The following is a 57,318-nucleotide window of genomic DNA, read 5'->3' as shown; positions in this document are numbered from 1 at the left end:
CCGCCGCGCGCTTCGTGAAATGCGCGACCTGGGCGAGCGGCCCCGGCTCCGTGGCGACGAACATCGCCATTGCTTCGCCGTAGGTGATGACATCGAGTGCTTCGGTCATGAGATGCGTTCCTGATGAATCGTATGGGGAGTCCGGGGCCCGGCTTCGCGGCTTCACGCGGCACCCAGGCGGCAGTCACGCGGCAGCGAGCCACTCCACGTAATGCGCAGCTTCGTCGTCCACGCGCGCCGGATCGAACGGAAACTCAATGCCGCGCGGCACGTGCGTCGGCAGCAGCGCGAGCGCGGCGCGGCACAGCGTGTCGTCGTCGTCCGGCGCGGCGGCGAAGCGGCGCGCGCCCTCGCCCACGACGGCCTTGCAATGGATGTATTCGACGTAAGGCGCGAGCGCGGCGGCGGCGAGCAGCGGCGGCTCGCCCGGCCATTGCCAGTTGCCGATGTCGAACGTCATGCCGATTACGCCTCGTGCGCCGCCATCGCGCAGCGCGTTGAAGAGGCCGATGAACTGGTCGAGCTTCCCGCCCTGCTCGAGCTGGCCGTTCTCGACGACGACGCGCGGGCGGTTGCTCGCGTGAACCGTGTCGCCCGTGCGTGCGCCCAGTTCTTCGAGCAGGCTCGCGAGGCGCGCCGCGCTGGCGTCGCCTGCGAAACCGCCGAGTTGCAGCTTCACGAACCGCGCACCGAGCGCACGTCCCGCGGCGAGCGCGGCGCCAAGCGCCGCCTCGTCGAGCGCGCCGTCCTCGCCGTACAGCGCGTCCGGCGTGGACCAGATGCGCCACAAACCCTCGTCTGCGAGCGCCGTTCCGAGCGCGCGCAGCGCTTCGGGCCGCGCGTCGGCATCATGCATCAGCTCGCGCCGCACCTCGAACGCCTGCGCGCCCGCGCGTCGCGCCGGCCGGCTCCATGCCGCGTGACCGTCGCGCCAGATTGACTGCGCGCCGAACGCGCTCGCCACGATTGCTACTTCTGCCATTGCCGTCTTCCTGTTGCCTGCCGTCACGCACCTTGCATTCCTTGGAACCGGTTCCAAAGCCAGCTCGAAAAAAAGCGCCTGTGCGCCGGTGATCAGAGCGGATAGTGCGCGCTAGCCGCTCAGGCCGCCATTCTGGATTGCCCTGGGTCGCGTGGATCAGACGCCTGGAACGTCGGCCAGGCACAGCTCCAGGAAGCGCTGCGCGACGCGCGACGCCGCGCCCGCATGCGGCACCAGGATCGAGAAGCGCCGCGCGAGCGGTGCTGGGCCAAGACTGATCTGCCGCAATGCGCCATTCTCGTGATGCATCGACATGGCCGAAACGAAGCCGATGCCCATGCCCGCCCGCACCGCCTCCTTCACGCCCTCCACGCCTGCGATCTCCAGCGCCACGCGCATGGGCACGCCTGCGCGCGCGAACGCGCGCTCGACCACCTGGCGCACGCCCGAGCCATCCTCGCGCAGGACGAGGGGCCACTGTGCGAGCGCTTCCACCGTGATGGCCGGCATCGGTGCACGCATCTCCCCTTGCGCGTCGAGCTGCGACGCAAGCGCGTGCGAGCGCGGCACGATCGCGACGATTTCGTCCTCGTGCCAGGGATGCACGGCGGTATCCGGCGGCAACTGCTCACCTACCGGCCCCTCGATCAGCGCGATATCGACCGCGCCGAGCATGCTCACGATATCCGTCGTATTCCCGCTCGACGTTTCGAGCTTGACCTGCGGATAGCGGCCGTGGAATCGCGCCACCAGATACGGCAACCGGTAGCTCGCGGGCGTAGTGGTCGCGCCGATACGCAGCGTACCGCGCTCGAGGCCGCGCAACGCATCACGGTAGGCGAGCGCGTCGCGCCAGGTGTCGCGCAGGCGCGCGGCGTAGCCTGCGAGCTGTTCGCCCGTGGGCGTGAGCCGCACACCCCGGCCGTCGCGCTGATACAGCGGCTCGCCGATCTCGTCCTGCAGCAGCCGCAACTGGCCCGAAACGGCCGGTTGCGACAAATGCAAGGCCAGGGCAGCTCGACTGATATTGAGGTGCTCGGCGACTGCGGCGAAAGTTATCAGTTGTTCCGGGGTCATCAGGGAAAACCATCGTGTTGTCCTATATATTACTTCAAAAATCACGATTTTTCATATCGATATATCTAAATTAGGATTAGGCCATTCGATAGCGACCTGTTCGCTACCCCATTTTTCGACCGGCTCGCCCGGTAGAGAGGCCGTCATGTCCACACCCAGTCTTGCGCATTCGTTGCCGTCCACCCGCGGGCAGCTCAACGGCGTATTGTTCGTCGCGCTCTTCGCGGCAGCCGTCACCAGCGTCGCTTCGCTGCCCGCCATCGCCGGGCTCGGTATGAGCCCGCTGATCGTCGGCATCGTCGCGGGCGCCATCTATGGCAATGCATTGCGCGACGGCATGCCCGAAAGCTGGGCCGCCGGCGTGAACTTCTCTGCGCGCAAGCTGCTGCGCATCGCCGTGGCGTTCTTCGGGCTGCGCGTGAGCCTGCAGGAAATCGCCCAGGTCGGCGTGCCGGGGCTCGTCGAATCGGTCGTGATCGTCGTGAGCACGCTCGTGATCGGCACCTGGGTCGGCATGAAGCTCCTCAAGCTCGACCGCGATACGGCCATTCTCACGGCGGCCGGCAGTGCGATCTGCGGCGCGGCGGCCGTGCTCGCCTTCGAATCCACGCTGCAATCGAAGCCGCACAAGAGCGCCATGGCCGTGGGCAGCGTCGTGCTGTTCGGCACGCTTTCGATGTTCCTCTATCCGGTGCTGTTCCGCGCAGGCTGGCTGCATCTCGATACGCTCGGCGCCGGGCTCTTTTTCGGCGGCACGATTCATGAGGTCGCGCAGGTGGTGGGCGCGGCGAGCAATGTGAGCCCGGAGGCCACGCACATCGCCACCATCGTCAAGATGACGCGCGTGATGCTGCTCGTGCCCGTGCTGCTCGTGCTCGGCGTGTGGCTCAACCGCGCGGCGCGCAGCAAGGCGACGGCCGGCGGCCATGCCAGCCACGGCGGCGCACGCAAGCTCGCGGTGCCCTGGTTCGCGCTTGGCTTCCTCGCCCTCGTGATCGTGAATTCGCTCCACGTGCTGCCCGAAACGGCCACCCACGCGGTCAACACGCTCGACACCTTCGCGCTCACCATGGCGATGACGGCGCTCGGCATCGAAACGCGCGTCTCGCAGATTCGACAGGCCGGCCCGCGGGCGCTGACCGCCGGTTTCATCATCTACCTCTGGCTGGTCGGCGGCGGTCTCGCGATCACCTGGGGCGTGCAGCGCCTGTTCGGATGACCCGGCGCCCGAGAGCCGCGCGCTCCGACCCGATCCCCTGCGCGCCGGTACTCCCGGCCACCGGCTCCGCCTGCGGCGGGGCCTTTTGCGTTTCTGCGCGCGGCGCCCTTGCGCCATCTCGCGGGCGCACGCCACGCGCGAACCAGGCGCGAGCGTTGCGAGCGATACTGTGCGCTGCTGCCCGTTGCGTGGGCAGCGGCCGCGCAGGCCGTGGCGAGCACGGCCATGAACGCAAGGGGACGACCGATGGCATACGAGCTCTATTACTGGGACGGTCTGCAGGGCCGGGGCGAATTCGTGCGGCTCGCGCTGGAAGAAGCGCAGGCGCCTTACGTGGACGTCGCGCGCGGCGAGAAGAAGGACGGCCTCGGCATCGGCGCGATGATGGGCGAACTGGAGGGCGACGAGCCGTATCCGCCGTACGCCCCGCCCTTCCTCAAGGACGGCGACCTGATCGTGCCGCAAACCGCCAATATCCTGTTCTATCTCGGCCCGAAGCTCAAGCTCGCGCCGCGCGACGAGCGCCTGCGCATCGTCGCGAACGGCTTGCAGCTGACGATCGCGGACCTCGTGACCGAGGCGCACGACACGCATCATCCGATCGCGAGCGGGCTCTACTACGAGGACCAGAAGGACGCAGCGAAAGCGCGCTCGGCGGATTTCATCGCGCATCGCATTCCGAAATTCATGAGCTATTTCGAGCGCGTGCTCGCGCAGAATCCCGACGGCCCGCGCCACATGGTGGGCAACGCGCTCACCTATGTCGATCTGTCGATGTTTCAGATCGTCGAGGGCCTGCGCTACGCGTTTCCCAAAGCGACGAAGCATTTCGCGGATCACTACCCGCATGTCATCGCGCTGCGCGACGCCGTGGCGAAGCGCCCGAATATTGCCGCCTATCTCGACTCGGAGCGGCGGCTGCCGTTCAACGAAACGGGCATCTTCCGGCACTACCCCGAACTCGACCGGGCCATGCGCTGAATGCGCGCGGACCGTGGGAGGCGTCTGCCGCCGCCCGGTTTCGTGCACGCGGCGCGCCATTGCCGCCGCGCACCCGTTATGCTTGCCGCCGCACGTCGCGCCCTGCGCACGCGCGGCTTTCTTTCACCTGTAACCTGGCCCGCCCGCCGTGCTGTCATTCCTGCTGAAACTGCGCACCCGCGCCCGCGATCTCTTTCGCCTGTCCGACGCCCATACGATGCTGATCTGGTCGGTCATCGTCGGCGTGGCGGGCGCGTTTGCGACCGTGATCTTTCGCGAGGGCATCGCGCATGTGCAGATGCTTTTCACGGGTAGCGAAGGCAGCCTCGTCGAGATGGCGCGCCACCTGCCGTGGCACCGGCGCATCTGGATGCCGGCCGCAGGCGGCTTCATCGCGGGATGCCTGCTGCTGCTCGCGCAGCGCAAGGCGCCCGGCAGTAACGGCAAGGCGATGCACGCCGACTACATCGAGGCGGTGGCGATCGGCGACGGCGTCATGCCGGTGGGCACGAGCATCTGGCGCAGCCTCTCGTCGCTCTTCACGATCGCGAGCGGCGGCTCGATCGGCCGCGAAGGCCCGATGGTGCAGCTCGCCGCCCTCGCCGCCTCGCTGATCGGCCGCTGGGTCCACTTCGATCCGCCGCGGCTGCGCCTGCTCGTCGCGTGCGGTGCGGCGGCCGGTATCACGTCGGCATACAACGCACCCATCGCGGGCGCCTTCTTCGTAACCGAAATCGTGCTCGGCTCCATCGTCATGGAAAGCTTCGGGCCGATCGTCGTCTCTTCGGTCGTCGCCAACATCACCATGCGCGAGTTCGCGGGCTACAAGCCGCCTTATGAGATGCCCGTGTTCCCGCCGGTGACGGGCGTCGAGGTCCTCCTCTTCGTGGCGCTCGGCCTGCTGTGCGGCGCACTCGCCCCGCAGTTCCTCATGATGATGGCCACCGCGAAAAAGGGCTTTGGCCGCCTGAACGCGCCGCTGCCCGTGCGGCTCGCACTCGGCGGCCTCGTGGTCGGCATCCTCTCGGTGTGGACACCCGAGGTGTGGGGCAACGGCTATAGCGTCGTGAACTCCATTCTCCATTCGCCGTGGACCTGGACGGCGCTCGCCACGGTGCTCGTCTTCAAGCTCATCGCGACCGCCGCGACGGTCGGCTCGGGCGCCGTGGGCGGCGTGTTTACGCCGACGCTCTTCATGGGCGCCGTGCTCGGCTGCCTGTTCGGCCAGGGCATGCACGCGCTCTGGCCCGACAGCACCTCCGCGTCGTACGCCTACGCGATGGTGGGCATGGGCGCGTTCCTCGCGGGCGCGACCCAGGCGCCGCTCATGGCGATCCTGATGATCTTCGAGATGACGCTGAGCTACCAGGTGGTGCTGCCGCTCATGCTCTCGTGCGTGGTTGCCTATTTCGTCGCGCGCGCGATCGGCAAGGCGTCGATGTATGAGATCACGCTGCATCGCAACCGCGAGGAGGCAGAGCGCCTGCGCCTGCGCATGACGCAGATGCGCGAGCTGGTGCGCCCCGCGCAGACTGTGGTGCTGGAGAGCGCCACGGTGCAGGAGATGACGCGCGTGTTCCTCGAATATCCCGTCAAGTACCTCTATGTGACCGACGAGACCGGGCGCTTTCTCGGCGCGGTCGCGCTGGCCGACATCACTTCGGACCTGCTGCAAAAGCGCGATACCGCGAACAAGCACGCCCGCGACTACCTGAAGCCGACGTTCGACGTGCTGACTCCCGACATGCCGCTCGCCGTCGGCCTGCAGCACTTCATGTCATTCCAGGGCGAGCGCCTGCCCGTCGTCGAAAGTACGCGCGAGCCGACGCTCGCGGGCGTGGTGTACAAGACTTCGCTGCTGGACGCCTATCAGCGCATGAACGCGCAGCGGTAGGCCAGGCCGCGCGCGAGGCGCGTGGCAAAGCGCAGCGGATTTTCTAGACTGGAGGGAAACGCGCTGTGCGCCTGCGCGCCGACGCGCGCATAGAGGCAGCAAGAATCGACGCGGGGATGACCGGAGCGAAGATGAGCGAACCCTCCCTCGAAGCCGTACGCCGCGACCACGCGGGCTGGATATTCGTGCACTTGCAGGGCGAGCCTTACGATCGCGGCGAGCAGCACGGCAAATTGCTCGCCAACGAAATCCGCAACGCGATCCGCACCGCGCGCTACCTCGCGAAATGGGACACGGGCGAGGACTTCGACACCTTCATCCAGGCGGCGATCGTGCAATTCGCGCCGCGCCTCGACACCGAATTCGCGGACGAGATCCAGGGCATCGCCGACGGCGCCGGTCTCAAGTTCGCCGAAGTGCTCGCCTGGAACGGCTACATGGACCTGCTGCAGAGCTGGTGGCCGGTTCATGTTGCCGCGCAGCAGGGGACCCAGGGGCCGAGCGCGGTGCGCCCGTGGCGCGGGCGGCGCGGCCACCACTGCAGCGCCTTTATCGCCACGGGCAGCGCGACGCGCGACGGCCGCATCGTCATGGCGCACAATTCGTGGGACCGCTATGCGGCCGGCGACGCCTTCAACGTCGTGTTCGATATCGTGCCCGAGTCGGGGCACCGCATTCTCATGCAGGGCCTGCCCGGCTGCATCTCGAGCCTCACCGACTTCTGGATCAACGGCGCGGGCCTGATGGTGACGGAGACGACCATCTCGAACTTCGTCGGCTACCGCGCGAACGGGGCCCCCGAGTTCTATCGCTCGCGTCGGGCGACGCAGTATGCATCGAACATCGCGCAGTGGTGCGAGATGTTCGCGCAGGCGAACAACGCAGGCTATGTGAACAGCTGGCTTCTCGGCGACACCCGGACGGGCGAGATCGCGCGCTATGAACTGGGCCTGCAGCACGCGGGCTTCGAGAGCACGAAAGATGGCTTCTACAGCGGTTTCAACACGGCCACGGACCTCAAGATCCGCAACCAGGAATGCACCGGCGAAGCCGACGACTACACTGACGTGCGCCGCAACGGCGCGCGCCGCCTGCGCTTCATGCAGCTCGCGCAGGAGCACCGCGGCGCGATCGACGCCGAACTCGCCAAGGCGATGATCGCGGACCATCACGACGTCTACCTCGAGCGCAGCGACAACCCGTGCTCGCGCACGATCTGCGGCCATCTCGAACTCGACGACGCGCGCTTCGGCGGCGCGGACCACGGGCCGTTCAACCCATGGGGTGCGAACGACGGCAAGGTGGTCGACAGCGAAATGGCGCGCGATCTGTCGTTCTGGGCACGCTGGGGCCATCCGTGCGGTCGCCCGTTCGACGCTCAGGCGTTCATGCAGCGCCATCCGCAATGGAACTGGCTCAACGGCTATATGCGCGACCGCCCCTCGTGGCCCTGGACGCGCTTCGAGGCGCTGCGCAGGCCCTCGCTGTAATGCCGCATAACGGCGGCGCCGGAAAAAAAGCACGCGCGTTCGAGACGCGTCGGCGGATTTCCTGCCATTATGGTAATTCCGTATGCGCCTCGCGCACATGAGCCGTCCAGGCGGCTCGTTGCGCCTTCGCGTAGCGGCGCGCCGGGCCGCCCCGGCTGGCGCGGCTGCCTGCGCCGCCACCCACGCTGGCGGATGCGGTACGGCGCTTGCTGCGACCTGTGGGCCGCATGAGAAAGGAGGTCGAGCGATGAAAACCTCGACACTGATGACCACCGTGCTGTTGTCGGCGTCATGCTTCGCCGCTCCGGTACGCACCGCGCAGGAATCACCACTCGCCCAGGCCAGCGCGCATATCCCGCTCGCAAGTGGACAGTCCCACGCCTACGACGCCCCCGTGGCGCCCCCCGCCCCCAATGTGCCCGCGGCCGCGAACGGTCCGCAACACTGGGAGTACCTCACGCTGCCCAGGTCGCATCGGCTGGACAAGACGCTAAGCCCGGACCTGCACGAGCAGACCTGAGCCTGAGCGAGACTTCCGTTTGCGAACAAGCGGCAAAGAAAAGTGGCGCATGAGCGGCAAATGAGCAGCGCGTGCGCACGCCGCGAAGGCGTGCGAGGCGGATTGTGTATGCTAAGGCCTGTTCACGCCAATAACAGGCTTGCGAACGTACCTTGCCGGGTCGCAGTGCAAGAAGCACGGCGCGCCGTTAGGCCGAGCCAAACAAAGCGACGCGCGACGCCGCAAAATCCGAACAACAATCCGCACAACAAACGAGACGACGACGCGGACCGCCAACGCCGGCCGCCCGCGCAAAGGACGCCACGCATGTCAGCCTCCCGCATTCCCGACGAACCCATCGACCTGCAATTCGCCGACGTACTGCGCGAAGTGCGCTGGCCCGCCAACAAGGACGAACTCGTGGACGCCGCGCGCGATGCCGGCGCCAGCAACGAGGTGCTCGCCATCCTCGACGGCATGCCCGAGCAGGATTATCAGGACGTCGCGTCCGTTACGCGGCTGATCGGCAGCAACTACGGCCCTGGCCTCGGCTCCTGAAGCACGCGGGTCGCGGGCTGCGCGCGCGCGGAACTCACGCGTCGCGGCCGAACACCACTCGCGCGAAAAAGGTCCCCAGCACGGTTTCGACGACTGGCGGCGTGACATGCTGCGGGTCGGCCATGGCGAGAAACTGCACCCCGTCGCACAACCCCATCAGCCCGAGCGCGAGCAATTCGGGATCGAGCGGCGGCGGCATGCCCAGGCGCGCCGCAAATTCCTCGATGTACACGGCAAGACGCTCGCGCTTTTCCTTCATGAAGGCGTTGTAGCGCGTGCGAAAGCGTGCGTCGCGCGCAGCCAGCAGCCTCGCTTCCACCCACAGCAGGAAGACCTTGTTGTCCTGTGGCATGCGGCTGTAGTAGGAGAGCACGCGCGCCTCCATCTGTTCGCGCGAGACCTCGGTCTCGAAGATCGCGCGCAAGTCGGTCTGCATGGCTTCGTGATCGCGCCGCAGCAATTCCACGAGCAGGTCCGACTTGCCCGCGAAGTTCGAGTAGAACGCGCCGCGCGTGTACCCCGCCGCATGCGCGATGTCCTCGACGCTCGCGCCCACGAACCCTTTTTTCATGAACATGGCCTGCGCCGCGTCGAGCAGGCGCTCGCGCGTCTGGTCGCGGCTTTGTTCGCGGGTGAGACGAATGCGCTTCATGGCGTGAGGGCGTCGTTATGTGTCACGGATTGACGCGAGTCTAGCACTGAAACATTCTTCGGATTCAGTTCCGCACTCAGATACAAGGTTGTATTAGAATCCGGCTCATCATCCCGGGTCCGGGCCGGTGCGCGAGCCGCGCCGCGCCCGCGACTCAACGGCGGCGCAACCGGTCTGGCGGTATTGCGGTCTGCGTGCGCACCCAGCCTATCGAGGTCCAGGTGAATCGTTGCGGTCGTGGCGCATCGAGCAGGATGCGCAGTGGTACCGGAAAGTTCAGCGCGCCGTGGCGGCATGCCGCGAGTGTGGTTCTCGTGCTCGGCGTTGTCGCGCTGGCCGCGTGCGGCCAGCAAAAGGCGCCGCCGCCGCAGCCGCGCCCGGTCGTCTCGATGACCGTGCACCCCGACGGCGGCGGCGTGAGCCCCGCCTATCCCGGCGATATCGAGGCGCGCAACGCGACTCCGCTTTCGTTTCGCGTGAACGGCAAGATCATCGAGCGCAGCGTGCGCCTTGGCGACAGCGTCAAGCCGGGCGAGACGCTAGCGCGGCTCGATCCGGCGGACTTCGAAAAGAATGCAGCCAGCGCGCAGGCCCAATTAGACGCTGCGCAGCATCGCCTCGTCTTCGCGAAGCAGCAGCTCGATCGCGACACGGCCCAGTCGGCGGCCAATCTCATCGCCCGCGCGCAACTCGAGCAGACGCAGGATGCGTACGCCTCGGCCGCAGCCCAGCGCGATCAGGCGCAGCAGCAATTCGCGCTGGCAAAGAACCAGTTGCGCTACACGCAGATCGTCGCCGATCACGCGGGCGTCATCACCGCCGAAAACGCCGACACCGGCCAGAATGTGCAGGCCGGCCAGGCCGTCTACCAGCTCGCGTGGAGCGGCGACATCGACGTGGTATGCGACCTGCCCGAGCGCGCCCTGGCCGCGCTGCGCACGGGCGACACCGCGCAGGTCACGCTCGGCGCCCTGCCCGGCCGGCACTACACGGCGCGCCTGCGCGAACTCGCCGCCGCGGCGGACCCGCAAAGCCGCACGTGGCGCGCGAGGCTCACGCTCGAACATCCCGATGCCGACGTGCGTCTCGGCATGACCGCCAACGTGGCGTTCGCGGCCCCGAGCGAGGCCAGCGCGCCGGCCGCGTTTACCGTGCCGGCCACCGCGCTCTTCCACGACGGCGAAGCGCCCGCCATCTGGGTCATACATGCGCCCGACAACGTGCTGCAGCTTCGGCGCGTGAGCATCGCGCGCTATGACGCGCGCACGATCACCGTGGCGAACGGATTGCAGGACGGCGAGCGCATCGTGCTGCAAGGCGTCCATACGGTCCACGCGGGCGAGCAGGTGCGCCCGGTCGCGCCGCTGCACCCCGAGGACTTCGCGTCATGAGCCGGATGGCAGGCCCGGGGCGAGGCGCCGGTCACGAAGAGGGCCGCTTCAACCTGTCGGCGTGGGCGCTTCGGCATCGGGCGCTCGTGACCTTTCTCGTCGTACTCGCAACGATCTTCGGCGCGCTAGCCTATACGCGTCTTGCGCAATCGGAAGACCCGCCCTTCACGTTCCGCGTGATGGTGATCCAGACCTTCTGGCCAGGCGCCACCGCGCGCCAGGTCGAGGACCAGGTGACGAACCGCATTGGCCGCAAGCTGCAGGAAACGCCTTATATCGACTTTCTGCGTAGCTATTCGCGGCCCGGCGAATCGCTCGTGTTCTTCACGATGAAGGACTCCGCACCGGTGAGCGAGGTGCGCGAGACCTGGTACCAGGTGCGCAAGAAGGTCGGCGACATCGCCTACACCCTGCCCCAGGGCGTGCAAGGGCCGTTCTTCAACGACGAGTTCGGCGACGTCTACACCAACATCTACGCGCTGGAGGGCGACGGCTTTTCGCCCGCGCAACTGCACGACTACGCGGACAAGCTGCGCGAGCAGCTGCTGCGCGTGCCCGACGTCGGCAAGGTCGACTATTTCGGCGACCCGCAGCAGCGCATCTACATCGAGATTCCGAACACGCGGCTCACCCGCCTCGGCATCTCGCCCACACAGCTCGGCCAGGTGATCGGCGCGCAGAACAGCGTGTCCGCCGCGGGCACGCTCACGACCGCCGACGACCGCGTGTTCGTGCGCCCGAGCGGCCAGTACGAGGATCTCAACGCAATCGCCGATACGCTGATCCGCGTGAACGGCCGCACGTTCCGGCTCGGCGACATCGCCACGATCCGGCGCGGCTACGACGAACCGCTCGCCACGCAAATGCGTTTCCAGAATCAGGCCGTGCTCGGCATCGGCCTCACGATGCAGCCGGGCGGCGACGTGATCCGCCTCGGCAAGGCGCTCGATGCGCGCGTCGATCAGTTGCGTGCGCAACTTCCTGCGGGCCTGAAGCTCGTGGAGGTGTCGAGCATGCCCGATGCGGTGGCGCGCTCGGTGGACGACTTCGTCGAAGCCGTGGCCGAGGCCGTGGGCATCGTGCTGCTCGTGAGCCTCGTTTCTCTGGGCGTGCGCACGGGCATGGTGGTCGTCATCACCATTCCGGTCGTGCTCGCCGTCACCTCGCTCGCGATGTCCCTCTTCGGCATCGGTCTGCACAAGGTTTCGCTCGGCACGCTCGTGCTCGCGCTCGGCCTGCTCGTGGACGACGCCATCATTTCCGTCGAGATGATGGCGGTGAAGCTCGCGCAGGGCTGGAACCGCACGCGCGCCGCCGCATTCGCCTACACCAGCACCGCGTTCCCGATGCTGACCGGCACGCTCGTCACCGTTTCGGGCTTCCTGCCCATCGTGCTCGCGAGGTCGAGCACCGGCGAATACACGCGCTCGATCTTCCAGGTGTCCGCCATCGCGCTGATCGCCTCGTGGTTCGCGGCCGTCGTGCTGATTCCGCTGCTGGGCTACCGGCTGCTGCCGGAACGCAAGCCCGAGCCGGATGGGGCGAACGCCGCACATGGCGAGGATCACGAGCACGAGATCTACGACACGCGATTCTATCGGCGCCTGCGCGGCTGGATCGGCTGGTGCATCGAGCGCCATGCCATCGTGCTCGTACTGACCATTGCGCTGTTCGTGGCCGCGCTGGCGTGCTTCAGGCTCGTGCCGCAGCAGTTCTTCCCGAGTTCCGACCGGCCCGAATTGCTCGTGGACGTGCGTCTGCCCGAAAGCGCCTCGATCGATGCGACGCTGCGCCAGACGAAGCGGCTCGAAGCGGCGCTCAAGGGCCGCCCCGAGATCGACCATTTCATCGATTTCGTCGGCACCGGCGCGCCGCGCTTCTATCTGCCGCTCGATCAGCAGTTGCAGCAGCCCAATTTTGCGCAGTTCGTGATCACGGCGAAGTCGGTCGAAGACCGCGAGAAGCTCGCAAGCTGGCTCGAACCGATGCTGCGCGACACGTTCCCGGCCATCCGTACGCGTCTGTCGCGGCTCGAGAACGGGCCGCCGGTCGGCTACCCCGTGCAGTTCCGCGTAAGCGGCGACGATATCCCGACCGTGCGCGACATCGCGAACAAGGTGGCGGCGACGATGCGTGCCGATGCGCGCACCGAGAACGTCAGCTTCGACTGGGACGAACCGGCGGGACGCTCGCTGCACTTCCAGATCGACCAGCAAAAGGCGCGCGCGCTCAATGTCTCGTCGCAGGACATCGCCAACTTTCTGCAGATGACGTACTCGGGCTATACCGTCACGCAGTTTCGCGAGCGCGACAAGCTCATCAGCGTCGATCTGCGCTCGCCCGCGGCCGAACGTGTCGATCCCGCACGCCTGCTCACGCTCGCCATGCCCACGCCCAACGGCCCGGTGCCGCTCGGTGCGCTCGGTCATCTCGCCAACGATCTGGAGTACGGCGTGATCTGGTCGCGCGACCGGCAGCCCACGATCACCGTGCAGTCCGACGTGCGAGCGGGCGCGCAGGGCATCGACGTCACGCATGCGCTCGACGGCAAACTGGAGTCCATCAAGCGCGCGCTGCCTCCTGGCTACCACATCGAGGTGGGCGGCTCCGTGGAGGAAAGCGCGAAGGGCCAGGCGTCCATCTTCGCGCAGTTGCCGGTGCTCGCCATCGCCGTACTCACGCTGCTCATGATCCAGCTGCAAAGCATCACGCGCGTGCTGATGGTCGTGCTGACCGCACCGCTCGGTCTGATCGGCGTGGTGATCGCCCTGCTCGTGTTCGGCCAGCCGTTCGGTTTCGTGGCCATGCTCGGCGTGATCGCCATGTTCGGGATCATCATGCGCAACTCGGTGATCCTCGTGGATCAGATCGAAACGGATATCCGCGCCGGGCACCAGCGCTTCGACGCCGTGGTGGGCGCAACGGTGCGCCGCTTCCGGCCGATCATGCTGACCGCCGCGGCCGCCGTGCTCGCGCTCATTCCGCTCTTGCGTTCGAACTTCTTCGGACCGATGGCCACGGCGCTGATGGGCGGCATCACGATTGCGACCGTGCTCACGCTGTTCTTCCTGCCCGCGGCTTACGCGGCCGCGTTCCGCGTGCGCAGCAGCGAGACCGACGAGACCGGCAACACGCCGGAACAGGCATCATGAAGACGGATTCTTCGACATTGGCGCCGGGCGCGCGCGAAACGCCGCGTTTGCGCGCAACACGTTTTCCGCTCGCGCCGGGCTGGCTCGCCGCATGCGTCGCGCTTGCGCTGGCCGGCTGCGCGCTGGGCCCGAGCGGCGAGCCGCCCCCCATGCCGCAGCCCGAGCACTACGGCGCGCAGGCGCAACCGGCACAGACGGTCGCCGCCCAGGGCGTCGCGCAGCAGTTCGTGACGGGCGCGCAACCGGTGCCGCAATGGTGGACGCTCTACGGCTCCGACGCGCTCGATGCGCTCGTGAACGAGGGGCTCGCCAACAGCCCGGACCTCGCGGCGGCCGACCACAACCTGCAGGCCGCGCGCGAGCAGTTGCGCGGCCAGATCGGCAGCTCGCTGCTGCCGACCGTCGACGCCATCGGCATTGCGCAACGCCAGCAGCAACCCGCGATCCCGCAGTTCGGCATCGACCAGCTGCAGTACGCGATTTTCGCGGGCTTGATCGACGTTCGCTATACCTTCGACGTGTTCGGCGCGACCCGCCTGAACAACGCGGCGCTCGCCTCGCGCGTGAACGTGCAGGCGTTCCAGTTCGAGGCCGCGCAGCGCGCGCTCGCGGCGAACATCGTGGCGAGCGCGCTCGGCGCAGCGACGCTGCATGCGCAGATCGACACGACCCAGCAGCTGATCGCTCTAGCCAATGCGCAGGCCGACGACGTGCAAAAGCGCTACGCGCTCGGCTCGGCCTCGCGCACCGATCTGCTCAGCGCGCAGCAGAGCGCGGCGTCTCTCGCGGCGAGCCTGCCGGGGCTACGTCAGCAATGGGTCGCACAGCGCCATGCGCTGGCCGTGCTGATCGGCCGCACACCCGACCAGGCGCCGCCCGACCTCGATCTCGCCAGCCTGACCTTGCCCGCACAGGTCCCGGTGGTCATACCTTCAGAACTCCTGAGAACGCGGCCCGACATCGAAGCCGCCGAAGCCACGCTCAAGGCGGCCGCAGCCGGCGTCGGCGCCGCGACCGCGCAGATGTACCCGAGCATCACGCTTTCGGCAGCGCTCGGCCAGGGCGGCTTCAGCTGGCCGGTCGTGACTTCCGGCGCGGGGGCGCTGTGGGCGGTCGGTGCTTCGCTTTCGCAGCCGATCTTCCACGGCGGCGCACTCGTCGCGCAGCGGCGCGCGGCGCTGCAGTCCTACGAAGCGGCCAACGACACCTATAAGCAGACGGTGCTCACCGCGTTCCAGGACGTCGCCGACCGTCTCGCCGCGCTCGATCACGACGCCCAGGCCCTCGAAGCGGCCAGTACCTCGGCGCGCACGGCGCAAGGCGTCTACGAGGACACCAACGCCCGCTACAAACTGGGCGCGGTGCCGTGGTACGCGGTGCGCCAAAGCGAGCAGCAATGGCGTAACGCGCGGCTCGACGAAATCCGCTATCGCGGCACGCGGCTTTCCGATACGGCGGCCCTCTTCCAGGCGATGGGCAATCCGCCGGTCAATCCGGCGACGCTCGGCGGCGGGCGCGGGGCGGATACGGCCGCTGCCGCGCCTGCATCGGACGCCGGAGCCGCTGCGCAAGGCAAGTAACACGCGCGACTGTCCGGACGCCCCGGGGTACCATGATCGGCAACGCGCCGCGCACACCGGCGCCACCGCTTCATGGAGACGACACCATGCCCCGCCCATCGCTCGACTTCTGGTTCGACCTCGCCAGCAACTACAGCTATCTGAGCGTGATGCGCATCGCCGCCCTTACGGCGCGAAGCGGCGTGGATGTCCACTGGCGGCCCTTCCTGCTCGGCCCGATTCTCGACGCACTCGGCTGGGAAGGTCCGCCCTTCGTCGTGCAGAAGGAAAAAGGCGCCTACGTGTGGCAGGACATGCGTCGGCAGTGCCGCAAATACGCGCTGCCGTGGCAACAGCCCAGCGAGTTTCCGCGCCGTACCGTGCTCGCAACGCGCATCGCCGTGCTCGCCGTCGACGAACCGTGGCTGCCCGACTGGTGCCGCGCCGTCATGATGCGCAACTATGGCGACGACCGCGAAGTCGATTCGCCCGAAGCCGTCGCACACATGCTCGCCGCGCTGGGACTGCCGGCGCAGCGGCTCATCGAGGAAGCCGGCAGCGAAGCGAACCGGCTGCGCCTGCGCGAGCGGACCCAGGCGGCGCGCGATCTCGGCATCTTCGGCGCGCCGACATTTTTCGTCGGCGATGAAATGTTCTGGGGCAACGACCGGCTGGAAGACGCCATCGAAACGGCGCTGTGCCCGCCGCAGAACCGGGACGGTGCGTAGCGCGTGCACACAAAGCCTTTGGCGTCAGCCAGTTAGCTTCGATATCCCAGGGTTATGAACAGGGGCTTCAACAAAAACTGTGGAAAAGTCGGCGCGGGAGTTACCCACAGATTTCGTTGACAGCCCTGTGGAAAAGCCCTGGAAAGCTCGACCAACCCCTTGGCGCACAAGGAAATTCCGCTCATCAAACAAAACACGGCGCGCCGTTGCCGACGCGCCGTGTTTATCTTGCAGAACTCACCAAACCAGCATCAAGGCTTGTTCGACTCGAACAGATCCATGATCTGCTTCTTCTCCGTCGTGGTCACGCTCGGCGGCGTCATGCCGCCCGGCCCCATGCTGCCGGTCGCGCCGCTCGCATCGCTCGCCGCACCCGCCGGGTTCGCCGAGTCCAGACCGATACTCGCCACGAAACCGTTGCCCGGCGTCATGTCCGAGAAGTACAGTTCGTCGTTGATCGTCGTGAGGCCGTCGGGCATCGCCGGCTCCTCCTGCGGCACGCCGCGCAGCGCGCGCTGCATGTACTCGACCCAGATCGGCAACGCGAGCTGCGCGCCGAATTCGCGGCTGCCGAGACTCTTCGGCTGGTCGTAACCCATCCACGCCACGGCGACCAGCGTGCGCTGATAACCCGCGAACCAGCCGTCCTTGGCGTCGTTGGTCGTACCGGTCTTGCCCTGCAGGTCGTTGCGATGGAGCACGTTGGTGCCCGCGCCCGTGCCCGCTGTCGCCACCGAGTGCAAGAGGCTGTTCATCACGAACGCGTTGCGCGGCGAAAGCGTTTGCGGCGCATTCTGGCCCGCCACCAGAGGCTGGGCGCGCAGGATCGGCTGGCCGCGCGCGTCGTCCACTTCGGCGATCAGATACGGGTTGATGCGGTAGCCGCCGTTCGCGAACACGCTATACGCGCCCGCCGACTGCAGCGGCGTGACGAGGCCCGCGCCAAGCGCCATCGGCAGATACGGCGGCGTCTTGTCCGCGTCGAAGCCAAAGCGTTGCGTCACGTAGTCCTGCGCGTACTTCGTGCCGATGTACGAGAGGATGCGGATCGACACGAGGTTCTTCGACTTCTGCAGCGCGAGGCGCATCGACATCGGCCCTTCGGGCTGGTCGTCGTCCTTCGGCTCCCACGCCTCGCCGCCCGGCGAGCTGGGGGGGAAATACAGCGGCGCGTCGTTGATGATCGTCGCCGGACCGAGCCCCTTTTCGAGCGAAGCCGAGTAGATGAACGGCTTGAAGCTCGAGCCCGGCTGGCGCCATGCCTGCGTGATGTGGTTGAACTTGTTCTTGTTGAAGTCGAAGCCGCCGATCAACGCACGGATCGCGCCATCCTGCGGCGTGAGCGAGACGAGCGCGCCTTCGACCTGCGGCAGCTGCGTGATCTGCCAGTTGCCCTTCGCGTCCTCCATCAGGCGCACGATGGAGCCGGGGCGAATGCGCAGCGCCTGCGACGCGCGCGGCGAGAGCGCAGCCGCGACGAAGCGCAGGCCCTCGCCCGTCACCGTCACCGACGTGCCGTCGAGCTGTTGCGCCGTCACCGACTTCGGGCCCGCGTCGGTCACGACCGCCGAGACGAGGTCGCCGTTGTCCGGGTGATCGGTGAGCGCGTCTTCGATGGCCTGCTCGCGGTCGTCGCCGTCGGCGGGCAGCTGCACGAAGCCCTCCGGTCCGCGATAGCCGTGGCGGCGCTCATAGTCCATCACGCCCTTGCGCACGGCCGCGTACGCGGCGTCCTGGTCGGCCGAATCGATGGTCGTCGTCACCGTAAGGCCGCGCGTATAGGTCTCGTCCTTGTACTGCGCATACATCATCTGGCGCACCATTTCCGCAACATATTCGGCGTGCACGTTGTACTCCGTGCCGGCCGTCTTCGTCTGCAGCGGCTCCTTGATCGCTTCGTCGTACTGCGCCTGCGTGATGTAGCCGAGGTCGAGCATGCGCTTGAGGATGTACTCCTGGCGAATCTTCGCGCGGTGCGGATTGACGATCGGGTTATACGCCGAAGGCGCCTTCGGCAGGCCCGCGAGCATCGCGGCCTGGGCGAGCGTGATGTCCTTCAGGTCCTTGCCGAAGTACACGCGCGCCGCCGCCGAGAAACCGTAGGCGCGCTGCCCCAGATAAATCTGGTTCATGTACAACTCGAGAATCTGGTCTTTCGTGAGTGCGCGCTCGATCTTGTAGGCGAGCAGCATCTCGTAGACCTTGCGCGTGTAGGTCTTCTCGCTCGACAGGAAGAAGTTGCGCGCGACCTGCATCGTGATCGTGCTCGCGCCCTGCGAGGCGCCGCCATGCATGATGTCCGCCACGCCCGCGCGCAGGATGCCGACGAAGTCCACGCCGCCGTGCTCATAGAAGCGGTAGTCCTCGATGGCGAGCACGGCCTTCTTCTGGATGTCAGGGATATCCTGGAAGCGCACGAGCTGACGGCGCTCTTCGCCGAACTCGCCGATCAGCACGTGATCGGCGGTATAGATGCGCAGCGGCACCTTGGGCTGATAGTTGGTGAGCGCGTCGAGCGATGGCAGTTGCGGCTCCATCACGACGAGCGCGTAACCCACGAGCAGCGCACCGACTACGCAGAGCGTGCCGATCAGGCCGACGAACCAGAGCGCGAGCGCGGTGCCGATGGAGCGCCGCTTCGGGCTCCTGTCGCGCGGCCCGTTGCCGCCGGAGCCGCCACCCGATTCAGGCCGGCGAGGCGGCTGGCGCCCGTTGTTGAAGGAGGGTTCCCGATCGTCGTGCGGGTACTGCGGTGAAGGCGGTCGTTTGATGATAGGCATGACTGGAATGATGGGCGCGTCTCGCGCGCGCCGGCTGCGCGCAACTCGCGCGCATGGATCTCGACCACGGCGTCATGGCGCCAATGCGGCATACGACGTCGCCAGCTCAAACCCGGCGACGCGGCGCGACCGGCAACGCCCCCGTCCGGCCGCGCGGCGCGCACTACGGCACGCCACACGCGAATACGCGCCCGTTCAGGCGCCATTCGCGAAATGTAACAGCGCATTCTAAAGAAATCGCGGGCGCCGGGTCGCGCTTTTTTTGTAAGAGTTTCTTGGGAAACGCGTCCTGCCCGATTTTTTGGCACTCCGGGCGCTCGCTTGTGCCAGACGTGGCTTTATGCGCGGAAAGTTTCGTAGCCGCCCCATACCGCGCGACAAATCAGGCGTCGACGGGTTGTTGACGGCAGATTCTTGCAGGCAGGGTTGTTCCTGGTCGCGCACCTTCCGATTGCGCATCGGCGCGCTCGTCTTATGATGAAAGATCTGCTACACGCCCCTGTCCGCGCCTAGGCGAGCACGCATCCATTCTTGCAAAAGCTGTTGCGCAGGCAGGCAAACCGACGTCATACGAAGCCGACCCAACGGCCCGTCGATCATGAACAAGCCCAGCGAACGCATCGTCGTCTTCGTTACGCCCGCGCAAAAACGCGCGATCTCCGCCACCGCCGACGAACTCGGCATCAGCATCAGCGAACTCATGCGCCGCGCCGTGATCGCGTTCAGCGCCACGAGCGATCAGGTGAAGGCCGCGAGCATCGTCGACCGGCTGAACGCGCCGCGTCAGCCCGACGCCCTCGCCCAGGTGCTGCAAAAGGCGGCGAAGCCGCTGCGCGCAGGCCGTGCGGGCGCGATCCGGCCGCCTACGGGTGCGGGTGCTGCGGCGATCGGCGCGAGCGCGGCAACAAGCTCCGACGCGCAAAAGGACGATGCGCTCGCCGATAGCGAAGCGGCTGCGGCCATTCGCGACGACGCGGTCGCCCCCCTGCCCGCCGCGCACACCGACGAGGCGGACGTGAGCCATGCCGCGCGCGAAATCGCCCAGGCTGTCGCACGCCTAAGCGCCGAATCGGCCGCCGCAGCGCAAAGCGCCGCGCTCGACACGGCCGCGGCGCAATCGCTGGACGCCGAACCGCTGCAGCCGCTGAGCTCCGCGCCCTTCGCCCGCTCGCGGCGCGAGGCAAGCGATCCACGCGACGAAGCCAGCAGTGGCGACGCCGCGCCCGAAGGCGGCAAATACGCTTGACACGGGCCGCATCCGCGCCGCCATGCTCACGGCTTGACACCCGCTTGCCCATGCGAGCGCAAGCGCTCTGTCGGCCCGATTCCTTTAAGTCCCTTTTAAGACGGGCCGTGGTGTAATATCCGCGATCGATCGATGGCGGCACGCCGCCTGCAGCGGTGCTCGCGCCGCGCGAGCCAGGCCCCGTCCCGATGAACACACGCGTGCAAGAAAACACCTTCACGCTATTGCAATTGCCGCACTCGCCCCGATTTGCGCCGTGCATGCGCACGAGGCGCAAAGCGGCGTAAGCTGGCAGATGGATCAGCCCTCTGCCGGCAGGCGCGTGAGGCCAAACCGCATACACGCACCTCGGCCCGCCGTGGCCGATCTCATTTCACCGGAGGAATTCATGTCGCTTTTCGACTCCATCTCCCGCACCGTCAAGGGCCTGCTCAACGACGCCGCCGACTCGGTGCAGGATCCGTCGCGCGACGCGCGCCAGATCGTGCGTGAGCTCGACGACAGCATCGCCCGCGCGGAGAACTCGCTTGTCGAGATCCAGGCGCAGGTCGCGACGCAGCAAAGCAAGCGCGACGTGGCCGCCGACAAGGCGAAGAAGTACGAAGACGGCGCGAAGCGCGCGCTGCAATCGGGCGACGAAGCGCTCGCACGCGAAGCGCTCGGCGCGCAGCAAACCGCCGAAGCCGAACGCGATGCGCTCGCAGGCGAACTCGCCAAGCTCGAACCGTCGGTCGACCAGCTAAAGCAGCAGATCGACGACATGCGCCAGCGCCGCAACGACCTGAACGCGCGCTCGAACATCCTGCAGGCGAAGCAGCAGATCGCCCAGGCGAAGGATGTCGCCGCTACGGCGCTGGGCGGCATCGGCGGGAAGAATCTCGACGGCGACTTCCAGAAGCTGGAAGAGAAGGTCGCGCTGTCGAACGCGCGCTCGGACGCCCGCCTGAATTCGTCCGACCAGTCGAGCGGCAAGGCGCTCGACGACAAGCTCGCGGCGCTCAACAAGGGTCCGTCGGTGGACGAGCGCCTCGAGGCGCTCAAGAAGCAGATGAACACGCCCGCACAGTAAGCGCGCCGGCGTGCTGGATGCGGCGCGGCATGGTCCGTGCGGCCGATGTAGCCGGCAGGCGCCCGATAGCGCCGCATCCCCGTATCGAATGCCATGGAGACGGGCGTCAATGCGCCCGGCCTGCAACATGAAAAAGTTTCTTTCCGCTGCCAGCATCGCTGTCGCGTCGCTCGCCTTCACGGGCGGCGTGGCGTTCGCCGTGCCTGGCGTGCAGCAGATCGAATCCGCGATGTCCCAGGGCGACTGGCAGCGCGCCGACTCCGGCCTGACCGAAGTCCTGAAGGCGCATCCGGACAACGCTCGCGCGCACTACCTCTACGCCCAGGTGCTCGACCGCGAAGGGCGTTACAGCGACGCGCTCACCCAGGTCGAGCAGGCGAAGTCGCTCGATCCGCAAATTCGCTTCACCCAGCCGCAACGTTTCGCCCAGGTCGAAGCGAAGATTCGTTCCGACGCTTCGCGCGCCGGCAGTGTCAACACGAACAGCACGGGCAACCCGTTCACGCAACAGCAGTTGGCTGCGCCCGCGCCACAGAAGCGAGGTCCTGGTATGGGCATGTGGATTGGTATCGTCATCTTGCTGGTCGGCATCGCGCTTGTGCTGCGCTGGACGCTGCGCCGCGCGAAGTCCACCGAAGACGCAAAGGCCGGCGACGACCGCCGCGACCAGCTCAAGCGCGCCACCGAACTGCTCAACGGCGTGCGTTCGCTCAAGCTCGACGTGAAGCTCTCGACCGCGCCCGGCCACGAAGCGCTCGAAAAGGAAGTCGAAGGACTTGAAGCGCAGTTGCGCAGCCTCGTCGAAACGCTCTCGAACAGCGCGAATCCGCGGCCGCCGTATGAGATCGAGGATCTCGAGCGTCAGTTCGCAAGCCTCAAGGCGCGCGCCGAAGGCCGGCCCGATCCGAATGCGCAGCCTGCGGCGCCAGACTACGGCAGCAACTCCACCTACGCGCGAGAAGCCGACGCCGCCTTCGGACGTCAGCCGCAGTATCCGCCTGCGCCGCCACAGCAACCGCCGCAGGTCATCGTGCAGCAAGGCGGCGGTGGCATGGGCGGCATGGGTGGCCTGCTCACGGGCGTGCTGCTCGGCGAAGCACTCAACCAGGGCCGCGACCGCGTGATCGAGCGCGATGTGTTTGTCGACGACGAAGGCCGCCGGGTTCAGCGCGACGGCAATAATGGCGGCGGTCTCGACTTTGGTCAGGGATCGAACGACTGGGACGACGGTTCGGGCGGCGGCGGTGTCGACATGGGCAGCAACGACAGCTCGGACGACTGGAACAACTCCTGAACGCCTGAGGCTTCCCGGCGCACGCCGCTCGAGCAACGACGGGCTCCTTCACGGAGCCCGTTTTGCATCGGCGCGGAACCCGGCACATCACACATAATGGCGGACGCACACATGGCCAAAGAAGCGCTCGGCAACGGGAGCGCGCTGCGCATCGCCATTATCGGCAGCGGCTTTTCCGGTATCGGCATGGCGATCCGGCTGCGTCGCATGGGCGTGGAATCGTTCACGATCTATGAAGCAGCCGAAGGCCTCGGCGGCACCTGGCGCGACAACGCCTATCCGGGCGCCGCCTGCGATATTCCTTCGCACCTCTACTCGTTTTCGTTCGAGCTGAATCCGGCGTGGACGCGCACCTTCGCGCCGCAGCGCGAAATTCTCGACTACCTGCGCCATTGCGCGCACAAGTACGATGTCGAGCGCTTCATCGAATACCGTTCGCGCGTATGCGCGGCGCGCTTCCTGGAGGCTCGCGGCGTCTGGCAGGTGGAGATCGAGCGCGACGGCGCGATCACGACGATCGAAGCCGATATCGTGATCGCCGCGAACGGTCCGCTCTCGCGCCCGGCGCTGCCGCCTATCGCGGGCATCGAGCGCTTCGAAGGCAAGCTCTTCCACTCGGCGCGCTGGGACCACGACTACGCGCTCGAAGGCAAGCGCATCGCCGTGATCGGCACCGGTGCGAGCGCGATCCAGTTCGTGCCGCATATCCAGCCGCGCGCGGTGCAGCTCACGGTGTTTCAGCGCACGCCGCCATGGATCATGCCGCGGCGCGACCGCGCCATCAGCGAGCGCTGGCGCTGGATTTATCGGCACATGCCCTTTGCGCAACGCGTGGCGCGCGCGAGGATTTACTGGCAGCACGAAGCGCGTGCGCTTGGCTTCGCGGTGGAGCCGCGCCTGCTCAGGACGCCGACGAAGTTCGCGCTGAGCTACCTCGCGCGCAAGGTCAAAGACCCCGACTTGCGCGCGCGTCTCACGCCCGACTACCTGCTGGGCTGCAAGCGCGTGCTGCTCTCGAACGACTACTACCCCGCCCTCGCGCAGCCCAACGTCGAGCTGGTGACCGACGCGATCCGCGAGGTCGTCGCCGACGGCATCGTCACCGCCGACGGCACGCATCGGCCTTATGACGCGATCGTCTGCGGCACGGGCTTTCAGGTCAACGACGTGGACGCGCCTTTCCACGTGACGGGCGTCGGCGGCCAGGACCTCGGCGAGACGTGGCGGCGCGACGGCCCCGAGGCCTACCTCGGCGCGAGCATCGCGGGCTTCCCGAATCTCTTCTTCGTGATCGGGCCGAACACGGCGCTCGGGCACAACTCGATGATCTACATGATCGAGTCGCATGTCGCCTATATCGCAGCCTGCATCCGGGCGTTGCAGCGCTCGGGCGCCCGCACGATGGAAGTCCGCGCCGAGGCGCAGCAAAGCTGGAACGCGCGCGTGCAAGCGCGCTTCGCGCGCACCGTGTGGCAGTCGGGCTGCCGCAGCTACTACCTCACGCAGGCGGGCAAGAACACCGCGCTGTGGCCCGGCTTCACGTTCATGTTCCGCCGCAGAACGCGCCGCGTGCGCACCGCCGACTACGCGTTCGAGCGCTAGACGCGCTGTGGACGCCCGGCGTACACGCGCGTTTCGTAGGCGAAGTTTACGGTGCCGTCCTTTTGCGTCGCGTCGAACAGCTCGCGCAGCGCCGCGAGCATCGGCTCGTGGCGTTCGTCGCCCGCGCGCGGCGCGTACGACGACGACATCAGCCGTCCGCGCAGGCCATCGAAGTCGAGCCATTGCGCGTTCGGGAACACGGTCCGATGCTCGAAGCCGTCGCCGAACCAGTCGGCCATCGCGGCCGAGTCGGGATAGCTTTCGGCCACGCGCGCGTAGTCCGGGCAAAAACGCTGCAGGAGCGCCTCGTAGCCCGACAGAAACGCCGAGCCTTCGAGCAGGCGGCTGTTCCAGAACAGTACGATCTTGCCGCGCGGCTTGAGGATGCGCGCGAATTCGCGCTGCGTATCGGTCTTGTGGAACCAGTGGAACGCCTGCGCGGCGCTCACGAGATCCACGCTCGCGGTTTCGAGCGTCGTCGCCTCCGCCGTGCCCGCCACGCTGCGATAGCCTTGATAGCCGCTCAGCAGCTCGTCCGCCGCGGCGCGCATGGCCGCGTTCGGCTCGACGGCCGTCACCGGATGGCCCGCGTCGAGAAAGAGTTTTGTGGAGAGGCCAGTACCCGCGCCAATGTCGGCCACCGGCGCGCCCGGCGCGATGCCGCACTCCACATGCACGAAAGTCGCCACTTCGCGGGGGTAGGTCGGCCGGAATTTCACGTAGTCTGCGACCCGGTCGGTGAAACGCCGGGTGGAATCGTCGATCATCGTCTGCCCTTTCGTCGTTCAACCGCCGCCGCCGAGGAGCTTCACCAGCTCCCAGAGGAAGCGCAACACCATCACGATCAGCTCCCAGAGCTGGATCAGCTGCTGCCAGAGCGCGAGCGGCACGCTCCCGCCGAAAATCACGTCTCTCATCTTGCTCCCGTCGCGACGCCCCTTTGCTCCGCTTTTCCGGCTGTCGAAGCGCCCGAGTTCCCGATCATAGCGCCAGGCGCCACCCCTGCGCTCAAGTCGCCGTATTACGCGCCGTAAACAACTTCAGAAAGCCCGGCGATCGAACCTGCCGACGACCGGGCAGAAAGCTTTCCGCCGTTGTCCGCGATTTTCGTTGCGCAGCGGGCAGCCATGGATGGGATGGTGCCAGGCGCTCAAGCACCAGGCGCCATCGACAAAGGAGACACCCGATGACACGTTTGCGATTGCTGGGTCTGCGCGGTGGCCGCCGCGCGGGAAAATCCGCCGGCGTAGTCGGCGACATTGCCGCGCACGCCGGCAGGCTCGGTATCGAGATTTGCGACGTGGCAGGCCATGTCGACGAAGTCGCCGCGCGCGTGCAGCGTCAGACCGACGTCTGCCACGCCCTGCGCGAGTCGGCGGCCCACACCCTCGCCGGCAACCATCAAATCGCCACGGCTGCGCGCGCCATGCGCGCGCTGAGCACGGGCACCGCCGCCACCGTGCAGCAGTCGCAGCAGACCATCGAGGCGTCGCTTGCCGACATTCACGGTCTCGTGGAGAGCGTCACCGTCATCGAGACGCAGATCCGGGCGCTCAAAAGCGCGCTCGTGCATGTCTCGAAGGTCTCCGAGGAAATCTCGCTGATCGCACGGCAAACCCAGCTTCTCGCGCTCAACGCGGCTATCGAGGCGGCACGGGCGGGCGAATCGGGCAAGAGTTTCGCCGTGGTCGCGGCCGAGGTGAAGAACCTCTCCGCCAAGACCGCGCAGGCCACCGGCCAGATCGAGCAAACACTCGGCCAACTCACGCAGCAGACCGAGCAGCTCATCGCCGAGGGCACCGCCAACACCGAACGCGCGCATCGCGTGCGCGAGGGCACGCACACGATCGGCGAAGCCGTGCACAGCACCGGCCAGGCCATCATGCAGCTCGACGAGCACGCCGGCCAGATCGCGCAGCTCACGGGCGAGATCGAGACGAAATGCGATGGACTCGAAAGCCAGGTGGGCGAGATGGTCGCGGGCGTCGAAGATTCGGGGCGCAACTTCGTGCAGGCGAAGGATCAGCTCGGCCGGCTGCTCGAGGTCTCGGAAACGCTCATCGAGCTTTCCGCCGCAACCGGTGTGGAAACCGATGACACGCGCTTCATCCAGACGGTGCAGCGCGCCGCCGCCCAGGTGAGCAAGCTGTTCGAAGGCGCGCTCGCGCGTGGCGAGATCGGCGAAGCGGATCTGTTCGACAGCGTCTACACCCCAGTGCCGAATACGGACCCGCAGCAGCATATGACGCGCTTTACGGCTTTCACCGATCGTGTGCTACCGCCGATCCTCGAACCGCTGCTCACGTTCGACGAACGCGTCGCCTTCTGTGTCGCGATCGATCCGCGCGGCTACATACCGACTCATAATCGCAAGTTCTCGCATCCGCAGGGCGCCGACCCGGTGTGGAACGCCGCGAACTGCCGCAATCATCGAATTTTCAGCGACCGCGCGGGCCGCGCCGCCGGTTCGCATACCAAGCCCTTCCTGCTGCAAACCTACCGTCGCGACATGGGTGGCGGCACGTTCGTGATGATGAAGGACGCCTCCGCGCCGATCTTCGTGAACGGTCGGCACTGGGGCGGATTTCGTATGGGCTACCGGCTGTAGCGACCGCGCAGCAAAAAGCAAACGGTGCGCGGACATGGCTGCCCGCGCACCGTTTATTGCATGCGCCTTAAAGCGCGGCGGCGCTCAGACCGCCATCGCCATGCGCTTGCGCTCCGCGCGCTGCATGAAATAGTTGCCGGCAATCACTCCCACCGTCACGACCGCGATGAACAGCGTAGCGAGCGCGTTCATCTCCGGGTTCAGGCCGAGGCGCACGCGCGAGAACACCACGAGCGGCAACGTGGTCGAGCCCGGGCCCGAAAGGAAGGCCGAGAGCACCAGATCGTCGATCGACAGCGTGAACGACAGCAGCCATCCCGCCGCAAGCGCTTGCGAGATGAGCGGCAGCGTAATCTGGAAGAACACCTTGAACGGCGTTGCGCCAAGATCCAGCGCCGCCTCTTCGAGCGACGGGTTCAGCTCGCGCACGCGCGACTGCACGATGATGGCGACGTACGAGATACACAGCATGACGTGGCCGATCCAGATCGTGAACACGCCGCGCCCCGCGGGCCAGCCGATCAGCTTGCCCATTTCCACGAAGAGCAGCAGCAGCGAAATGCCCTGGATCACTTCGGGAATCACGAGCGGCGCGTTGATCATGCCCGAGAAGAGCGTAAAGCCGCGAAAGCGCCCCATGCGCGCGAGCACGAAGCCCGCCCACGTGCCGATGAACACCGAGGCGAACGCCGTCATCAGCGCGATGCGCAGCGAGAGCCAGGCGGCGGTGATCAACTCGTCGTCGGTGATGAGCGCCTGATACCAGCGCGTGGAAAAGCGCGTCCACACCGTCACGAGTTGCGACTCGTTGAACGAATAGACGACGAGGCTCAGGATCGGAATATAGAGAAACGCGAAGCCGAGGCCGAGCGCGATGAACATCAGAACGCGATTCGGTTTCATTTGCCGCGGCCCTCCAGTTCCTTCGCCTGATAGTGCTGGAACAGCGCCATTGGCACGAGCAGCAGGAGCACCATTGCGCAGGTCACCGCGGAGGCCATCGGCCAATCGGCATTGTCGAAGAACTCGTTCCACATGACGCGGCCGATCATCAGCGTGTTCGCGCCGCCGAGCAGCTCGGGAATCACGTACTCGCCCACCGCGGGAATGAACACCAGCAGGCAGCCGGCGATGATGCCGTTTTTCGAGAGCGGCAGCGTGATCGCCACGAACGCGCGCCACGGCTTCGCACCGAGGTCGTAGGCGGCTTCGAGCAGCGTGAGATCCATCTTCACGAGGTGCGCGTAGAGCGGCATCACGAGAAACGGCAGATACGAATACACCATGCCGATATAGACTGCCGTGTTCGTGTGATAAAGCTCGATGGGCGAATGAATGACGCCGATCGACATCAGGAAATTGTTCAGCAGTCCGTTGTTCTTCAGGATGCCGATCCATGCGTACACGCGGATCAGGAACGACGTCCAGAACGGCAGCATCACGGCCATCATGAGGATGTTGCGCGTGGCGGGATTCGAGCGCGCAATGTAATACGCCATCGGATAGCCGATGATGAGGCACAGCAGCGTCGAAATCGCTGCCACCACGACCGAATTCACGTAGGTCGCGAAGTACAGGCTGTCCTGGAACAGGAACGCGTAGTGCGAGAAGTCGAGCGCGATGTGCCACACGCCATCGGCGAACGACGTCAGCTCCGTGTACGGGGGAATGCCGAGCTGCTGGTCCGCGAAGCTGATCTTCACCACCAGGACGAACGGCACGAGGAAAAACAGCAGCAGCCAGATGAACGGCCCCGCCACGACGGCCGTGCGCCCGGTGAGGTTCAAGCGCTTCGCCGGCCAGTTCAGGATGTTACGCAAGGTCGTCGCGCTCATGACGTCAGCACCACGCCGGCCGACGCGCTCCAGCGCACGTAGACTTCGTCTTCCCACGTGGGCGAGTCGATCTCGGAGAGCGCGAGGCTCGACATGTTCGCGATGACCGTCTTGCCCGAGTCGAGCTTGACGTGATAGAGCGAGTAGCCGCCCATGTAGGCGATGTTCTTGACCACGCCCTTGCCCCAGTTGAACACGCCCTCGGGCGGCTTGCGCGTGAGCGAGATACGCTCCGGGCGCACCGAGATCGTCACGGGCATGCCGAGCGGCCCGGTGATGCCGTGGTTCACGTAGAGCCGCACCGGCAAGTCGGAGCACTCGACGAACACGTGGTCAGGCTCGTCCTCGACCACATTGCCGTCGAAAAGATTGGTCGAGCCGATGAACTCCGCGGAGAAGCGGCTGTTCGGGAATTCGTAGACCTGGTTCGGCGTGCCGAGCTGGACAATCTCGCCTTCGCTCATCACCGCGAGGCGCCCCGCCATCGTCATCGCCTCTTCCTGATCGTGGGTGACCATGATGCAGGTGACGCCGACCCTGTCGAGAATGTTGACGAGTTCGATTTGCGTGCGCTGGCGAATCTGCTTGTCGAGCGCCGACATCGGCTCGTCGAGCAGGAGCAGCTTGGGGCGCTTCACCAGCGAGCGCGCGAGCGCCACGCGCTGCTGCTGGCCGCCCGAAAGCTGGTGCGGCTTGCGCCTGGCGAAGCGCGTCATCTGCACGAGCTCGAGCGCGGCCGCCACGCGATCCTTGAGTTCCCCCTTTTTCACGCCTTCCTGACGCAGCCCGAAGCCCACGTTCGACTCCACCGTCATGTGCGGAAAGAGCGCGTACGACTGGAACATCATGTTGACCGGGCGGCGGTACGGCGGCATCGAAGCGAGGTCCTCGCCGTCGATCAGGATCTTGCCGGACGTCACGGTTTCGAGACCCGCGAGCATGCGCAGCAAGGTGGACTTGCCGCAGCCCGAACTGCCGAGCAGCGCGAACAGCTCGCCCTTCTTCACCGACAGATTGACGCCCTTGACAGCTGTCGTCTCGCCGAACTTCTTGACGACATCGACGATCTGCACGAAGTTGTCCGCGGCCGAATCTGCCGCGGCGAAGCCCGAAGGCAGCGAACCGGCGGATGCCGGCGCGCTCGACTGGTCACTCATGATTCTCTCTGCCCTGCCTGTTTCTGCGTGAATGCTGGACGGGGTTGACGAACAAAGCCCCCGGCATCGTGCCGAGGGCTCGGGGTAAAACGGGATCGAATTTCAACCGCGGCTATGACCGCGTCAGCGGCCCGACTTGAACTCGGTCCACAGACGCGTCTGCAGGCGCTGGATCTCAGGCGGCAGCGGCTTGAGCAGGAACAGCGTCTTCAGGACTTCAGGCGGCGGGTACACGGCCGGGTCGTTGGCGATGTCCTTGTCCACGTACTTGCGCGCTTGCGCATTCGCGCTCGGGTAGTAAACCGAGTTCGTGATCGCTGCGTGGACCTGCGGCGTCTCGATGTAGTTGATCCACTCGTGCGCGGCTTCCTTGTGCTGGGCATCCTTCGGGATGGTCATCACGTCAAACCAGATCGGCGCACCGCCCTTCGGGATGTAGTACTCGATCTTGTAGGGCTTCTTCGCGTCGATGGCGCGGTGCTTGGCGATCACGACGTCGCCCGACCAGCCGTACGCGAAGCAGATGTCGCCGCCCACGAGGTCGTTGATGTAGCCCGACGAGTTGAATTGCGTGATGTATGGGCGGATCTTTTTCATCATCGCGAGCGCGGCGCGATAGTCGTCCGGATTCGTCGAAAGCGGATCCTTGCCGATGTAGTGCAGCGCGGCCGCGAACATCTGGTCCGGCGCGTCGAGCACGGACACGCCGCAGGCCTTCAGCTTCGAGATGTTCTCGGGCTTGAAGAGGATGTCCCAGTTGTCGAGCGGCACGTTCTTGCCGAGGATCTGCTGCGCCTTCGTGACGTTGTAGGCGAGACCCGTCGTGCCATATGCCCAGGGCACCGCGTATTTGTTGCCGGGATCCGCGCCGGCGACGAGCGCCATCAGTTGCGGATCGAGGTACTTGAGGTTGGGGATCTTCGACTTGTCGAGCGGCGCGAAAATGCCGGCGGCGATCTGCTTGCCCGCGTAATTGCTGGTCGGCACGACGATGTCGTAGCCCGAGTTGCCCGCGAGCAGCTTGGCCTGGAGCGTGTCGTCGCTGTCGTAGTTGTCGTACTTGACCTGGATGCCGGTCTGCTTCGTGAAGTTCGGAATCGTGTCCTTGGCGATGTAATCGGACCAGTTGTACACGTTCAACTGTGTGTCCTTCGCCACCGACGTCATCCATGGCGCCGCGCACAGTGCGAGCGCGGCCAGTTGCGCCACAACCCCTTTCTTCATCCCGTTCTCCGATCCTGACCGGCTCCGGCCGGCTGCCTGCCTCGCTTCGTGCCGTGCTTCGCGTCACCTGCGCACGGCTCCCCTGACTTTCCCAGAACCTACCATCAAACCCGCCACGCAAGAAATAAAATGCGGGCGTGTCGCGCAAACGGAACATGGGCCGTGGCAACACGGCAAGCCGCGCGGACGGTAAATCGCGCGCAATTTTAGCCGTTTCACGGGCCGTGTCCACAAAAAACAACTTCGATGGCGCATGCGCGCGACGCCTGGCTTCTGGCGGGACGCGGGGGCGCCCTCCACCTTGCTATCGGCTTGCAGCGGCGTGGCCGATTCATCGCGCATCGCACGTCGCCGCGGCTCGCCTGGAAGTGCGGGCGGCCGCTCCGCGCCGTATCGGTTAACATAACGGCGTTTCGTACCGAAGCCGGCGCGCGCAACGTCCGGCCACGCCCCAAGGCTCCTCAATGGCATCCAACCTCCACGACCTCCCCGACAGCCCGTGCATCGGTGTGTGCTCGACACTCTTCGACGACGTCTGCAAAGGCTGCGGGCGCACCGCCGTGGAAGTCTCCAACTGGGTTTTTTTGAGCGACGAGGAAAAGCGCGCCGTGTGGGAGCGCATCGAACGCGACGGCACCGCCATGCGCTTCCAGAAAGATCGCGCCTGAACGCGGATAAAAAACGCCGGACAAGCCGGCGTTCGAAAAAGCAGTGGTCCAGTGATCGATCAGAACTTCATGCCGACGCCCAGACCCACCACGAGCGGATCGATATGCAATGTGCCGATAGGCGTGCCACCCAGCGACGCGTCGGTGCGCATCCAGATCTTCTTGATATCCGCGTTCACGAAGATGCGCTTCGTGACCTGGAAGTCGATGCCGAACTGCAGCGCCGGCCCCCAGCTGTGGTTGTCGATCGAAACCGACTGGCCGCCTGCGTGCAGACCGTTGTTGTAGAACAGCGTGTAGTTGATGCCTGCGCCCACGTACGGCCGCACCCTGCCCGCGTTGTTGAAGTGATACTGCAGCAGCAGCGTAGGCGGCAGCACGCCCACGCCGCCGAGTGCGCCGATATTCGACGTCACCTGGTTGCGCGACGTGCCGAGAATCAGCTCGACGCCGATGTTGTTGGTCGCCATGTAGGTGAAGTCGAGTTCGGGCACGATGGCGTTGTTCACGTCCGCGCCAATCGCGCCGAGGGTACCGTTGCCGCGCGCGTCCGGCGCAATCTCGATCGCGCGCAGGCGCACCAGCCAGTCGCCCGCGTAAATGCCCGAGCCGGGAGAACCGGCCGCGTTGGCCGGCGCTGCCAGGAAGGCCGCGCCCATGGTGAGCGCGGCAGTTGCGGCCGCCTTTCTAATTGCTTTATACATCGTTAATCCCCGTGTCTGTAGGTCCAGCCTTTAAGGCCTACAAATTGTCAGAGACGGGGTCTGGCGGCGTTTTGATACTTATCAAGCCAGTGCGAAGGCTGCTCGTTGTGCGACAGCAGGTCGCGCAGCGCCAGTCAGCAGCAACTCCAGCAGGTCGCGGACACTGCGGATCGCGTTGCCGAACGGCAACGCTTCACGGCCGCGGAAGAACAGCCCGTTCGCAACGTCGCCGCGTAACGCCGCAGCGAGGCGTGTGTCGATGCAGAAGTGGCCGAACTTCTCGATGCCGTCACGCAGCCCGCAGGCCGAAAGACATTCGAGACCGGTTGGGCAAGCCAGCTTGAGCGAGCCGATCTTGGTGCGAATGCGCGACTCGTTGCGCAAGTAACGTTCGAGCCACGGCGTTTTCACCGCGCGTGCCGGCAGGCCCGTCACACTCACGAACTCGACGATGTCTTCGGGCTTCGCGTCGGCGAGCACGCGCTTGAACTCGGGGTGCGCGTCGCCCTCCTCGGTCACCGCGAACGGCGTGCCGACCTGCACGCCGTTCGCGCCTGCCTCGAGCCATTTGCGCACGGCCTCGTGGCTGTTCACGCCGCCCGCCACGACGAGCGGCACGTCGCGCCGCGAAATGCCGAGCGTGGCATAGACGCCTTCGAGTTCCTCGAAGATCTGCGTGAAGGCGAAGCGCTCGCTGCCCATGTCGGCGATGTCGGTCACGCCGAGATGGCCGCCCGCGTGGGCAGGATGCTCGATCACGATGGCGTCGGGCAGGCGGCCCTTCTTCATCCACTTCTTGAGCACAAGCGCGACGCCGCGCGCATCGGACAGGATCGGCACGAGCGCGACGTCCACGCCCGCCGTGAGGTCGGGCAGATCGAGCGGCAAGCCGGCGCCCATGACGATGGCGTCGGCGCCGTGCTCACAGGCGGTGCGCACGTAGTCGGCGTGGGCGTTCACCGCCTTCATGACGTTCACCGCGATCATGCCGCTGCCGCCTGCGAGCTTGCGTGCCGCCGCGATTTCGCGGCCGAGTGCGATCAGGTTCGCGCGAGCGAGCGTTTCGTGCCGCGGGTCCGTGCGGCACATCTCCATGAGATCGCCATGATGATGGCGCAGGTCGATGCTCGCGATCGTGCCGAGTGCGCCTTCACGGGCGACACTGCCAGCAAGCCGGTGTGCCGAAATGCCGACACCCATGCCGCCCTGCACGACGGGCAGGAGTTGACGGCCGCGAATCTGGAGCGGAGCGAAGGAGTGGCCAGGAAACATGTTGTGCTCTGTCGATGACAAAGCGCTTATGGTCGCGCGTACCCCACATATGACATTGACATGTATCAAACATGAACGCGGACTTCCGTGAAGAAGCCCGCATTTATGACTTGCATCAACACGTCGCACTAAAAGATTTGCGATAGCTCGCGACGAGATGCCTCATCAGCCCTTCGGCACCTTGAACTGCATCGACTTGTATTCCAGATACTCCTCGAGGCCGTAGGCGCCGTTTTCGCGGCCGTGTCCCGACTGCTTGAAGCCGCCGAAGGGCGCGGCCATGTTCCAGGCGCCGCCGTTGATGTCGATCTGGCCCGTACGAATTCGTCGGGCCACGCGCATCGCGCGCTCGTCGCTGCCGGCCCAGACCGCGCCGCCGAGGCCGTAGAGCGAGTCGTTGGCGATCGCGACGGCGTCGTCTTCGTCCTTCGCCGTGAGGATCGTCAGCACCGGGCCGAAGATCTCTTCCTGCGCGATGGCCGCGTCGCGCGGCACGCGGCCGAACACGGTGGGCTTCACGAAGAAGCCCTGCGTCACGCCCTCCGGCATGCCGGGGCCGCCCGTCACGAGTTCGGCGCCGTCGGCCATGCCGCGCTCGATGTAGTGCAGTACGCGCTCCTGCTGCACTTTCGAGGCGAGCGGGCCGAGCTTCGCCTTCTCGTCGCGCGGGTCGCCCACCTTGAATGCCTCGGCGGCCTGCTTTGCGAGGTCGCGCGCTTCTTCGTAACGCGACTCCGGCACGATCATGCGCGTGTGGGCCGAGCAGGTCTGCCCCGAGTTGAGGAAGCACGCGCCCACCGTGCCTTTCACGGCGGCCGCGAAGTCGGCGTCGTCCAGCACGACGGAGGCCGATTTGCCGCCCAGCTCCAGCGCGACGCGCTTGACCGTGGCCGACGCGACTTCCGACACGCGTTTGCCCGCACGCGTCGAGCCGGTGAACGACACCATGTCGACGTCCGGATGGCGCGCGAGCGCCTCGCCCACCACGGGACCATAGCCCGTCACGAGGTTGAACACCCCCGCGGGCAGGCCGGCTTCGTGGATGGCCTCGGCGAGCACGAACGCATTGAGCGGCGCGACCTCCGAGGGCTTGAGCACGACGGTGCAGCCAGCGGCGAGCGCGGCGGCGACCTTGAGCGTGATCTGGTTGAGCGGATAGTTCCACGGCGTGATGGCCGCGACGACGCCCACCGGCTCGCGCACGACGAGCGAGTTGCCCACGCGCTCCTCATACTGGAACTCGCCTGCGAGCCGCGCGTAAGCGCCCCAGTTGTAGACCGGGCCGCCCACCTGGATCGCGCGCGCGAGCTTCAGCGGCATGCCGACTTCGCCTGCGATCAGTTGCGCGAGTTCGTCGGTGCGGGCCTTGAGGTTGTCGGCGATTTTCTGCAGATACGCCCCGCGCCCGGCGGCGGGTGTCGCGGCCCAGCCGTCGAAGGCGGCGCGCGCGGCGGCGACGGCCGCTTCGGCATCCGCTTCGACGCCCTCGGGGATGCGGCCCATCACCGCCTCGGTGCCCGAGTCGATCACGTCGATCGTGCCCTTGCCGCGCGGGGCGACCCATTGGCCGTCGATGTAGAACTGCGTGTAGTCGTTCATGCGTGCTCCTCCTGTCTGTCGATGGCAGCTTGCGCTACGGCTGTCGCCCGGAGTCGGTGCTTTGGCACCTGCTCCGTGCCCATGCAGCGCACTGACTGCCATCCCATGCAAAGCTTCGTGTGCGTTCGCGATTTCATCGCGGCGTCCGCCGCGGCGACAGTGCATTCTAGCGTGGTTGACGCATACGTAAGGCGGGCGCGCAGTGGGCCAGGACGCGGACCAGAAACAAAACGGGCGACGCTCACGCGCCGCCCGTTTTGATTTCACGCCTCGATCAGCGATCGAAACTCATTGCAACCCCTGGCTGGCCAGGAAGTCTTCGTAGTTGCCGCTGTAGTCCTTGACCGTGCCGTCGGTTTTCACCTCGATGACGCGGTTCGCGAGGCCGTTCACGAACTCGCGGTCGTGCGACACGAAAATGAGCGTGCCTTCGAACTTTTCGAGTGCGATCTGCAGCGACTCGATCGACTCCATGTCCATGTGGTTCGTGGGCTCGTCCATGAGCAGCACGTTGTGGCGGCCGAGCATCAGCTTGCCCCAGATCATGCGGCCCTTCTCGCCGCCCGACAGCACCTTGACCGACTTCTTGATGTCGTCCGCGTTGAAGAGCAGACGGCCAAGCGTGCCGCGCACCGACTGCTCGTCGTCGCCTTCCTGGCGGTATTGGTCGATCCAGTCCATCAGCGTGACGTCGGCCGGGAACTCTTCGTACGTGTCCTGCGGCATGTAGCCGACGTTCGCGTTCTCCGCCCACTTCACCGAACCGTTATCGACGGCCAGGTTGCCGAGCAGCGAGCGCAGCAGCGTGGTCTTGCCCGCGCCGTTCTCGCCAATGATCGCGATGCGCTCGCCCGGTTGCACGCTGATACTGAGCTTGTTGAAGATGCGGCGCTCGTACGTCTTCGTGATCTCTTCCGCGACCACGACGATGTTGTGCAGCTTCTTCTCGAACTCGAAGCGGATAAACGGGTTCTGGCGCGACGAAGGCTTGAATTCCTCGATCTTGATCTTGTCGATCATCTTCAGACGGCTGGTGGCCTGGCGCGCCTTCGACTTGTTGGCCGAGAAGCGGCGCACGAAGTCCTGCAGGTCGGCCACGCGCTCCTTCGCCTTCTGGTTCGCGGCCTGCTGACGCTCGCGCGCCTGCGCCGACGCGAGCATGTAGTCGTCGTAGTTGCCCGGCCAGACTTTCAGCGTGCCGTAGTCCATGTCCGCCATGTGCGTGCAGACCTGGTTCAGGAAGTGTCGATCGTGGGAGATGATGATCATGGTCGAGTTGTACTCGTTCAGAACATCTTCCAGCCAGCGGATCGAATTGATGTCGAGGTTGTTGGTCGGTTCGTCGAGCAGCAGCACGTCCGGCTTCGAGAACAGCGCCTGCGCGAGCAGCACGCGCAGCTTCCAGCCCGGCGCCACGCCGCTCATCGGGCCATTGTGGAATTCCGTGCCGATGCCGATGCCGAGCAGCAGCTCGCCCGCGCGCGCTTCGGCCGTGTAGCCGTCGTACTCGGCGAACTTCGCTTCGAGTTCGGCGGCATGCATGTAGTCGTCGTCGGTGGCTTCGGGGTTCGCGTAGATCGCGTCGCGCTCGGTCATCGCGGCCCACATTTCGGTGTGGCCCATCATGACGACGTCGAGCACGCGCACGTCTTCGTAGGCGAACTGGTCCTGGCGCAGCTTGCCCAGACGCACGTTCGGCTCGAGGATGACGTTGCCCGAACTCTGCTCGAGATCCCCACCGAGGATCTTCATGAACGTGGATTTGCCGCAACCGTTCGCGCCGATCAGGCCATAGCGGTTGCCTTCGCCGAATTTGACCGAGATGTTCTCGAACAAGGGCTTCGGCCCGAATTGCATGGTGATGTTGGCGGTAGAGAGCACAGCGCGTCCCGGAAAGTAGATCGACGAAAAACCTGTAATTTTAGCAGGTTATGCCACTTCGCGCGTGACTTCCAGCCGCGCGGACAACCCGGCTCGGCGCAGCATGACACGGCAAGAAGTGAGCAATGTGAAGGCCGCCACGGGGCCGCCACGGACGCCGGTTACAACGCGGTTACAACGGGGCCGTATCGCCCGCGAGGCCTGCGCGTGCCCGCCCCGCTCAGGCTGCGCCGGTGCGCGGCGTGTGCAGCACGTCGATGAAGCCCGAAAAATCGGCCTGCGCGAGGCCCATGGCCGCCGCCAGACGCAGCAATTGCTGGACCGTGCCCGCGACGGGCATGGGCGTGCCGGTCTGCGCGGCCGCTGCGGCGATCGTGTCCACGTCTTTCTGGAACGTTTTGAGCGCGCCGATGGATTCGAGCCCGTCTTGCGTCATGCGCGGCACGAACGTGCGCAGCAGCGTCGAATCGGCCCAGCCGCCCGCAAGCGCTTCGGGCAGCTTCGCCGCGTCGATGCCGCTGCGCCGCGCGAGGCTCACGGCCTCGGCAATCGCGGCGACTGTGGCCGTGACGATGGCCTGGTTGCACAGCTTGGCGGTCTGGCCCGCGCCCACGCCGCCCATGTGGGTCACGCGCGCCGCGTAGGCGCCGAGGATCGGCGTAATGGCTTCGACGTCGGCTGACGCCCCGCCCGCCATGATGGCCAGCGTGCCGTTCTGCGCGCCCGCCACGCCGCCCGAGACGGGCGCGTCGACCCAGCCCGCGCCGAAGGCCGCCGCGCGCTCTGCGAGCCTGCGTGTCGCGTCGGGAGGAATGCTCGAATGATCGACGATGCGGCGCACGCGCACGCTCTCGCGGGCCGCGCCGGCGAACAGGCCGTGCTCGCCGAACACCACCTGCTCGACCGCCGCCGCATCGGCGACGCACAGCAACACCACGTCGGCCTCGCGCGCGAGCGCGCTGGGCGTCGCGGCAACCTGCGCGCCGTCGGCGATCAGCGCTTCGGCCTTCGCCGGCGTGCGGTTCCACACGCGCACTGCGTGAGCGGCGCGCAGCAAATGACGGATCATCGGCGCGCCCATCAGCCCCGGACCGCAAAAACCTAATACCTGCCCGTCCATCTTCTTCGTCTCCTTTGGGTCGCCATTGCGCTTTCACGCCTGCAAAACGGGCACATTGAATGCGCGTTATCGCGAGAGGCGCCATGATAGCCGGCGCCGGGCTCCTCATCTTTGCCCGTGCGTCCCGGTCCGTTACCTATACTCGATTGACGCGCCGACGCCGCGCGCCCCACGAGGAGAGACTGCCATGAACGACCACGTCTACAAGCAGATCGAACTTACCGGCTCGTCCAAGGTGTCCAGCGACGACGCCATTCGTTGCGCCATCGCGCGCGCGTCGAAGACGCTGCGCCACCTGCACTGGTTCGAGGTCGTGGAAACGCGCGGCCTGATCGAAAACGATCAGGTTTCGCACTGGCAGGTCACGATCAAGGTGGGTATGCGCATCGACGACTGACGCGGCGCCGCGCAGCGCCGCGGGAAAGTCAAACGGCTGCGCCCGCCTGGAAGGCTACGTGCAGCCGTTTCACTTGCGGACGCGAAAATCGTCGGAAGAATGCACTCGCGCAGCACGAACGCACACGCGCGTGCCCGGCTCATGCCTACTTCGGCAGCGAGCCGTCCACGCCCTCGACGTACCAGTTCAGGCGTTGCAGTTCCGGGTCGGTCAGCGTCTTGCCGGCCGGCACTTTCACGGCGCCGGTCTGGTCCTTGATCGGGCCGGTGAAGACGTCCCACTTGCCGCTTGCGATCTGTTCGCGCTTCGCGGCGACGGCCTTTTGCGCGTCGGCCGAAAGCTCGGACGTGTTGACGTCGCCGAGATCGACGGCCTTTTGCGGAATGCCCCACCACACGGGGTCGTTCTTCCACTTGCCGTCGAGCACCTGCTGGATCGCCGCAACGTAGTACACGCCCCAATTCGCCTCGACCGAGCCCAGGTGCGCGTGCGGGCCGAACTTCTTCATGTTCGAATCCCAGCCGAACGCGTGAACCTTCTTCTCTTCGGCGGTGGCGAGCGTCGCGCTCGAATCGGTGTTTTGCAGCAGCACGTCGGCGCCCTGGCCGATTAGCGTTTCGGCAGCCTGCTTCTCCTTGCCGGGATCGAACCAGCTGTTGATCCAGATGACCTTGGTGTGCACCTTCGGATTCACCGAGCGCGCGCCGAGCGTGTACGCGTTGATGTTGCGCACGACCTCGGGAATCGGCACCGAGGCGACGAAACCGAGCGTGTTGGTCTTCGTCGCGTAACCCGCCGCAACGCCCGCAAGATACGCGCCCTGATACATGCGCACGTCATAGGTGCCGAAGTTCGGCGCCTTCTTGTAGCCCGTTGCGTGCAGGAACACGGTGTCCGGGAAGTCCTTCGCCACCTTGAGCTGGAAGTCCTGATAGCCGAAGCTCGTGCCGAAGACGATCTTGTTGCCCTTGTTCGCGAGATCGCGGAACACGCGCTCCGAGTCCGCCGATTCCGGCACGTTTTCCACGCGCGTGATCTTGATCTTGTTGCCGAACTTCTGCTCGGCGACCTTCGAGCCCTGATCGTGTGCGAAGGTCCAGCCGGCATCGCCCGGATTGCCGAGATAGACGAACGCGACGCCCGGCGCGTCGGCGGCGTGGGCCGCGCTCGCGAGGGCCGCCGTGCCGCACGTGGCGGCGACGGCGAAAGCGGTCAGGATGGTTTTTTTCATCGTGGATCTCCTGTCGTGAATTGAGAACTGCGAGCGTTCAGGGCGTATTGGTTTGCATTCCGTATAAATGACCACGCCTAAGCGGCCCCGAAGAACGGCTTGCCGAGCGAAGCCGGCGCGTTCAGGCGGATCGTGTTCGGGTTGCGCGAAATGAGCACGAGCACGACGATCGTCGCGACATACGGAAGCATCGCGAGGAACTGCGTGGGCACCGGCACGCCCACGGCCTGCGCGTAAAACTGCGCGCCCGTGACCGCGCCAAAGAGCAGCGCGCCGATCAACAGACGCCCAGGGCGCCACGTCGCGAACACGACGAGCGCGAGCGCGATCCAGCCGCGCCCTGCCGTGATCTGCTCCTGCCACAAATGCAGCTGCACCACGGAGTAGTAGCTGCCCGCGAGGCCCGCCATCGCGCCGCCGAAGGCCGTTGCGCCATAGCGCACGCCGATCACGGGAAAGCCCACCGAATGCGCGACCTGCGGCGACTCGCCCACTGAGCGCAGTACGAGCCCGGCGCGCGTGCGATAGAGGAACCAGCCGACTACGGCGAACATGACGAACGCGAGGTAGTCGACCGGCGTGAGGCTGAAGAACGCTTGCCCGACCACGGGCAGTTGCGAGAGCCCCGGAATCGGCCAGGCCGCGATGGTCGCCGACGTGGCGGCCGAGGTGTACGGCTTGCCGACATACGCCGAAAGCCCGACGCCGAAGATCGTGAGCGAGAGGCCCGTGGCGACCTGGTTGGCGAGCATGGTGAGCACGAGAAAGCCGAACAGCAGCGACATCGCCATGCCGGCGGCCATGCCTGCGACGAGGCCGAGCCACGGACTGCCGGTGATGGTCGTGACCGCGTAGCCCGTCACGGCGCCCATCAGCATCATCCCTTCCACGCCGAGGTTGAGCACGCCCGACTTCTCGGTGACGAGTTCGCCCACCCCCGCGAACATGAGCGGGATGGCGGCGGTGACGGCGCTCGAGGCGAGCGAGCTGGCTTGCTGGATATCCATGTCCTGTGGCCTGTTTCGTTGTTCTCTGGATTGCGCTGATCAGTTCGCAGCCGCGACCGGATGACGGCGGCGCACGCGATAGTTCACGAAGAGGTCCGCGCCGAGCAGACAGAAAAGCAGCAGCCCCTGAAATACGCCGGAAAGCGCCTGCGGCAATTGCAGCGATGTCTGCACCGCTTCGCCGCCCAGGTAGAGCAGCGCCATCAAGAGGCTCGCGAGCACGATGCCGACCGGATGCAGACGCCCCACGAACACGACGATGATCGCCGTGAAGCCGTAGCCCGGCGACCACGTCGCTTGCAGCTGGCCAATCGGGCCGGCAATCTCGCCCATGCCCGCGAGCCCCGCGAGGCCGCCGGAAAGCAGCAGCGAGGTCCAGATCGTCTTTTTCTCCGAGAAGCCCGCATAGCGCGCAGCGAGCGGCGCGAGCCCGCCCACGCTCATGCGATAGCCCGCGAAGCTGCGGCGCATGAAGAGCCACACGAGCGGAATGGCCGCGAGCGTCAGGAAGATCGACGCGTTCAGGCGCGTGCCGCGCAACCAGTGGATGCGCCAGTCGCCGCCGAAGGTCGGATAGAGCGCGTCGCCGCTGAACATTTCGGAGAGCGGAAAGTTCATGCCCTGCGGGTCGCGCCACGGTCCGCTTACGAGCCAGATCAGCAGTTGCGTGGCGACGTAGGTGAGCATCAGGCTCGTGAGAATCTCGTTGGTGTTGAAGCGGCTCTTGAGCCACGCGGGAATCGCCGCCCATGCCATGCCGCCCAGCACGCCCGCGAACATCATCAGGAAAAGAATCCACCAGCCCGTGGATTGATCGAAATGGATCGCCACGCCGCTCGCCGCGATGCCGCCCAGCACCATCTGCCCTTCCGCGCCGATGTTCCACACGTTGGCGCGATATCCCGCCGCGAGACCGAGCGCGATCAGGCAAAGCGGCGAGGCCTTGAGCAAGAGTTCGGACCAGCCGTTGATGCTCGAAAGCGGTTCGACGAAGAATGCGTGCATCGCCTGCAGGGGATCGCGGCCCACGAGGCTGAAGATCAGAAAGCCGATGGCAAGCGTGAGCAGCGCCGCAATGAGCGGCACGGCGATGCGCACCGTGCGCGACGGCGTCGTGCGGGCTTCGAGTCGGTACGGAAAGATCATGGTGATGAAGTCGGTGATCGGTCTCGGGTGGTTAATGTGCTTTCGCGCGTTGTTATGTGCCGCCTGTCACGCGTTCGCCACGGTCTGCGCGGGCGGTTCGCCGTCGGGCCGGCCGCCGTCTCCGCGATCCGCGCGCTCGCCGAAGAGCCCCGCCATCCAGCGGCCGATTTCCTCGGCGTTCGTCTCGCCTGTCAAACGCGCGGGCGAAAGGCGTCCGCCCGCGAGCACGGCAATGCGGTCGCAGATGTCGAAAAGCTCTTCCAGTTCCTCCGAGATCACGAGTATCGCCACGCCGCGCGCCGAAAGATCGAGCAACTGCTGGCGAATGAACGCGGCCGCGCCCACGTCCACGCCCCAGGTGGGCTGCGCGACCACGAGCACCTTCGGCGCCTGGAGAATCTCGCGCCCCACGATGTACTTCTGCAGGTTGCCGCCCGAGAGGCTTTGCGCGAGCGCGTCCGGGCCGCCGCAGCGCACATCGAACGCGCCGATGCAGCGTTCGGCGAACGCACGCATCGCGCCGGTCCTGAGCCAGCCCGAGCGCACCATGCCTTCGCGGTGCGCCGTGAGCAAGGCGTTTTCGGCCAGCGACATGGCCGGGACCGCGCCGCGCCCCAGCCGCTCCTCCGGCACGAACGCGAAGCCGAGCTTTCGGCGCGCCCCGGCCGAAAGCCGTCCCGCCGGCTTGCCGCAAATCCTGACGGCATCGGCGCGCATACCGTGACGGGCCGCTTGCGCCTCGCCCGAGAGCGCGGCGAGCAACTCCGCCTGGCCGTTGCCCGAGACGCCCGCGATGCCGAGTATCTCGCCCGCATGCACGCTGAACGAAACGTCGGTGAGCGACGTGCCGAACGGATCGTCGCTCGGCATCGACAGATGCTGCGCTTCGAGCAGCACGTCGCCGGGCGCGTGCGCGCGCCGCGTGTAATCGGGCAGCTCGCGCCCGACCATCAGCCGCGCGAGTGATGCATGCGTTTCTTCGCGCGGAATGACGTGGCCCGTGACCTTGCCGCCACGCAGCACGGTGGCCGTGTCGCAAAGCTCCTGGATTTCGTCGAGCTTGTGGCTGATATAGAGAATGCTGCAGCCCTCGGCTGCCAGCCGCCGCAGCGTGCCGAACAGCTTGCGCACCGCTTGCGGCGTGAGCACCGACGTCGGCTCGTCCATGATCAGCAGACGCGGATTCTGCAAGAGGCAGCGCACGATCTCCACGCGTTGACGCTCGCCCACGGTGAGGCTATGCACGTGGCGCTGCGGATCGACATCGAGGCCGTATTGCGCCGATACCTCGCGAATGCGCTTACCGAGCGTTTTCAGGTCGAACGGTTCGTCGAGCGAGAGCGCGATGTTCTCGCCGACGGTAAGCGTTTCGAATAACGAAAAGTGCTGGAACACCATGCCGATGCCAAGCTTGCGCGCCGCAGCCGGACTCGCGATTTCGACGGTCTGGCCTTCCCAGCGGATTTCGCCCGCGTCGGGGCGCACCGCGCCGTAGACGATCTTCATGAGCGTGCTTTTGCCCGCGCCGTTCTCGCCGAGCAAGGCATGGATTTCGCCGGGCGCAACCGAGAGCGTGACGTCGTCGTTCGCGCGCACCGCGGGGTATTGCTTCGTGATGCCGGCAAGCGCGAGGCGCGGCACATCGCTGCCGTTATGCGCAAGCGTTGCCTGACGTGAAGAAGAATCACCCATGGAGGTCCCGCCCTTGTACGTTATTGATAACCGTTTGATGCTTGCTGCCGCGTTCGGGCGCTGCACGCCGCCGTGCGGGGGTGACGATACCTGTTAGCCCTGCGAAGGTCGAGCCGTCAAAATTCGCTGTCGCCTCGCTGCACGGGCTGGCGTGCATAACCCCGGGGCGCGAGCCTCGGGTAAGCCTCGCTTGACGCCACTTTTTGTCCATATTAAAAACGATATACCCCTAAGCCTCATCGATCAGCCAGAACATATAATTCGGAGAATTCATGAGTCAGCAACGCGAGGCGATCGATACGTACCTCTTGCGCGTCTTGCACACGCTTCTGATGGAGCGCAGCGTGACACGCGCGGCCGTCAAGCTCAACCAGTCCCAGCCCGCAATCAGCGCGGCGCTGCGCCGTCTGCGCGACATCACGGGCGACCCGCTCCTCGTGCGCGGCAAGTCCGGCATGGTGCCGACCGAGTACGGCCTGCGCCTGCTCGAACCCGTCCAGAACGCGCTGCGCGAGATCGAGCGCATCCGCTTCCAGCAACACAATTTCGACCCGGCCACCTCCATCCGCTGTTACCGGATCGGCTGTCCTGACTATCTGAACGCCCTGTTCGTGCCGACCGTGGTCGAGCGCTTTCGCCAGGCCGCGCCCAACGCCACGCTCGAGTTTCACTCGCTCGGCCCTGCGTTCGATTACGAGCTCGCGCTCGAGGAAGGCAAGCTCGATATCGTCATCGGCAACTGGCCCGAGCCGCCCGAACAACTGCACCTCTCGAACCTGTTCGTCGACCAGATCGTGTGCCTGATGAGCAACTCGCACCCGTTTGCCAAGCGCGGCGGGCTCACGCTCGACCAGTATCTGAACGCGCCGCATCTCGCGCCTACGCCGTATTCCGTGGGCCAGCGCGGCGCCATCGACGTGCACCTCGCGCGCGAGCGCCTCAAGCGCCATGTGGTCGTCACGCTGCCCTACTTCAATCTCGCGCCCTACGTGCTCGTGAAGTCGGACCTGGTCTTCACGACCACGCGCCTTTTCGCCGACCACTATGCGCGCTTCCTGCCGCTCACGGTCGTGCCCGCGCCGCTCGACTTCCCGCCGATGCAGTACTACCAGTTGTGGCACGAACGCTGTCATTACTCGGACGAAGTACGCTGGTTGCGCAGCCTCATCGCCGAAGCGACGAAGACGCTGATCGACAAGCCTTGAGTCGCACGGCCGCATGCTGCTGCGGCCGGCTGACCTTTCAATACGCCTATGCGTTGCACGCCGCCTCAGCGCGCCATCTGTACGAGCTGCGCCGCGAGCCGGTTATGCCGCTCGATGACCGGCCCAAGCTCCACTGTCTGCAACACGCCCTCCTTCACGACCACGCGAGCGCCGATCACGCTCAGCGCAACCTGTGAGGGCGCGCAGAAGACGAGCGCGGCGACGGGATCGTGCAGCGCGCCCGCGAAAGGCGGCTGGCGCAGGTCGAACGCGACGAAGTCGGCCGCCATGCCGGGGGCGAGCGCGCCAATGTCGTCGCGGCCCAGCACCTGCGCGCCGCCCAGCGTCGCGATTTCGAGCGCTTCGCGCGCGGTCATGGCGTCCGGTCCGAAGCCCACGCGCGCGAGCAGCATGGCCTGGCGCGCCTCGGCCACCATCTGCGCGCCGTCGTTCGACGCCGAGCCATCCACGCCGAGTCCAACCGGCACCCCGGCGAGCCGCATCTTTTTCACAGGTGCAATGCCGGACGCGAGCCGCATGTTCGAGCACGGGCAATGCGCGACGCCGGTGCCGGTCCGGCCGAACAAACCGATGCCGCGGTCGTCGAGCTGTACGCAGTGCGCATGCCACACGTCGCGGCCCACCCAGCCGAGGTCCTCGGCGTATTCGGCGGGCGTCATGCCGAACTTTTCGCGGCTGTAAGCAATGTCGTTGACGTTCTCGGCGAGATGCGTGTGCATCGACACGCCGTAATGCCGCGCGAGCACCGCCGATTCGCGCATCAGGTCGCGGCTCACCGAGAACGGCGAACATGGCGCCACGACGACGCGCAGCATCGCGTACCGGCCCTCGTCGTGGTACGTCTCGATGAGGCGCTGGGTATCGGCGAGAATCGCGTCCTCGCGCTCGACCACGGAATCGGGCGGCAAGCCGCCGTCCTTCTGGCCGACGCTCATGCTGCCGCGGCTCGCGTGAAAGCGCATGCCGATGCGTTGCGCCGCGCGGATGCTGTCGTCGAGGCGGCTGCCGTTCGGATAGATGTACAGATGATCGCTGGACGTCGTGCAGCCCGAGAGCAGTAGCTCCGCCATTGCGGTGAGCGTGGAGACTTCGATCATCTCGGGCGTGAGGTTCGCCCATACCTTGTACAGACTGGTGAGCCAGCCGAACAGTTCGGCGTCCTGCGCGGCCGGCACAGCGCGCGTGAGGCTCTGGTACATGTGGTGGTGCGTGTTGACGAGCCCCGGCGTCACGAGGTGGCCGCTGGCGTCGATCACCTCGTCGGCCGTGGTGGGCAGTTCCGCCGTCGGGCCGACCGCGACGATACGGTTGCCTTCGACGTAGAGGCCGCCGTCGCGAATCTCGCGGCGCGCGCCGTCCATCGTCACCAGCATGTCGGCGTTTTTCACGAGCAACGTCTTGCCGGGCTTTTGCGGGTCTTGCGGGCTTTTCTGCTGCGCGAGTGTGGGTTCCATCGTCCTTGTTCGCTCCGTTGTCGTCGTGCCGCCACGAGCCTTGACTACTCCTTCGGACTCGCGCACGGTGGGTGAACCAGACGCCGTCGCCTCACCCGCCGGCCTCGCCGGTCGCCCGGTGCCGACGCGTCCCGACGAGGACGCCGCTGGCCCGGTTACCCGGCGTCCACCGCCGTCTTCGGGACGCGCAGCACGCGCTGCGCATGGCCTCTACGATCCGCAGCCAAAATAGTCGTGGCAATTCGCGCCGCTGCGATACCCAGATTTACGCCACGCATATAAAGGTCGATTTTTGGCGCCGGTACGATGCCAACAAGGGACGCCTGAATCCGGGGCGCGATGAGCGACAGCCGCCTTGCGGCACCCAGCCCAGGGCTCACCCTCATGCGCGTAGCTTTATCTTTCCTATCGCTCGCGCGTGCCGGGTGCGATCGTTTTTAAAATGCGTACACGGCGCTCGCTTCGATCCGCCGACGGGTATGTAGCCACTGACGTGGAGCCTCGATCCGCCGCAATGCATCGCGCATGGGATCGGGAGCCGCCGCTGAAACCTCGCAATCGCACCAGGCACTCACAAGGAAAACTGCGAATGGGCAAGCTGACTACCCACGTGCTCGACACCGCGAACGGCCGTCCCGGCGCGGGCATCAAGGTCGAACTCTTTGCGCTCACGGGCGACGCGCGCCGCGCGCTCAAGACCGTCACCACGAATGACGACGGCCGCTGCGACGCGCCGCTGCTCGAAGGCGAAGCACTCGCCAAAGGCGAATACGAACTCGTGTTTCATGCCGGCGACTATTTCGCCGCTCTCGGCGCGAAAGTGCCCGAGCCGCGTTTCGTCGACCGCGTGGTGCTGCGCTTCGGCATCGCCGACGCCGGTTCGCACTACCATGTGCCGCTACTCGTTTCGCCGTGGTCGTACAGCACCTATCGGGGCAGCTGAGCGAGCCCCGGGCGACCACCGCAACACATACTCATAGGGCATTCCGGGCGATCTTTCAGCCCGGGTCATCGAGCCCGAGGTCATACGAACCACAACGGCAGCGCGGCCGTGCGAGGGGCGCCCAGCGGCCCCGATGCTACGCGGCGCGCTCATACCCCGCAGTTAGCGCGCGCATTCAGGCGCGCGCGCCATGCATCAGGACTGGAGACGTTTCATGGAAGGCTTTATTACCGACTGGCTGAACCTCGCATTGCGCTGGTTCCACGTCATCGCGGCGATCGCCTGGATTGGCGAGTCGTTCTATTTCGTCGCGCTCGACAACAGCCTCAAACCGCCCACGGACCCGAACCAGCGCCGCCGCGGCGTATTCGGCGAACTGTGGCACGTGCACGGCGGCGGCTTCTACAACATGCAGAAGTACACCGTGGCGCCGCCTGAAATGCCCGACGATCTGCACTGGTCGAAATGGCCGTCGTACACCACGTGGCTCTCAGGCGCGTCGCTCTTCACGGTGCTGTATCTGATGGCGCCGAACACGTATCTCATCGACAAGAACGTGCTCGACATGGGTCCGGTCGTCGCGATCTTCTCGGCGCTCGGCTTCCTCGCCGCGGGCTGGATCGTCTATGACTCGCTGTGCCGCGTGCTCGGCACGAAGGACAAGCTGCTGGGCGTGTGCGTGGGCATCTACGTCGTGATCGCCGCTTACCTCGCGTGCCATATTTTCTCGGGCCGCGCCGCGTACCTCATCATGGGCGCGATGCTCGCGACGATCATGTCGGCCAACGTGTTCTTCGTCATCATCCCCGGCCAGCGCAAGATGGTCGCCGCGATGCTCAAGGGCGAAGTGCCGAACCCGATCTACGGCAAGCGCGGCAAGCAGCGCTCGGTGCACAACACGTATTTCACGCTGCCCGTGGTGTTCGCGATGCTCTCGAACCACTACGCGATGACCTACGCCCACGCCTACAACTGGGCCGTGCTCGTGGTGATCATGCTGGCCGGCGCGCTGATTCGCCAGTTCTTCGTGATGCGTCATCGCGGCCAGCAGCTTTGGTATCTGCCGATCGGCGGCGTGGCACTGATGTTCGTGGCGCTCGTGTGGACCCTGCCGCGTCCGGTCGTGCCGCAGGCCGAAGCCGCGAACGCGCCGTCGCTGAAGGTATCCGACATCCAGCCGATCTTGCAGCAGCGCTGTGCGGCCTGTCACTCGGCGCACCCGACGTTGATGGGCGCGGCGCCGGCCGGCGTGATGCTCGATACGCCCGACGAGATTTCGCAGAACGCGCAGCGGCTCTATCAGCAGGCTGTGACGCTCAAGGCGATGCCGCTTGGCAACGTCACGCACATGACCGACGACGAGCGGCAGAAGATCGCCGCCTGGTTCCAGGGCGGTGCGAAGCAATGACGTAGTTGGCAGCGCGGGCGGTTTGCATCGCGCTACGTGAGCTGTAACTGGAAGGACCCGAAGTGCGATGCGCTTCGGGTCCTTTCTCTTTCGGGACGGTCTTCGCTGAAGGGCTTGCGCGTCGGGCCGCGATGCGGGAGATATCGCAAATCGGCGTCGGCTTTCCGCTGATGCCCGAATGTCCGGAACGCGTATGAGGCACGGTTCGCCATCTGGCCCGATCGAAGCATCGAAGCGTCGCACACCGCCATGCATGACTCGCCATGCTTTACCGCGCCTCGAGCGGACGGTTCGATCTGGGCCACCACCGTACCTCATCCGCCAAACGCAAAAAAGCCACGGGGTCTCGACCGTGGCTTTTCCTGCTGATACGTACCGCTTCGCAATTGTGCGAATCAGCTCTGCGCGGCCCTCATCGCCTCTTCCGTCAACCAGAACGACTCCGGCAGATCCTGCTCGTTGAGATTGAGCCCATCTCCACCGCGATCGACGACGATGAAATCGCTCACCTCGCCCAGCGCAATCAATGGATGATGCCAAACGCCCTTCGCGTAATTCACACCCTGCCAGCCACGCGAAACGAACGCGCGAATCTTCGCGACGTCCAGTTCGCCCGCCGGCGCGACCACCACGAGATACGGCTTGTCGTTGAGCGGCACGAACGCCTGGCTGCCCAGCGGATGCCGTTCGAGCATCTTCACTTCGAACGGCAGTTCGCGCGGCTGCCCGCGAAAAAGATTCACGAGCGTGCGGCCGCCTTCGTCGGTCACATCCACTTTCGCGAGATCGTGAAAGCGGATGGTCGTACCCAGATTGATCGGAATCTGCTTCGCGCCCGCGAGCTCGATCACGTCGCCGAAGGGCGCGAACGCCTCCGGGGTGAGCGGCTCGATAGTCAGCGTCGTCCTTGTTTCACTCATGATGGCCTCGTCAGCGTATCAGGCGAGCGTGCCCCAGAGGCGCACGCGCGACACGCCGCCGTCCGGGATGATGTTGAAGCGCACGTGCGTAACCGGGCCAAGCGCCGCGAGCTCGCTCTCAAAGTCGTGCTGCTTGTCCATCTGCAGCTTCTGCTCGCCGAGCAGCACCGGCCAGAACATGGCCTGGGTCACGAGCGAGCTGTCCGTGCCGCCCACCACGCGCGCGGCCTGGAACGAGCAGCGGTCGGGATAGTTGCCCTTGAAGTGCGCCGTATCGACTTCGATCTTCCTGATGATGCCAGGCTGCGCGAGCGCGATGATCGCCCAGTCGTTGCCGGGCTCGCGGCGGCGGCGCGTTTCCCAGCCGTCGCCCATGTTCACGCCGCGGCCCGGCATGAGCAGCGTGGAGGCCATGCCAAAGTGCTGGTTGTTCGCGCTGACGAGGTACGCGCCGTTTTCCATCGCGGCAAGGTCGAACAGTTCGGTGCGGCTCGCGCCCGCCCAGTCCACCTGCGGCTGGCCATACACGCGCAGACGCGCAATGCCGCCATCGGGATAGATATTCACGCGCAGATGCGTGTACGGCTTGTCGCTCGACACTTCCACGTAATGGTGGCTATTGCCGTTCAGCGAGGTCGAGGGAACGATCTCCGCCCATTGCGTCGCGGCGGTGGGTGTGCCATCGGCCACATACGCGCCCTCCACCGATGCCGCCGGCGGATAGTTGCCCGTGAAGTGGCTCGTGTCGATATCGAGGCCCTTGATGACGCCGGGGCGCGCGAGTTTCACGATGCACCAGTCATAGCCGGTCGTGCGCTTGCGGCGCGTTTCCCAGCCGTCCATCCACTTGCCGTGCTCGTCGTACTTGCCCGGAATAAAGACGGCCGGCTCCGGATTGAGCATGCGCTCCTTCGGCGCGAAGAAGTCGTCGCTCGCCTCGAGCGCCTGCGCGCCCAGGCGCGGGTCCGCGAGATTCACGAAGCGGCGCGTGAAATCGGGGGCGTTGGGGTCGAGAGTCGGGAGTGCCATCGTTGTCATCCTTCGTGTCTTTTCTGTAGATCAAAACGGCGCTGCGCCCCCTCGCGGAAAACCGGGGGGCGCATCGCCACGTTACGCATCGATCAGTTCATTCAGCCTGAAGCGCGCAATGCGGTAAATCTGGTCGAGGCTCGCGCGCATTTCCTCGGCGCGGCTGTTGTTCACGCGCGCCTCGAAGTTCGCGATGATGCCGTGGCGGTCATAGCCGCGCACGGCAAGAATGAATGGGAATCCGAACTTCTCGCGATACGCACCGTTGAGCGCGAGCAGCTTGTCGAACTCTTCCTGCGTGCACTGATCCAGGCCCGCACCGCTTTGCTCGCGCGTGGATTCGGCGGTCAGCTCGCCGCGCACGGCAGCCTTGCCCGCAAGCTCCGGGTGGGCGTTGATGAGCGCAAGCTGCTGCGCCTCGCCCGAGGTTTCCACGGCCTGCGACATGGTGCGATGCAGCGCGTCGATGCTCGCAAACGGGCGTTGCTGTGCGGCCGCAGCGGCAACCCAGGGCGAGTGCTCGAAGATGCCCGAAAGCGCCGCCACGAAGGCGTCGACCGAAGCTTGATTCAGCTGTTCGAGGGTGTAGTGCATTGCCTTCATGCGGCGGCCCCGCGGTGGTCGTTCTGTTGCGGTTGATAGGGATGATGCTCGCGCCAGTGGCGCGCGATGTCCACACGCCGTGTGACCCACACGCGCTCGTATTTTTCGATGTGGTCGAGAAAGCGCTGCAGCGCGCGAAAACGCCCGGGTCGCCCGAGCAGCCGGCAGTGCATGCCGATCGAGAGCATCTTCGGCGCTTCGTCGCCTTCTTCGTAGAGCACGTCGAATGCGTCGCGCAAATAGGTGAAGAAGTGGTCCGCCGTGTTGAAGCCCTGGGGCGATGCGAAGCGCATGTCGTTCGTGTCGAGCGTATAAGGCACGATCAGTTGCGGCAGCGACTGGCCGCCTGCGATCTCCACGTCCATCCAGAACGGCAGGTCATCGCCGTAGTAATCGGAGTCGTAGAGGAAGCCGCCATACTCGGCCACGAGGCGATGCGTGTTGGGGCTGTCGCGCCCGGTGTACCAGCCGAGCGGGCGCACGCCCGTCACGCGCTCGATCGCCTCCATGCCGAGCTTCATATGCTCGGCCTCTTTGGCGGGCGAGACATCCTGGTAGTGAATCCAGCGATACCCATGGCACGCTATCTCGTGACCCAGCTCGACGAACGCGCGCGCGACTTCGGGATGACGCTCGATCGCCATGCCCACACCGAACACGGTGAGCGGCAGGCCGCGCTTTTCGAATTCGCGCAGGATGCGCCACACGCCCGCGCGCGAGCCGTATTCGTAGATCGACTCCATGCTCATATGGCGCGCCGGATACGCTGCGGCGCCCACGATTTCGGAGAGGAACTGCTCGGAGCCGGGGTCGCCGTGCAGCACGCAGTTTTCGCCGCCCTCTTCGTAGTTGAGCACGAACTGCACCGCGACGCGCGCCTGGCCGGGCCAGTTGGCCTGCACCGGATACCGGCCATAACCGATCAGATCGCGGGGATATTGGGGATCGAGTGGCATGCGGGTCGAATCCGTCGAATAGAGAGAATGAAACGAAATATCCGCGCAACGGCGAAGCGCCGTGTAGCGGCCGTCGGCGCTGCCTAGCAGGGCCTCGCGCACGGTCCGCGCGACTTGCTTGCAGGATTGGACCAGTGTAGCGAAATCACCTGTACGCGCCCATACGCACGCTCAGATAGTAGGGGTCAAGCGAGGTGTATGTGGCCGCCCGATCCGGCGTCATCCGGGCGGCCATCTGTGCCGGCGCGCGCCGCGCGTTCACCCGTAGCGCAGCGGTCGCACGGGCGGCGGAGTTTCCGTGACCGGGGCGGGATTCGCCGGGCTGAAACGCGCGAATTCGCCGTCGTAACGCTTGGCGAGCGGCCGCGCGAAGTCGCCGCGCTTGGCGGTCGTGAGGCGCAGTGAGACGAGCGCCTCCACCCACTTCACGGCGGCCGTCACGCCGTCGATTACCGGCACGCCTAGCGCGTCCTCCACCTGCGCGCACAAGCTCGTCATGCCGGCGCAACCCAGCACGATCGCGTCCGCCCCATCTACCTCGAGCGCGCGGCGGCACTCGTCGACGATCGCGCGGCGCGCGGCCGATCCCGGTTCATCGAGTTCGAGCACGGCCACGTCGATCGCGCGCACGTTGCGGCAAAAGCGCGTCATGCCGTAGCGCTCGGCGAGGTGCCAGGCCATGGCGCGCGTGCGCGAGAGCGTCGTCACGACCGAGAAACCCGGCGCCAGCACGCTCGCCGCGTGCATCGCGGCTTCCGCGATGCCGACGACGGGCCCGCGCGCCAACTCGCGCGCGGCGTAAAGACCCGGGTCGCCAAAACACGCGATCACGTAGCCGTCGAAGCCTTCGCGCTCGCCCGCCTCCACTTCGGCGAGCAGGCCGGGCGTGGCGAGCGCCTCGTCGTAATAGCCTTCGATCGACGGCGGGCCCATCGTCGGGCTCACCGCCACCACCTCCGTGCCCGGTGCGATCACGGCGCGCGCGCACTGCTCCATCGCGGCGGTCATACGCTGCGTGGTGTTCGGATTGATCAGTTTGATGCGCATTTCAATTCCTTCGGCGATGCCTGGTTTGCACGAAGCTCATGCGCTGGCGCGAGCGCGTTCGCCCATCGTGAGCGCGCGATAGAACAACGCGGCAAGCGCAGCGCCGATGAACCACGAGAAGTTCGCCGCACCGCCGAGCGAAGGCACCATCACGCAGACAATCGCGATCACGGCTGCGGGCAGCAATGCCGACACCGCGTGCCAGTTCACGCCGTTGCGATACCAGTACGCCCCGTTCGGCGACACCGTATAGAGATCGTCCACGGCAAGACGGCCGCGCTTCACGAGATAAAAATCAACAATCAGGACACCATATAAAGGACCGATGAAGGCGCCGAGCACGTCGAGCGTGTAGTGAATCACGGCCGGGTTGTTGAAGAGATTCCACGGCGTGATGAAGATCGAGGCCACGGCGGCGAGCATGCCACCCGCACGCCAGCTGATGAGGCGCGGCGCTACGTTGGAAAAATCGAACGCGGGCGAAACGAAGTTCGCGACGATGTTGATGCCGATGGTCGCAATCGTGAACGTGAGCGCGCCGAGAATCACAGCGGTCGGATGATCGATGCGGCCGACCGTTTCGACGGGATCGGTAATCAGTTCCCCGAACACAGGCAGCGTTGCCGATGTCGTGATGACCGTGACCAGCGAGAAGGCGAGGAAGTTGACCGGCAGCCCCCAGAAGTTGCCCTTGTGAACGCTCTTGAGCGACTTGCCGTAGCGCGAGAAGTCGCCGAAATTGAGCATCGGCCCCGAGAAGTACGACACCACGAGCGAGATCGCCGTGATCATCACGGGAATCACTTCGGTACCGTGATACTTCACGCCGCCGAGATTCAGGCCGATGTTGTGCCAGCCCGCGCGATACACCATATAGCCCGCAAGCGCGAACATCACGACATAAACCGCCGGCCCGGCGAAGTCGATGAACTTCTTGATCGTCTCCATGCCGTTCCAGAACACGAACGCCTGCAGCACCCAGAGCGTCATGAAGCCGGCCCACCCGATTGCGGAAAGCCCTAGCAGCCCGTGCTTGTGCACGTCGGCATAAGGCATGAGTTGCGGAACGAACTTGAGAACGACGATCACGAGCGCGCTCGAAGCGAGATACGTCTGGATGCCGTACCACGCCACGGCGATGAGGCCGCGAATCACGGCGGGAATATTGGCGCCGAGCACGCCGAAGGTGCCGCGACAGGCCACCGGGTACGGCACGCCGTGACGCTGGCTCGGCCGCGCAATCAGGTTGCAGAGCACATTGACGATGGAGATACCGACAATCAGCGCGACGAGCACTTGCCAGCTCGTGAGGCCGAGCGCGAAGAGGCTCCCCGCGAACACATAGCCGCCGACGCTATGCACGTCGGACATCCAGAACGCGAAGATGTTGTACGCGCCCCAGGTCTGCTCCTTGAGCGGTGCAAGGTCGTGGTTGTAGAGCCGCTCGCTGTAGCCGGCCGGCAAGCGCAGATTGTCTGCGGACCCGCTGCTTTCGCCAGATTCGAAGTTGGGCACTGCCGGACTGCCAGGTGACGCGCTGAACTGAGCCATGATCCGCTCCTTGGATGGATATGCCGACGGAAAAAAGACGCCTGAACGCCTCGAAACGCGTGCGTACCGCCGCTGGGCGCGGCCGCCGCGATATCCCCGAATGGTCTGGCCTTCGCGGGCACTGCGCCGGTCGCCGCTGCGGGCGCCCTGTAACGCTGTGCCGGTTCTTGCCGTACGCATGCACCGCATGCGCCCCACTCCATCCTTTTCAGCCGCGGCAGCCACCGTTCGTAGCGGGCCGCCGCGCTTCACCGCAATCCTTGACGTCAAGCCGCTTCAATGCTGCGTCGGCGATGCATCAGCGTGCAAGCGCGGTCGTCTCGCGCGCGCTGAACACTTCCTGCAAGTCGACCGAGGCGCCCGCCGGCCGGTCGAGCATCCTGAGCTCGACACCCTGCAAATGACGCATCATGAGGTCGACGGCCTCTTTCTCGTTTCCGGCCTCGAGCGCCGCGAGAATCGCCTCGTGGTCGTCGAACGAACACGGACTGCGTCCCGGCGATTCGTAGAGCGCTGAAATCAGCGTCGAGCGCGCCACGAGCCCGTTCAGGCAATCGCACAGCACCGTATTGCCGGTGAGCGTGGCAAGCGACGTATGGAACTCGCCCGAAAGCCGTATCCACGTCGGGAAGTCGCGCCCCTCGAAGGCCTTGCGCTCGCGCCTGATCGTCTCGCCGATGGTCTTCAGCCGGCGGTTGCCATGCTGCGCGCTGCAAATGCGCCCCACTACCGCCAACTCGATGATCCGCCGCATCTCGAACACCTCGTGCACTTCCTGGAGCGACGGGCTTGCGACGAACGCGCCACGATTGGGCTCCAGATCCACGAGATGGTCCTTCGCGAGCAGCGCGAGCGCCTGGCGGATCGGGCCGCGCTTCACGCCGAATACTTCGCACAACTGCGCTTCAGTCAGCTTCGCGCCGGGCGGCAGCCTGTGCTCGAGAATCGCTGCGCGGATTCGCGCGGCGATTGCCTCGGGCTTCATACCGGCTGCTTCGGCGTCGATATCGGTCTTTCGCATGGCTCGGATCTCTATGTTGGGTATCCTAAGTTGGACATAAATATTGTCAACAATTTTGTGGGCGAACCTGGGAAGATCCCCACGTGTACGCCGGGTGCCATATGCCTCTTGTCGGTGAAACACGCTTTATTTCGGGGAATTCAGCACCTGCATGGTGATTCACTGCCCCAATCTAGCCGGATTTTTTGTCAACAATTTAGGAGGCACGTTGCATCCTGAACATTTTTCGATTTCGTTCGGGATCGGCCGTTAGTTGCATAACTTGTCGTGATAAAAGCGCCCGGGAGCGCTTTTACGTCAGAGAAAAATCAACTCAGATGCGGGTAACCGCTCACGGTCAGCTCGAAACCCTGGGCGGTCGTGGTGAGTTGCGCCGGCGCGCCCATCGGCAGCGTGACCATATCCGGAATATGGCCGAACGGCAGGCCCGTCACCACCGGAATGCCAACCACGGCACGCACCTGCTCCACCATTTCGCGCAGATCGTAGCCGTTGTCGTAATCGAACGGCTTGTGGCCGGTGAAGTCGCCCAGCACAAGGGCTTGCTGGCGAGCAAGAATGCCGGCCAGATGCAGCTGATAAATCATGCGCTCGATGCGAAACGGCTGCTCGTTCACGTCTTCGACGAACAGGATGCCGCCCTCGACCGGCGGCAAATAAGGCGTCCCGATCAGCGAAGTCAGCACGGCCAGATTGCCGCCCCAGAGCGTGCCCGAAACATTCATCGACTGGGCCTGGGGCGCATTCACCTTGAACGTGTAGCCCGGTTTCGAGAGCGCATCCCAGAAGTGATGCATCGTGAAGCTGCTGAGACTCTCGGCGCCGAAGTCGCTGCACAGCATCGGACCGCCAAACGTCGTGAGCCCGGCGCGCGCCAGTAGCGCGAGCTGGATTGCGGTGAAATCGCTATGCCCCACGAACGCAATGGGCTGATCCGTCAAACGCCGCTGCAGTCCCTCGTAATCGAGGCCGTGCAGGATGCGCACCGCGCCGTAGCCTCCACGCACGGCGAGTACGATGTCCGGCAGGTCGCGCGACGGGTCGGCGAGACGATTCAGTTCGGCCGCGCGCTGGCCGTCCGTGCCGGCAAAGCGCTGATAACGCCGCTCGGTCGCCGGCACGCCGTTGACGCGATGGCCTTGCGCCCGCAACCGGGCAAGCGCACGGTGCACCGCTTGCGCATCATGCGGATAACCGGACGGAGCAACCAGCTCGATGGTGCGATGAATGGTCATGTCGAATTCGATTCAACCGTGAGATTCAACCCACGGGTTCGTCCGGACCGGCTACGCCAGTCTCTCCCTGCGCTTGCTCAGCCCGTTCCCGGGCCGTGCGGCGCGCTTCCCGGCTCGCGCGCCGGCGGTCGGCGAAGAACGCGCGCAGCGCCTCGCCGCACTCGTCCGCCAGCACGCCACCGGACACGCTCGTGTGATGATTGAGCTGCTC

Annotated in this window: 50 protein-coding genes (2 of these 50 cut by a window edge); 20 read left to right on the top strand and 30 right to left on the bottom strand. The window is 65.8% G+C overall.

Annotation, left to right across the window (positions count from 1 at the left end; all coding sequences use genetic code 11):
- From C7411_RS07975 to C7411_RS07965, 3 genes are all read right to left on the bottom strand, one after another.
- A protein-coding gene (locus C7411_RS07975; protein ID WP_110384133.1) for a sugar kinase crosses the window boundary here: on the bottom strand, positions 1–109 show its 5' portion. The gene continues 869 nt to the left of window position 1, outside the view; only the first 109 of its 978 coding nucleotides appear in the window; the start codon lies at positions 107–109; its stop codon lies off the left edge, out of view.
- 75 nt (positions 110–184) lie between these two features.
- A complete protein-coding gene (locus tag C7411_RS07970) occupies positions 185–982 on the bottom strand; it encodes a TIM barrel protein (protein ID WP_110384132.1) in 798 nt (265 codons plus the stop codon).
- A 156-nt stretch (positions 983–1,138) separates the two neighbouring features.
- The gene (locus C7411_RS07965; protein WP_110384131.1) at positions 1,139–2,059 is read right to left on the bottom strand and encodes a LysR substrate-binding domain-containing protein; all 921 of its coding nucleotides are present in this window, start codon (positions 2,057–2,059) and stop codon (positions 1,139–1,141) included.
- A 145-nt stretch (positions 2,060–2,204) separates the two neighbouring features.
- On the opposite strand from C7411_RS07965, the gene C7411_RS07960 reads away from it, so the two are divergent.
- The 6 genes from C7411_RS07960 (at position 2,205) to C7411_RS07930 (ending at position 8,700) form a co-directional block, all read left to right on the top strand.
- A complete protein-coding gene (locus tag C7411_RS07960) occupies positions 2,205–3,278 on the top strand; it encodes a YeiH family protein (protein ID WP_110384130.1) in 1,074 nt (357 codons plus the stop codon).
- 246 nt (positions 3,279–3,524) lie between these two features.
- Positions 3,525–4,259, top strand: coding sequence for a glutathione S-transferase (locus C7411_RS07955; protein ID WP_110384129.1), 735 nt, complete (start codon positions 3,525–3,527; stop codon positions 4,257–4,259).
- 148 nt (positions 4,260–4,407) lie between these two features.
- The gene (locus C7411_RS07950; protein ID WP_110384128.1) at positions 4,408–6,153 is read left to right on the top strand and encodes a ClcB-like voltage-gated chloride channel protein; all 1,746 of its coding nucleotides are present in this window, start codon (positions 4,408–4,410) and stop codon (positions 6,151–6,153) included.
- Between the two features lie 131 nt (positions 6,154–6,284).
- Positions 6,285–7,643 (top strand): C45 family autoproteolytic acyltransferase/hydrolase, encoded by a 1,359-nt coding sequence (locus C7411_RS07940; protein ID WP_110384126.1) that lies wholly within the window; start codon positions 6,285–6,287, stop codon positions 7,641–7,643.
- Positions 7,644–7,890: 247 nt separating this feature from the next.
- Complete coding sequence (locus tag C7411_RS07935) at positions 7,891–8,163, top strand: hypothetical protein (RefSeq protein ID WP_110384125.1); 273 nt, start codon at positions 7,891–7,893, stop codon at positions 8,161–8,163.
- Between the two features lie 306 nt (positions 8,164–8,469).
- Positions 8,470–8,700, top strand: coding sequence for a DUF2795 domain-containing protein (locus tag C7411_RS07930; protein WP_110384124.1), 231 nt, complete (start codon positions 8,470–8,472; stop codon positions 8,698–8,700).
- A 34-nt stretch (positions 8,701–8,734) separates the two neighbouring features.
- Here C7411_RS07930 and C7411_RS07925 read toward each other — a convergent pair whose 3' ends face one another.
- On the bottom strand, positions 8,735–9,352 hold the full coding sequence (locus C7411_RS07925; RefSeq protein WP_110384123.1) for a TetR/AcrR family transcriptional regulator: 618 nt from the start codon (positions 9,350–9,352) through the stop codon (positions 8,735–8,737).
- 254 nt (positions 9,353–9,606) lie between these two features.
- Here C7411_RS07925 and C7411_RS07920 point away from each other — a divergent pair, with 254 nt between their 5' ends.
- The 4 genes from C7411_RS07920 (at position 9,607) to C7411_RS07905 (ending at position 16,182) form a co-directional block, all read left to right on the top strand.
- Positions 9,607–10,743 carry an efflux RND transporter periplasmic adaptor subunit gene (locus tag C7411_RS07920; RefSeq protein ID WP_110384122.1) on the top strand — a complete coding sequence of 379 codons (1,137 nt, stop codon included), beginning with the start codon at positions 9,607–9,609 and terminating at the stop codon, positions 10,741–10,743.
- Positions 10,744–10,748: 5 nt separating this feature from the next.
- Positions 10,749–13,895, top strand: a complete 3,147-nt coding sequence (locus C7411_RS07915; protein WP_110384121.1) for an efflux RND transporter permease subunit — start codon at positions 10,749–10,751, stop codon at positions 13,893–13,895.
- Entirely contained in the window at positions 13,892–15,475 is a 1,584-nt protein-coding gene (locus C7411_RS07910; RefSeq protein WP_110384120.1) for an efflux transporter outer membrane subunit, read from the top strand. The genes C7411_RS07915 and C7411_RS07910 overlap by 4 nt, the downstream gene beginning before the upstream one ends.
- Positions 15,476–15,561: 86 nt before the next feature.
- The gene (locus C7411_RS07905) at positions 15,562–16,182 is read left to right on the top strand and encodes a 2-hydroxychromene-2-carboxylate isomerase (protein ID WP_110384184.1); all 621 of its coding nucleotides are present in this window, start codon (positions 15,562–15,564) and stop codon (positions 16,180–16,182) included.
- Positions 16,183–16,433: 251 nt separating this feature from the next.
- On the opposite strand, the gene C7411_RS07900 is transcribed toward C7411_RS07905, so the two are convergent.
- The gene (locus C7411_RS07900) at positions 16,434–18,962 is read right to left on the bottom strand and encodes a penicillin-binding protein 1A (protein WP_110384119.1); all 2,529 of its coding nucleotides are present in this window, start codon (positions 18,960–18,962) and stop codon (positions 16,434–16,436) included.
- Between the two features lie 598 nt (positions 18,963–19,560).
- Here C7411_RS07900 and C7411_RS07895 point away from each other — a divergent pair.
- The 4 genes from C7411_RS07895 (at position 19,561) to C7411_RS07880 (ending at position 24,173) form a co-directional block, all read left to right on the top strand.
- On the top strand, positions 19,561–20,208 hold the full coding sequence (locus C7411_RS07895) for a hypothetical protein (RefSeq protein WP_110384118.1): 648 nt from the start codon (positions 19,561–19,563) through the stop codon (positions 20,206–20,208).
- Positions 20,209–20,596: 388 nt separating this feature from the next.
- Positions 20,597–21,277, top strand: coding sequence for a PspA/IM30 family protein (locus C7411_RS07890; protein WP_042265728.1), 681 nt, complete (start codon positions 20,597–20,599; stop codon positions 21,275–21,277).
- Between the two features lie 127 nt (positions 21,278–21,404).
- Complete coding sequence (locus C7411_RS07885) at positions 21,405–22,571, top strand: tetratricopeptide repeat protein (protein WP_110384183.1); 1,167 nt, start codon at positions 21,405–21,407, stop codon at positions 22,569–22,571.
- Between the two features lie 111 nt (positions 22,572–22,682).
- Positions 22,683–24,173 (top strand): flavin-containing monooxygenase, encoded by a 1,491-nt coding sequence (locus tag C7411_RS07880; protein WP_110384117.1) that lies wholly within the window; start codon positions 22,683–22,685, stop codon positions 24,171–24,173.
- Here the strand turns inward: C7411_RS07880 and C7411_RS07875 are convergent.
- Entirely contained in the window at positions 24,170–24,940 is a 771-nt protein-coding gene (locus C7411_RS07875; protein ID WP_110384116.1) for a class I SAM-dependent methyltransferase, read from the bottom strand. The two genes, C7411_RS07880 and C7411_RS07875, sit on opposite strands and share 4 nt — an antisense overlap.
- An 18-nt stretch (positions 24,941–24,958) precedes the next feature.
- Positions 24,959–25,090 (bottom strand): hypothetical protein, encoded by a 132-nt coding sequence (locus tag C7411_RS38595; RefSeq protein WP_258365420.1) that lies wholly within the window; start codon positions 25,088–25,090, stop codon positions 24,959–24,961.
- 269 nt (positions 25,091–25,359) lie between these two features.
- Between C7411_RS38595 and C7411_RS07870 the strand changes: the two genes are divergently transcribed.
- Positions 25,360–26,781, top strand: coding sequence for a methyl-accepting chemotaxis protein (locus tag C7411_RS07870; protein WP_110384115.1), 1,422 nt, complete (start codon positions 25,360–25,362; stop codon positions 26,779–26,781).
- Positions 26,782–26,865: 84 nt separating this feature from the next.
- Here C7411_RS07870 and C7411_RS07865 read toward each other — a convergent pair whose 3' ends face one another.
- The 4 genes from C7411_RS07865 to C7411_RS07850 form a co-directional block, all read right to left on the bottom strand.
- Positions 26,866–27,684 carry an ABC transporter permease subunit gene (locus C7411_RS07865; protein WP_042265734.1) on the bottom strand — a complete coding sequence of 273 codons (819 nt, stop codon included), beginning with the start codon at positions 27,682–27,684 and terminating at the stop codon, positions 26,866–26,868.
- Positions 27,681–28,616: an ABC transporter permease subunit gene (locus C7411_RS07860; RefSeq protein ID WP_110384114.1), complete on the bottom strand. Its 936-nt coding sequence runs from the start codon at positions 28,614–28,616 to the stop codon at positions 27,681–27,683. The genes C7411_RS07865 and C7411_RS07860 overlap by 4 nt, the downstream gene beginning before the upstream one ends.
- Positions 28,613–29,773, bottom strand: a complete 1,161-nt coding sequence (locus C7411_RS07855; RefSeq protein WP_110384113.1) for an ABC transporter ATP-binding protein — start codon at positions 29,771–29,773, stop codon at positions 28,613–28,615. The genes C7411_RS07860 and C7411_RS07855 overlap by 4 nt, the downstream gene beginning before the upstream one ends.
- A gap of 123 nt (positions 29,774–29,896) precedes the next feature.
- Positions 29,897–30,997, bottom strand: coding sequence for a polyamine ABC transporter substrate-binding protein (locus C7411_RS07850; RefSeq protein WP_110384112.1), 1,101 nt, complete (start codon positions 30,995–30,997; stop codon positions 29,897–29,899).
- A gap of 464 nt (positions 30,998–31,461) precedes the next feature.
- Between C7411_RS07850 and C7411_RS07845 the strand changes: the two genes are divergently transcribed.
- A complete protein-coding gene (locus tag C7411_RS07845) occupies positions 31,462–31,665 on the top strand; it encodes a DUF1289 domain-containing protein (protein WP_069265662.1) in 204 nt (67 codons plus the stop codon).
- Between the two features lie 59 nt (positions 31,666–31,724).
- Here the strand turns inward: C7411_RS07845 and C7411_RS07840 are convergent, their stop codons facing one another.
- From C7411_RS07840 to C7411_RS07820, 5 genes are all read right to left on the bottom strand, one after another.
- On the bottom strand, positions 31,725–32,324 hold the full coding sequence (locus C7411_RS07840) for an OmpW/AlkL family protein (protein WP_373682580.1): 600 nt from the start codon (positions 32,322–32,324) through the stop codon (positions 31,725–31,727).
- A 126-nt stretch (positions 32,325–32,450) separates the two neighbouring features.
- On the bottom strand, positions 32,451–33,641 hold the full coding sequence (locus tag C7411_RS07835; RefSeq protein ID WP_110384110.1) for an NAD(P)H-dependent flavin oxidoreductase: 1,191 nt from the start codon (positions 33,639–33,641) through the stop codon (positions 32,451–32,453).
- A 165-nt stretch (positions 33,642–33,806) separates the two neighbouring features.
- Positions 33,807–35,240, bottom strand: a complete 1,434-nt coding sequence (locus C7411_RS07830) for an aldehyde dehydrogenase family protein (protein WP_110384109.1) — start codon at positions 35,238–35,240, stop codon at positions 33,807–33,809.
- 288 nt (positions 35,241–35,528) lie between these two features.
- The gene (locus C7411_RS07825; RefSeq protein ID WP_110384108.1) at positions 35,529–37,121 is read right to left on the bottom strand and encodes an ABC-F family ATPase; all 1,593 of its coding nucleotides are present in this window, start codon (positions 37,119–37,121) and stop codon (positions 35,529–35,531) included.
- Between the two features lie 220 nt (positions 37,122–37,341).
- Positions 37,342–38,241 (bottom strand): NAD(P)-dependent oxidoreductase, encoded by a 900-nt coding sequence (locus C7411_RS07820; RefSeq protein ID WP_110384107.1) that lies wholly within the window; start codon positions 38,239–38,241, stop codon positions 37,342–37,344.
- Positions 38,242–38,428: 187 nt separating this feature from the next.
- Here C7411_RS07820 and C7411_RS07815 point away from each other — a divergent pair, with 187 nt between their 5' ends.
- Positions 38,429–38,638 (top strand): dodecin, encoded by a 210-nt coding sequence (locus C7411_RS07815; RefSeq protein ID WP_110384106.1) that lies wholly within the window; start codon positions 38,429–38,431, stop codon positions 38,636–38,638.
- A 145-nt stretch (positions 38,639–38,783) separates the two neighbouring features.
- Here C7411_RS07815 and C7411_RS07810 read toward each other — a convergent pair whose 3' ends face one another.
- The 4 genes from C7411_RS07810 to C7411_RS07795 form a co-directional block, all read right to left on the bottom strand.
- Complete coding sequence (locus C7411_RS07810; protein WP_110384105.1) at positions 38,784–39,869, bottom strand: BMP family ABC transporter substrate-binding protein; 1,086 nt, start codon at positions 39,867–39,869, stop codon at positions 38,784–38,786.
- A 77-nt stretch (positions 39,870–39,946) separates the two neighbouring features.
- Positions 39,947–40,876, bottom strand: a complete 930-nt coding sequence (locus tag C7411_RS07805; protein WP_110384104.1) for an ABC transporter permease — start codon at positions 40,874–40,876, stop codon at positions 39,947–39,949.
- A gap of 39 nt (positions 40,877–40,915) precedes the next feature.
- Complete coding sequence (locus tag C7411_RS07800) at positions 40,916–42,022, bottom strand: ABC transporter permease (RefSeq protein WP_110384103.1); 1,107 nt, start codon at positions 42,020–42,022, stop codon at positions 40,916–40,918.
- Positions 42,023–42,088: 66 nt separating this feature from the next.
- Positions 42,089–43,714 carry an ABC transporter ATP-binding protein gene (locus C7411_RS07795; RefSeq protein ID WP_110384102.1) on the bottom strand — a complete coding sequence of 542 codons (1,626 nt, stop codon included), beginning with the start codon at positions 43,712–43,714 and terminating at the stop codon, positions 42,089–42,091.
- Positions 43,715–43,986: 272 nt separating this feature from the next.
- Between C7411_RS07795 and C7411_RS07790 the strand changes: the two genes are divergently transcribed.
- Complete coding sequence (locus C7411_RS07790; protein ID WP_110384101.1) at positions 43,987–44,919, top strand: LysR substrate-binding domain-containing protein; 933 nt, start codon at positions 43,987–43,989, stop codon at positions 44,917–44,919.
- A 65-nt stretch (positions 44,920–44,984) separates the two neighbouring features.
- Here the strand turns inward: C7411_RS07790 and C7411_RS07785 are convergent, their stop codons facing one another.
- Positions 44,985–46,394, bottom strand: a complete 1,410-nt coding sequence (locus tag C7411_RS07785; RefSeq protein WP_110384100.1) for an 8-oxoguanine deaminase — start codon at positions 46,392–46,394, stop codon at positions 44,985–44,987.
- Between the two features lie 589 nt (positions 46,395–46,983).
- On the opposite strand from C7411_RS07785, the gene uraH reads away from it, so the two are divergent.
- Together uraH and C7411_RS07770 are read left to right on the top strand one after the other, a co-directional pair.
- Entirely contained in the window at positions 46,984–47,337 is a 354-nt protein-coding gene (gene uraH, locus C7411_RS07775; protein ID WP_110384098.1) for a hydroxyisourate hydrolase, read from the top strand.
- Between the two features lie 214 nt (positions 47,338–47,551).
- Positions 47,552–48,745, top strand: a complete 1,194-nt coding sequence (locus tag C7411_RS07770; RefSeq protein WP_042265755.1) for a urate hydroxylase PuuD — start codon at positions 47,552–47,554, stop codon at positions 48,743–48,745.
- A 395-nt stretch (positions 48,746–49,140) separates the two neighbouring features.
- On the opposite strand, the gene C7411_RS07765 is transcribed toward C7411_RS07770, so the two are convergent.
- From C7411_RS07765 to tadA, 9 genes are all read right to left on the bottom strand, one after another.
- Positions 49,141–49,665 carry an ureidoglycolate lyase gene (locus C7411_RS07765; RefSeq protein WP_110384097.1) on the bottom strand — a complete coding sequence of 175 codons (525 nt, stop codon included), beginning with the start codon at positions 49,663–49,665 and terminating at the stop codon, positions 49,141–49,143.
- A gap of 18 nt (positions 49,666–49,683) precedes the next feature.
- Positions 49,684–50,694 carry an allantoicase gene (alc, locus tag C7411_RS07760; RefSeq protein ID WP_110384096.1) on the bottom strand — a complete coding sequence of 337 codons (1,011 nt, stop codon included), beginning with the start codon at positions 50,692–50,694 and terminating at the stop codon, positions 49,684–49,686.
- 81 nt (positions 50,695–50,775) lie between these two features.
- Entirely contained in the window at positions 50,776–51,297 is a 522-nt protein-coding gene (gene uraD, locus C7411_RS07755) for a 2-oxo-4-hydroxy-4-carboxy-5-ureidoimidazoline decarboxylase (protein WP_110384095.1), read from the bottom strand.
- Complete coding sequence (gene puuE, locus C7411_RS07750; protein ID WP_110384182.1) at positions 51,294–52,253, bottom strand: allantoinase PuuE; 960 nt, start codon at positions 52,251–52,253, stop codon at positions 51,294–51,296. The genes uraD and puuE overlap by 4 nt, the downstream gene beginning before the upstream one ends.
- Before the next feature lie 258 nt (positions 52,254–52,511).
- Positions 52,512–53,300, bottom strand: a complete 789-nt coding sequence (locus tag C7411_RS07745) for an aspartate/glutamate racemase family protein (RefSeq protein WP_110384094.1) — start codon at positions 53,298–53,300, stop codon at positions 52,512–52,514.
- Positions 53,301–53,336: 36 nt separating this feature from the next.
- Positions 53,337–54,851: an NCS1 family nucleobase:cation symporter-1 gene (locus C7411_RS07740; RefSeq protein WP_110384093.1), complete on the bottom strand. Its 1,515-nt coding sequence runs from the start codon at positions 54,849–54,851 to the stop codon at positions 53,337–53,339.
- Between the two features lie 298 nt (positions 54,852–55,149).
- Positions 55,150–55,872, bottom strand: coding sequence for a GntR family transcriptional regulator (locus C7411_RS07735; protein WP_243413083.1), 723 nt, complete (start codon positions 55,870–55,872; stop codon positions 55,150–55,152).
- A gap of 308 nt (positions 55,873–56,180) precedes the next feature.
- Entirely contained in the window at positions 56,181–57,107 is a 927-nt protein-coding gene (gene ldcA / locus C7411_RS07730) for a muramoyltetrapeptide carboxypeptidase (protein ID WP_110384092.1), read from the bottom strand.
- 25 nt (positions 57,108–57,132) lie between these two features.
- Positions 57,133–57,318 carry the 3' portion of a tRNA adenosine(34) deaminase TadA gene (gene tadA, locus C7411_RS07725; RefSeq protein WP_110384180.1) on the bottom strand. Its footprint extends 408 nt past the window's final position, so only the last 186 of its 594 coding nucleotides appear in the window; the start codon falls outside the window, past its right edge; the stop codon is at positions 57,133–57,135.

This window comes from Paraburkholderia silvatlantica, assembly GCF_003096715.1.
GTDB lineage: Bacteria > Pseudomonadota > Gammaproteobacteria > Burkholderiales > Burkholderiaceae > Paraburkholderia > Paraburkholderia silvatlantica.
This window is presented reverse-complemented; position numbering and strand designations above follow the sequence as displayed.

Coding starts and splice junctions, on each gene's coding strand:
- C7411_RS07820 (WP_110384107.1), bottom strand. CDS start 38,241: ATGGACGGGCAGGTATTAGGTTTTTGCGGTCCGGGGCTGATGGGCGCG.
- C7411_RS07835 (WP_110384110.1), bottom strand. CDS start 33,641: ATGTTTCCTGGCCACTCCTTCGCTCCGCTCCAGATTCGCGGCCGTCAA.
- C7411_RS07875 (WP_110384116.1), bottom strand. CDS start 24,940: ATGATCGACGATTCCACCCGGCGTTTCACCGACCGGGTCGCAGACTAC.
- C7411_RS07740 (WP_110384093.1), bottom strand. CDS start 54,851: ATGGCTCAGTTCAGCGCGTCACCTGGCAGTCCGGCAGTGCCCAACTTC.
- C7411_RS07885 (WP_110384183.1), top strand. CDS start 21,405: ATGAAAAAGTTTCTTTCCGCTGCCAGCATCGCTGTCGCGTCGCTCGCC.
- C7411_RS07840 (WP_373682580.1), bottom strand. CDS start 32,324: ATGGGCGCGGCCTTCCTGGCAGCGCCGGCCAACGCGGCCGGTTCTCCC.
- C7411_RS07925 (WP_110384123.1), bottom strand. CDS start 9,352: ATGAAGCGCATTCGTCTCACCCGCGAACAAAGCCGCGACCAGACGCGC.
- C7411_RS07810 (WP_110384105.1), bottom strand. CDS start 39,869: ATGAAAAAAACCATCCTGACCGCTTTCGCCGTCGCCGCCACGTGCGGC.
- C7411_RS07880 (WP_110384117.1), top strand. CDS start 22,683: ATGGCCAAAGAAGCGCTCGGCAACGGGAGCGCGCTGCGCATCGCCATT.
- C7411_RS07795 (WP_110384102.1), bottom strand. CDS start 43,714: ATGGGTGATTCTTCTTCACGTCAGGCAACGCTTGCGCATAACGGCAGC.
- C7411_RS07920 (WP_110384122.1), top strand. CDS start 9,607: ATGCGCAGTGGTACCGGAAAGTTCAGCGCGCCGTGGCGGCATGCCGCG.
- C7411_RS07910 (WP_110384120.1), top strand. CDS start 13,892: ATGAAGACGGATTCTTCGACATTGGCGCCGGGCGCGCGCGAAACGCCG.
- uraD (WP_110384095.1), bottom strand. CDS start 51,297: ATGAAGGCAATGCACTACACCCTCGAACAGCTGAATCAAGCTTCGGTC.
- C7411_RS07800 (WP_110384103.1), bottom strand. CDS start 42,022: ATGATCTTTCCGTACCGACTCGAAGCCCGCACGACGCCGTCGCGCACG.
- C7411_RS07935 (WP_110384125.1), top strand. CDS start 7,891: ATGAAAACCTCGACACTGATGACCACCGTGCTGTTGTCGGCGTCATGC.
- alc (WP_110384096.1), bottom strand. CDS start 50,694: ATGGCACTCCCGACTCTCGACCCCAACGCCCCCGATTTCACGCGCCGC.
- C7411_RS07855 (WP_110384113.1), bottom strand. CDS start 29,773: ATGAGTGACCAGTCGAGCGCGCCGGCATCCGCCGGTTCGCTGCCTTCG.
- C7411_RS07960 (WP_110384130.1), top strand. CDS start 2,205: ATGTCCACACCCAGTCTTGCGCATTCGTTGCCGTCCACCCGCGGGCAG.
- C7411_RS07845 (WP_069265662.1), top strand. CDS start 31,462: ATGGCATCCAACCTCCACGACCTCCCCGACAGCCCGTGCATCGGTGTG.
- C7411_RS38595 (WP_258365420.1), bottom strand. CDS start 25,090: ATGAGAGACGTGATTTTCGGCGGGAGCGTGCCGCTCGCGCTCTGGCAG.
- ldcA (WP_110384092.1), bottom strand. CDS start 57,107: ATGACCATTCATCGCACCATCGAGCTGGTTGCTCCGTCCGGTTATCCG.
- C7411_RS07905 (WP_110384184.1), top strand. CDS start 15,562: ATGCCCCGCCCATCGCTCGACTTCTGGTTCGACCTCGCCAGCAACTAC.
- C7411_RS07790 (WP_110384101.1), top strand. CDS start 43,987: ATGAGTCAGCAACGCGAGGCGATCGATACGTACCTCTTGCGCGTCTTG.
- C7411_RS07970 (WP_110384132.1), bottom strand. CDS start 982: ATGGCAGAAGTAGCAATCGTGGCGAGCGCGTTCGGCGCGCAGTCAATC.
- C7411_RS07765 (WP_110384097.1), bottom strand. CDS start 49,665: ATGAGTGAAACAAGGACGACGCTGACTATCGAGCCGCTCACCCCGGAG.
- C7411_RS07770 (WP_042265755.1), top strand. CDS start 47,552: ATGGAAGGCTTTATTACCGACTGGCTGAACCTCGCATTGCGCTGGTTC.
- C7411_RS07890 (WP_042265728.1), top strand. CDS start 20,597: ATGTCGCTTTTCGACTCCATCTCCCGCACCGTCAAGGGCCTGCTCAAC.
- uraH (WP_110384098.1), top strand. CDS start 46,984: ATGGGCAAGCTGACTACCCACGTGCTCGACACCGCGAACGGCCGTCCC.
- C7411_RS07895 (WP_110384118.1), top strand. CDS start 19,561: ATGAACAAGCCCAGCGAACGCATCGTCGTCTTCGTTACGCCCGCGCAA.
- C7411_RS07745 (WP_110384094.1), bottom strand. CDS start 53,300: ATGCGCATCAAACTGATCAATCCGAACACCACGCAGCGTATGACCGCC.
- C7411_RS07955 (WP_110384129.1), top strand. CDS start 3,525: ATGGCATACGAGCTCTATTACTGGGACGGTCTGCAGGGCCGGGGCGAA.
- C7411_RS07850 (WP_110384112.1), bottom strand. CDS start 30,997: ATGAAGAAAGGGGTTGTGGCGCAACTGGCCGCGCTCGCACTGTGCGCG.
- C7411_RS07785 (WP_110384100.1), bottom strand. CDS start 46,394: ATGGAACCCACACTCGCGCAGCAGAAAAGCCCGCAAGACCCGCAAAAG.
- C7411_RS07900 (WP_110384119.1), bottom strand. CDS start 18,962: ATGCCTATCATCAAACGACCGCCTTCACCGCAGTACCCGCACGACGAT.
- C7411_RS07830 (WP_110384109.1), bottom strand. CDS start 35,240: ATGAACGACTACACGCAGTTCTACATCGACGGCCAATGGGTCGCCCCG.
- puuE (WP_110384182.1), bottom strand. CDS start 52,253: ATGCCACTCGATCCCCAATATCCCCGCGATCTGATCGGTTATGGCCGG.
- C7411_RS07940 (WP_110384126.1), top strand. CDS start 6,285: ATGAGCGAACCCTCCCTCGAAGCCGTACGCCGCGACCACGCGGGCTGG.
- C7411_RS07860 (WP_110384114.1), bottom strand. CDS start 28,616: ATGAGCGCGACGACCTTGCGTAACATCCTGAACTGGCCGGCGAAGCGC.
- C7411_RS07865 (WP_042265734.1), bottom strand. CDS start 27,684: ATGAAACCGAATCGCGTTCTGATGTTCATCGCGCTCGGCCTCGGCTTC.
- C7411_RS07735 (WP_243413083.1), bottom strand. CDS start 55,872: ATGCGAAAGACCGATATCGACGCCGAAGCAGCCGGTATGAAGCCCGAG.
- C7411_RS07965 (WP_110384131.1), bottom strand. CDS start 2,059: ATGACCCCGGAACAACTGATAACTTTCGCCGCAGTCGCCGAGCACCTC.
- C7411_RS07915 (WP_110384121.1), top strand. CDS start 10,749: ATGGCAGGCCCGGGGCGAGGCGCCGGTCACGAAGAGGGCCGCTTCAAC.
- C7411_RS07870 (WP_110384115.1), top strand. CDS start 25,360: ATGACACGTTTGCGATTGCTGGGTCTGCGCGGTGGCCGCCGCGCGGGA.
- C7411_RS07815 (WP_110384106.1), top strand. CDS start 38,429: ATGAACGACCACGTCTACAAGCAGATCGAACTTACCGGCTCGTCCAAG.
- C7411_RS07805 (WP_110384104.1), bottom strand. CDS start 40,876: ATGGATATCCAGCAAGCCAGCTCGCTCGCCTCGAGCGCCGTCACCGCC.
- C7411_RS07930 (WP_110384124.1), top strand. CDS start 8,470: ATGTCAGCCTCCCGCATTCCCGACGAACCCATCGACCTGCAATTCGCC.